Source organism: Phenylobacterium sp. (assembly GCF_036502675.1).
Classification (GTDB): Bacteria; Pseudomonadota; Alphaproteobacteria; order Caulobacterales; family Caulobacteraceae; genus Phenylobacterium.
On record NZ_DASXYF010000081.1, the window covers coordinates 1 to 44,658 of the forward strand.

Sequence of the window (44,658 nt, forward strand, 5' to 3'; positions counted from 1 at the left end):
GCGGTCGTCCTCACGCTTGGGACCTGGCCGGTTCTTGGGCAGGTGAGGCTCGATCGCCGCCCACGCCTCGTCACTAAGCCAATAGACGTCTTCCATGAACGCCTCCTCTGCTTCTGATGCAGAGTGATTCCAGATTTGAACGTTAAATCAATAGACTGGTTAGGTCTTCAGCCTAGCGCCTATCCCCGCGGCCGGCGCTTCAGCGCCACGTAGAGGGCCCCTTCCCCGCCGTGCTTACGGTGGGCGTCGGAGACCCCGGCGACCACGGGGCCGAGGCTGGGCGCGGCGAGCCACTCCGGCGTGCGGCGCTTCAGGATCCCGTCGCCCTGGACGCCCTTGCCGGTAATGACCAGGGCCGCACGATAGCCGTTCTCCCAGGCCCGGAACAGGAAGCGTTCGAGGGCGGCGCGCGCCTCGTCCTGGGTCATGCCGTGCAGGTCGATGCGCGCGGCGATGGGGTCGCGCTCCCGGGCGAGGCGGTGCTTGCGGCGGGGCTCGATGGGATGCGGCGCGGCGCGGCGCGGCGCGGACGGCTTGGCCCTGGTCATCGCCGCTGCGGAGGCGGCGGGCGCCGGAAGCGGACCGGCGGGAGGCGCCCCCTCCCCCGCCGGCTGCGGCGGCCGGGGAAGACGGCGCCCCGGCAAGGGATGGACGGTGGCGGCGACCACGGACCAGAGCCGAAGTTCGTCAGGCTTCAGCGGGCGCTTCACGGGGCGAAGGGCCGGGTGTCGGGCACCAGCCGGTAGAGCCTGAGCACGTGGCGCACCCGGCCGGCCTCGGCTCCCGCCGCATCCCCCTGACCCAGGTAGAGGTCGGAGCGGACCGCGCCCTTGATCGCGCCGCCCACGTCGAGGGCCAGCGCCAGGCGTTGGTAGACAGGCTTGGCCCCGGCCAGGCTCGGGCGGCTCGCGTCCACCCAGAGGAGCTCGCCCATCTGGTGGGCGCCGGGATCGACCGCCACCGCGTGGCCGGCGGGCAGGCCCACCTTCGCCGCGCCCAGGGGCGGGCTGCCGTCGTAGGGCGCGAGGGTGAAGAACACATAGCGCGGGTTGAGCCGCATGATGGCGTCGGCGGCGGGGCCGCGGTTGGCGGCGAGCCATTGACGGATGGTGTCGGCGCCCGTGGCGTCGGGCGCCAGCAGGCCGCGTTCGCGCATGGGGTTGGCGATGGCGACGAAGGTCCGGCCGTTGGTGGCGGCCACTGCGGCCCTGATCCGCCGGCCGTCGGGGAAGTCCAGCACGCCGGAGCCCTGCACCTGCAGCAGGAACAGTTCCTCCGGGCGCATCCAGGCGAGCGGGCGGGCGACGGGAGAGGCCTCGATCTCGCTGCGGTCCGGATAGGGCTGCAGCCGGCCCCCGCCGCGGCGGGCGGCGACCGGTCGTCCGGCGCGGGCCCGGTCGAACACTCCGCCGTCCACCATCACCAGGTCGGCGGGCTTGCCGCGCACGGGGCCGGTGAAGTCGCCGCCGGGCCGATCCCGCGCGGGGTACTCCGGGACGAAGTAGGCGGTGAGCACCCCCTCCCCTTCGATGCGCCGGGCGTGGAAGTTGGTCTCGAAGAACCGGCGGGCGCCTCGGCGGTCGAGGTTGGGGGCCGCGCGGGCCCGGCGGCAGACCTCGACCATGGCGGGATCGGCCGCGACGCCGCAGCCGCTGACGAACGCCGCGTAGGCTGACGCATGGTCCTCGTCGTTCCAGCCGGGCAACCGGGCGACGGAGGCGCTCGGGGAGCTGGGGGGGGTGCCGGAGGAACCCTCCGGCGGGGGCCTGGAGGGCGCGAGCGGACGTTCGACGGCGGCGCAGGCCGCCGAGACCAGGGCCAGCAGCGCGGCCCCCCAGACGCGCAGGCGCATCGGCCTCAGGCCTCCGCGGCGTCGACGTGGACCAGAAGCCAGTTGGGGTCGCGGCTCTTCAGGTTGCGCTCGAAGGTCCAGAGCTCGGCGGTGCGGCGGTCGTCCACCGCCTCGCCCTCGGGACCCTTGGAGCGGCTGCGGAACTCGCCCAGGAACCGGGTGGTGATGCGGGCCGTGTCGCCGGCCACCTCGGCGCTTTCCAGGTCGGCGCGGGGGGCGGTGAGGAACTCGACGGTCTCGCTGGAGCCCTCGTTCTCGCGCTGCGCGATCACCGAGTCGAAACTGGCCATGACGTTGGGGGCCAGCAGCTTGCGCAGGGTGGCGCGGTCGCCGGTGGCGAAGGCGCGGACGATCATCTCGTAGGCAGCCTTGGCGCCGGCCAGGAACTGGGCGGCGTCGAAGCCGGGGTCGCGGGCCTTCAGCGCCGCAAGACCGGTGAGCGCAACGCCGTCGTCGGTCAGCTCCTGTGGCCGGTCCGGGCCGCGGACGCTCGCGGTGACCGTATCGGCGGCGGGGGTGTCGCCCGGCTGCCGGCCCACGCGCCGGCCCAGCACGGAATAGAGCTGGTAGAGCACGATGGCCGCCAGGGCCGCGAAGATGATCAGCGTTATGATGGGCAACACGGACTCGAAGGTTGGGCGCGGACGCCAACCCTCAATATAGGGCGTGGGGGCGTCCCCGTCAGGGGTGACATTGCATAGGCCAGGGGCCCATGATAGCAGCCCCGCGACTTGGCGGGGTGCGCGGTTGGCGTCCCCGGAGCCTGGCGGCGCCGTATAGGGCCCCGCCCCTAGCACGGATTTCTTGCATGACCGACATCGACGTGGCCGCGGGCCAGGAAAATGGCCAGGGGCAGGCGGAGCCGGGAATCCGCGTGCTCGCCCAATACATCCGCGACCTGTCGTTCGAGAATCCCCGCGCGCCGGAGGCCCTGCGCCAGACCGGGGCGCAGCCGCAGATGGACGTCGGCGTGGAGATGAACGCCCGCGGCCGCGACGACGGCTATTTCGAGGTGGACCTGAAGCTGTCCGCCCGCGCCAGCCGCGAGGACGGGCCGCTGTTCCATGTGGAAGTGCTCTACGGCGGGGTGTTCCAGATCACCGGCGTGCCGCAGGACCAGGTCGAGCAGGTGCTGCTGATCGAGTGCCCGCGGTTCCTGTTCCCCTTCGCCCGGCGGGTCATCGCCGACGTGACCTCCGACGGCGGCTTCCCGCCCTTCCTGCTGGACCCGATCGACTTCGCCGGCGTCTATGCGGCGCGGCAGGCGCAGGCCGTGGAGACGGTGGGCAACGCCTGAATTCCCGGCGTACCGGGGTCTACAGCCCGAACTTCTTCCAGAGCTCGTCGCTCTTCACCGCTTCGCGGATGAAGGCGGCGTGCAGTTCGCGCTCGGCGCCGGTGGAGCGGGGCGCGAGCGCGCGGGGGCGCGGGCCGTAGGCGTTCTGGCGGGCGACGGCGACCGCCTCCACCAGCACGGGGGCCGAGAGCTCGAGGCGGCGCTCGCGGCCGCCCTTCAGCTCGAGATAGACCGCGGCCAGCAGATTGGTGTCGACGAGCGCGCCGTGCAGGTCGCGTTCGGCCAGCGAGATCTTGAACCGCTTGCAGAGCGCGTCCAGCGAATTGGGTATGCCGGGAAAACGCGCCCGGGCCAGGGCCAGGGTGTCGATCCAGCGTTCTTCCGGCAGGTGCACGCGACCGCAGCGGCCCAGCTCGTGGTTGATGAAGGCGCGGTCGAAGCCGGCGTTGTGGGCGATCAGCGGCGCTTCGCCGACGAATTCGAGGAAGCCGTCCACCACCTCGGCGTGGGCGAACCTGGGCTTGCCGCGCAGGAACTCCGCGGTGATGCCATGCACCCGCTGGGCGCCCTCCGGCATGTCGCGCTCGGGATCGACATATTTGTGGAAGGTGCGGCCGGTGGGGACGAAGTCCTCCAGTTCGAGGCAGGCGATCTCCACCAGCCGGTGGCCGAGGTGCGGTTCGAAGCCGGTGGTTTCGGTGTCGAGGACGATCTCACGCGCCATGCCGTTTCATGCCCGGGTTCGGCGCCGGCTTCAACCGGGCGCGAGGTCGCGGGGCCGCCTCCATTGGGGATCGTTGAGGGCGGCGACGATCTCCGCCACCTGGGCGCGGGCGGCGTCCAGGCCCTGGCTGGAGTCGATCACATAGTCGGCGCGGCGGCGCTTCTCGGCGTCCGGCGTCTGCTTGGCGAGGATCGAGGCGAACTTGGTCTCGGTCATGCCCGGACGGGCCAGGACGCGGGCGCGCTGCAGGTCGGCCGGCGCGCTGACCACCGCCACAGCGTCGACGCTCCCCTCCCCGCCGGCCTCGAAGAGCAGCGGGATGTCGAGGACGGCGAACGGCGCGCCGGAGGCCCGGGCGGCGTCCAGAAAGGCTTCGCGCTTGCCGGCCATCAGCGGATAGACGACGGCCTGCAGGCGCTGCAGCGCCGCGTCGTCGGAAAGCACCCGCGCGCCCAGCAGCTGGCGGTCGACGGCGCCCTCCACGACCACGCCGGGGAAGGCCTCGCCCACCGGGCCCACGGCCCCCCCGCCTGAGGCATAGAGGCGGTGGACCTCCGCGTCGGCGTCGTAGACCGGCACGCCGGCCTCCGCGAACATGGCCAGCGTCGCCGACTTGCCCATGCCGATGGAGCCGGTGAGCCCCAGGATCCTCATAGGCCGATCCTCATAGGCCGATCCTCATGGCCCGGCCTGCAGATGCGCGAGCGCCAGGGCGCGGACGTCCACCGGTGGCGGCGGGCGCCCGAAGAAGGCCTCGAAGGACGGCGACGCCTGTCCGATCAGCATGTCGAGACCGTCGACGGTGGCCAGGCCCCGGGCCGCGGCGGCGACGAGGAAGGCCGTCCGGCTGCGGCCGTAGACCATGTCCATGGCGACGGCGCGGTCGGGGGCGGCGTGCAGCGGCAGGGCGAGGGATTGCGGGTCGGTGAGCCCGACCGAAGTGGCGTTGATCACCGCCGCGGCGCCCGCAAAAGCGGCTGTGGCCTCAGCGAGGCCGAAGGCCTGCACCCGAGACCCAAGGTCCAGAGCGATGGCGTCGGCCTTGGCGCGGGTGCGGTTGACGATGCGCAGCTCCGGCGCTCCGGCCGCGAGGAAGGCCGCCGCCGCGCCGCGGGCGGCGCCCCCCGCCCCCACCACGACGACGGGCCCGGCGGCGGGGTCGAACTTCGGGTCGTGGCCGGCGAAGGCGGCCAGCAGCCCGATCCCGTCGGTGTTGTCGGCCACGATCGTCCCGTCGGCCTCGAAGATCAGCAGGTTGGCGGCGCCGGCCCGACGGGCCCGGTCGCTGGGGCGGTCGGCGACGGCCAGGGCGTCCGCCTTGAAGGGGATGGTGACGTTGAGGCCGCGCACCGCCCCACCCCGCAGACCCTCGGCGAAAGCGCGGAAGCCGTCGGCGTGCGGTGCGAACGCGACATAGACCGCGTCGAGCCCCGCCGCGGCGATCCAAGCGTTGTGGACCAGCGGGCTCAGGGAATGGGCGACAGGCGAGCCCGCAACGCCGGCCACCAGGGTCGCGCCGGTGATTGGACGGCTCATGCGGTCAGCACCCCCTCCCCGCGCAGCAGCTCCAGCAGGCCCAGCATCGGCAGGCCCAGGATGGCGAAATAGTCGCCGTCGATATGGGAGAACAGCTGGGCGCCCAGGCCCTCCAGCCGGTAGCAGCCCACCGAGCTCAGCACGTCGTCGCCTTCGCGCGCCAGGTACTGCTGCAGGAAGGCGTCGGAGAAGACGCGCATGGTCAGCGTGGCGGTGGCGGTTTCCCGCCAGATCACCGCGCCGGACTTGGCCACCACCACGGCGGCTTCCAGGCGGTGCGTCCGGCCGCGCAGCAGGGCGAGGCGCTCGCGGGCCTCGTCGAGGGTGGCGACCTTGTCGTAGAGCCGACCCTCGAGCTCCAGGGTCTGGTCGGCGCCGATGACGTATTCCGGACGGCCGGCGGAGATTCGCAGGGCCTTGCGCTCGGCGAGCGCGCCGGCGATCTCGCGAGGGGTCGCGGCCTGGGCCAGCAGCTCGCGCTTGACCGCGTCCTCGTCGACGCCGGACGAGACGGCGGCGAAGGCGACGCCCGCGCCTTGCAGCAGGGCTTTGCGCGTGCCGCTCTGCGAGGCCAGGACGACCTGTGGGGTCACCCCAGCACCTCGATCTGCCCGTGGCCGCCGTGCATCAGGTTGAGCACCGCCGCGGCGGTCTCCTCCACCGAACGGCGGGTGACGTCGATCACCGGCCAGCCCTGGCGTTCGAACAGCCGGCGGGCGAGCACGATCTCGTCACGGACCCCTTCCGGATCGACGTAGGTGCTCTCCCGGACCTCCTTCAGGTTGAGCAGCCGGTTCTTGCGGATCTGCACCAGCCGGTCAGGCGAGACGGTAAGGCCCACCACTAGCGCCTTCTTGAGCTGGAACAGCTTTTCCGGCGGCGCCCGGTGCGGGACCAGCGGCACGTTGGCGGCGCGCACGCCTCGGTGAGCCAGGTAGATGCAGGTGGGCGTCTTGGAGGTGCGCGAGACGCCGACCAGCACCACGTCGGCCTGCTCCAGGTCCTGGCCGCCCTGGCCGTCGTCATGGCCGATGGCGTAGTTCAGCGCGTCCATGCGGTTGAAATAGTCGGTGTCCAGCGCGTGCTGCACGCCCACCCGGCTGGTGATCGAGGCGCCCAGGTAGCGGGACAGCGCCGAGACCAGTGGATCCAGCGCCGGAATACAGGCCATGTCCAGCTGGCGGCAACCCTCCTCCAGGGACGCCCGCAGCTTGTCGTCGACGATGGTGTGGATGACGACGCCCGGGGCTTCCTCGATGTCGGCCAGGGCGCGCTCCAGCTGCCGGGGCGAACGGACCAGGGCGTAGATGTGCTCGATCGGCAACACGTTCTCGAACCGTGCGCAGACGGCGCGCGCAAGCGCGTTCAGGGTCTCGCCGGTGGAGTCGGAGACCAGGTGGACGTGGAAGTAGGTGGCGAGGCGGACAGCGCTCATCGGGGAAATATTTCTGGGGACAGTTGAGTCGATACCCTCTTAGCGAAGCCCGGCCCGCTTGGGGATAGGTCGCGCTGATTCCCGGAGGTCTCGTCGTCGGTCTGCACGACGGGGATCAAAGGCCGGTTTCCAGGCCGCCTCGTCCCCCGACGCCAGGCAGGCGCCGATGGCGGCCGGCGAGTCCGGGACGGAATCCTGGCGGATTGGTTATCAGTACTCCGATCCCGAACACCCTTAATGAATCGTTAAGGCCAACGAACGCGATTCCGGTTCATGCCCGTAATTCACAGGCCCGCCATCTCGGCTGCCGGGAGGGAGCCCGGCTTGGGGACAGGCTGGGTATGGCCGGGACACTCCGGGAATTATCCCCGGGTCCGACCGGCCCTACCTCTTTCTCAATCTCCTAATTTATATGATTTCCAGGAAGAAGATGCGGTGTGTGAACCACTAGGCTTGAGCCTTTTGCGGGAAGCCGGTTTAACCGCGGCATGACCGAAACGTCCCAACCGCTCCTGTTGCGCGCCCTGGCCGGAGAGACGTTGGCGAGGCCGCCGGTGTGGTTCATGCGCCAGGCTGGCCGGTCGCTGCCGGAATACCGCGAGCTGCGGTCCAGGGCGGTGGACTTCATCGCCTTCTGCCACAATCCGGAGATGGCCGCGGAAGCGACCCTGCAGCCCATGCGGCGGTTCCCGATGGATGCGGCCATCGTCTTCGCCGACATCCTGCTGCTGCCGCGGGCGCTGGGCCAGGACGTCTGGTTCGCAGCCGGGGAGGGGCCGAGGCTGGGACCTTTGCCTCCGGTGGAAAGGCTGGCCGACGAGATCGAGGCCTCGACGAGGCGGCTGTCGGCTGTCGGCGAGACCCTGTCGCGGGTGCGCGCGGCGCTGGAGCCCGAGCGGGCGCTGATCGGCTTCGCCGGCGGGCCATGGACGGTGGCGACCTATATGATCGAGGGGCGGGGGAGCGACCGGTCGCGTGCCCGCGCCTTCGCCTATCGGGAACCTGAGCTGCTGGACCGGCTGCTGGACGTGCTGGTGGACTCCACGGCGCGCTACCTGGTGATGCAGGCGCGGTCCGGGGCCCAGGCGCTGAAGCTGTTCGAGTCCTGGGCCGAGGGCCTGGCGGAGGATGTGTTCGAGCGGGTGGTGATCCGGCCGCACCGGGCGATCGTGGAAAAGGTACGGGCCGCGGGCGTCGACGCGCCGTTCATCGGCTTCCCCCGCGGCGCCGGCGCCCTGGTGGAGACTTACGCCGCCGCCGTGCCGGTGCAGGCGGTGGCGCTGGACACCCAGGCGCCTCTGGCGCTGGGGCGGCGGCTGCAGGCACGGGGGATGCCGATCCAGGGCGCGCTGGACAACTTGCTGCTGCAGGCCGGCGGGCCGGGGCTGGACGCGCGGGTCGAGACCCTGCTGGCGGCCTGGAGCGGTGGACCCTACATCTTCAACCTGGGCCATGGGGTGACGCCGGACACGCCGGTGGAGCACATCGACCGGGTGGTCCAACGTGTGGTGCGCGAGGCGGTGAGCGTTTGAAGCGCCTGGCGGTGGTGCTGTTCAACCTCGGCGGCCCGGACGGGCCGCAGGCGGTGCGGCCCTTCCTGTTCAACCTGTTCCGCGACCCGGCTATCCTCGCCGCGCCGGCGGTCGTGCGCTATCCTCTGGCGGCGTTGATCGCCGTGCGGCGGGCGAAGGCGGCGCAGGCCAACTACGGGCTGATGGGTGGCGGCTCGCCGATCCTGCCGGCGACGCAGGCGCAGGCCCGGGCGCTGGAGGCGGCCCTGCGGGCGGCCTTGCCGGGCTACGAGACGAAGGCCTTCATCGCCATGCGCTACTGGCCGCCGCTGACGGAAGACGCAGCCGCGTCCGTAGCGGCGTTCACGCCCGACGAGGTGGTGCTGCTGCCACTCTATCCGCAGTATTCGACCACCACCACGGCCTCGTCCCTGGCCGCCTGGCGCGCCGCCTACCGGGGAAAAGGCCGTATACGGACAATATGCTGCTATCCCGACGCCGAAGGCCTGGTCGCAGCACATGCCCGGATCATCGAGGCGACGGCGGACGGCGACGGCGGAAAGGGGGTGCGGCTGCTGTTTTCCGCGCACGGCCTGCCGGAGCGGGTGGTGGCCGCGGGCGACCCCTATCCGGCGCAGGTGGCGGCGACGGCGGCGGCGATCGCGGCGAAGCTGCCCGGTTTCCCCGACTGGACCATCTGCTACCAGAGCCGGGTGGGGCCGCTGCGCTGGATCGGACCCTCGACCGAGGATGAGATCCGGCGGGCCGGGCGGGAAGGGAAGGGGGTGTTGATCGCGCCGATCGCCTTCGTCTCGGAGCATGTGGAGACCCTGGTGGAGCTCGACCACGATTACCGGAGGCTGGCGGGCGAAGTGGGCTGCACGCCCTACCTGCGCGCGCCGGCGCTGGGGGTGGACAGCGGGTTCGTCGCGGCCCTGTCGATCGCGGTGGAGGCGGCCCTGCAGCGGGCGCCGGGACCGGCGCCGGCGGGGCCCTGGCGCTGTCCCGGCGCCCTCGGCAAGTGCGGTTCGAGGAGCGCGGCGTGACCTACGATCTGTTGCGAGGCGGCCATATCCTGTCGGTGATCGCCTGGATGATCGGGCTGATGTACCTGCCCAGGCTCTACGCCTACCACACCAAGGCCGCGCCCGGCTCCGAGATGGACCTGACCTTCCGCAAGATGGAGGCGGGCCTCTACCGGCTGATCATGAATGTCGGCATGATCGCGGCCTGGGGTTTCGGCCTGGCGCTGATCTACTACGACGGAGCGCACCGGCTGGGCTGGGGTTTCCTGACGCAGCCCTGGATGCTGACGAAAATAGCCGGGATCCTTTTCATGACCGGCTGGCATCACTATCTGGGGCAAGCGCGCAAGGCCTTTGCGGCCGGGCGCAATCTCCGGTCGGAGCGCTATTGGCGGATGGTCAATGAGCTGCCGTTCCTGGCCGCCGTCGTCATGGTGCTGGCGGTCACCACCGAGTTCGGATCCCATTGACGCAGACCGGCTTCGCTTGACCCGGAGGCCCGCTTGTGTTTCCGCTGACGCGTGCGGAGTCTTCTCCGCATCCCGCCTTCTAGCCGGCGACGCGCGCGCAACCGCAGCGCAGCCTGCCGGCCCCCACAGAACGACTCGGCGCGCATGCGCCCCAATTTGAACCGGCACGACGCCCCGGACCCGTCAATCCTGATGACTGGGCGCGGCCATACGAGTGAATTCCATGCCTGACGAAACCCCTTCCGAGCTGCTCGACGCGCCGGTCGAAGACGCGGATGTCGCGATCGACGGCGGAGACGAGGCCTCCGAGCTCAGCGCCTCCATCGCGGCCCTCGGCCTGACGCGGATGTCGCTGCAGGAGCTGAAGGACAAATCCCCCGCCGACCTCCTCTCTTTCGCCGAGACGCTGGAGATCGAGAACGCCAATTCCATGCGCAAGCAGGACATGATGTTCGCGATCCTCAAGGTGCTGGCGGAGGAGGGGGTGGAGATCTCCGGCTCCGGCACCATGGAGGTGCTGCAGGACGGCTTCGGCTTCCTGCGCTCGCCGGAAGCCAACTACTTGCCCGGGCCCGACGATATCTATGTCAGCCCCTCGCAGATCCGGAAGTTCGGCTTGCGCACCGGCGACACCGTCGATGGCGCCATCCGCGCCCCGCGGGAAGGCGAGCGCTACTTCGCCCTGGTGAAGGTCGACCAGATCAATTTCGAGAACCCGGAAAACGTGCGCCACAAGGTGCACTTCGATAACCTGACGCCGCTGTATCCGGAAGAGCGCCTGCGGATGGAGATCGAAGACCCGACGCTGAAGGACCGCTCGGGCCGGATCATCGACATCGTGGCGCCTCTGGGCAAGGGGCAGCGCTGCCTGATCGTGGCGCCGCCGCGGGTCGGCAAGACGGTGATGCTGCAGAACATCGCCAAGTCCGTCGCTGCCAACCAGCCGGAATGCTACCTGATCGTGCTGCTGATCGACGAGCGGCCGGAAGAAGTCACCGACATGCAGCGCACGGTGCGCGGCGAAGTGATTTCCTCGACCTTCGACGAGCCGGCGACCCGCCACGTGCAGGTGGCTGAGATGGTGATCGAGAAGGCCAAGCGCCTGGTCGAGCACAAGCGCGACGTGATCATCCTGCTGGACTCGGTGACCCGGCTGGGCCGGGCCTATAACACCGTGGTGCCGTCCTCCGGCAAGGTGTTGACTGGCGGCGTGGACGCCAACGCCCTGCAACGGCCGAAGCGGTTTTTCGGCGCAGCGCGGAACGTGGAGGAGGGCGGCTCGCTGACCATTATCGCCACGGCGCTGATCGACACCGGCAGCCGGATGGACGAAGTGATCTTCGAAGAGTTCAAGGGCACCGGCAATTCGGAAATCATCCTGGACCGCAAGGTCGCCGACAAGCGGATCTTCCCGGCCATCGACATCCTGAAGTCCGGCACCCGCAAGGAAGAGCTGATCACGCCGAAGGATCAGCTGCAGAAGACCTATGTGCTGCGGCGGATTCTCAACCCCATGGGGGCACAGGACGCCATCGAGTTCCTGTTGGACAAGCTGCGGCAGTCGAAGAACAACGACGACTTCTTCCAGTCGATGAACACCTGACGCGCAGGGCGCGCCGATCCGCCCCGGCGCTACCGTGTTTCACGTGAAACACTACCCTGAGGTGCCAGCCCTCAGGCCAAATTCCGGGCGAAGAACTCCAGGCTGCGCCCGCCGGCCAGCCTGGCGGCCTTCTCGTCATAATGCTCGCTGCCCGGCCGCGCGAAGGCGTGGTCGCACCCCGGATAGGTGTGGGCCTCGATCAGGGCGTGGGGTTTGAGCGCCTGCAGGATGATCGCCTGCGCAGCCTCGGGCACGAACTGGTCCTTCTCGGCGATGTGCATCAACAGCGGGCGGGTGAGTTTCTCCGCCTCGGCCACGCGGGATTCGAGGCCGACGCCGTAGTAGGAAATGCTGGCGTCCACGTCGGTGCGGGTCGCGGTCAGGAAGGCCAGCAACCCGCCCAGGCAGAAGCCAACGGCCCCCACCTTGTCGTTGCAGGCCGGATCGGCGCGGATGTGGTCGATGGTGGCGGCGATATCCGCGACGCCGGCGTCGACGTCGAAGGTGTTGAACAGTTCGAAGGCGCGCTTCCATTCCGCCTCGGTCTTGTCGGTGAACTGGATACCGGGCTCGATCCGCCAGAACAGGTCGGGGCAGATTGCCAGATAGCCTTGGCCCGCCAGGCCGTCGGTGATGTCGCGCATCACCTGGTTCACGCCGCAAATTTCTTGGATGACCACCACGGCGGCGCCGCCGCCTGCTGACGGACGCGCCACATAGGCCTGGAACGGGCCGTCAGCGGTCGTGATCGTGGTGGACTCGCCCATTCGTCGCTCCTGGTTTCAATCGCCCTCTAGCGCACCGGGGCGATGACAAGCCATATCTAACGACATCAAGCGCTTCGGAGACCGCCATGAAGATGACCATCGAGGTCGACTGCACCCCGGAAGAGGCTCGGCGCTTCATGGGGCTGCCCGACGTCTCCAGCCTGAACGATCATCTCGTCAAGGAGATGCAGTCGAAGATCAGCGCCAACATGTCACTGCTGTCCGCCGACGATTTCGTGAAGAGCTGGATGGCTTTCGGAGCCGGCGCGCAGGAACAGTTCCGCAAGCTGATGGACGCCAGCCTGAAGGCGGCGTCCTGACCGGATGAACGACACGATCTTCGCCGCCGCCACCGCGCCCGGGCGTGCCGCGGTGGCGGTCGTGCGCGTTTCGGGGCCGCTGGCCGCAGACGCCGTCAGGGCCCTGGCCCGCCGCCGGCCGCCGGCGCGGTCGGCGCGCGTCAGGATGCTGCGGACTCCGGAGGGGGAGGCGCTGGACCAGGCGCTGGTGCTGTGGATGCCGGGTCCCGGCAGCTACACGGGCGAGGATTGCGCCGAATTCCACGTGCACGGCGGCGTCGCGGTTGTGGAGCGCCTCCATGCGGCCCTGGCCGACCTGGGCCTGCGGCTGGCCGAACCTGGCGAATTCACCCGCCGGGCGTTCGAAACCGGCAAGCTGGACCTTGCCCAGGCCGAGGGCGTCGCCGACCTGGTCGACGCCGAGACGGAAGCGCAGCGGCGACAGGCGCTGAGCCAGGTGGCCGGCGCGCTAAGCCGGGCGCAGTCGGGTTGGCGGGAAGGGCTGCTGGCGGCGCTGGCGGTGTTCGAAGCGGCGGTGGATTTTCCGGACGAAGACGTGCCGCGGGATGTCGCGGAGAGGGCGCGGCCGGTGCTGGAACGGCTGATCGGCGAACTGGAAGCGGCCGGCGCCGACGCGGCGCGCGGCGAACGGGTGCGGGCGGGCTATCGCATCGCCCTGCTGGGCGCGCCCAACGCCGGGAAGAGCACGCTGTTGAACGCCCTCGCCGGCCGGGAAGCGGCGATCGTCAACGCGCGGCCGGGGACCACGCGGGACGTGATCGAGGTTCCCGTGGTGCTGGCGGGTTACAAGGCGCTGCTGGCCGACACCGCGGGGCTACGCGAGGCCGTCGACGAGATCGAGGCGGAGGGCGTCCGACGAGCCCGGAACTGGGCGGCGGGGGCTGATCTGCGGCTCTGGCTGGTGGACGGCGCCCTGGCGACCGAGGCGCATCCGCCGGCGGAGCTGCAGGCGGGGGATCTGTGCGTGCTCACCAAACAGGACATGGGGGAGGGCGGCGCGACGGATTCGGCGCAGGCTGCGGCTGCGGCGGCCGGGCTGGCCGTGCTGGCGATGTCGGCGCGCGTCCCCGAGGACGTGGCCGTGCTTAGAGAGATGCTCCAGACGAGGGTGTCGGCGGCCCTGGCGGGGTCCGAGACGCCGACGGCCACGCGGCTGCGCCATCGCGCGCATCTGTCCGAGGCCGTCGAGCGGCTGCGCCATGCGTTGCAGTCGACCCAGGTGGAACTCGCGGCCGAGGACGTGCGGCTGGCGGGACGGGCGCTGGACCGCATCACTGGCAGGCTGGATCCGGAGGCTGTGCTGGAGCGGATCTTCGCCACCTTCTGCATCGGCAAGTGAGCGTTTCACGTGAAACATCGGTGAGCCCCAACCCGCCGCGGTGACCCAGCCTGCGCAATCGGCTATAAGGCGGCTCCGGCTCGCGCCCGGTGCGCAAGGCCCCACGCTTCGGACCTGATATCTTGAGTTCCTGGGACGTCATCATCATCGGCGGCGGTCACGCCGGCTGCGAGGCGGCCGCAGCCGCGGCCCGGTTCGGCGCGCGCACCCTGCTGCTCACCCATAAGCTCGAAACCATCGGCGAGATGTCCTGCAATCCGGCCATCGGCGGACTCGGCAAGGGCCACCTGGTGCGGGAGATCGACGCGCTGGACGGACTGATGGGCCGGCTGGCCGACCGGGCCGGCATCCAGTTCCGCCTGCTGAACCGTTCCAAGGGCGCAGCGGTGCGGGGCCCGCGCGCGCAGATCGACCGCAGGCTCTACCGCGAGGCGATGCAGGCCGAGCTCGCCGCCACGCCGAACCTGACCGTCCGCGCCGAGGCGGTGGAGGACCTGACCGTCCGGGACGGCCGGGTGGCCGGCGTCGTAGGCGCCTCCGGCGAAGCCTACGCCGCGCCGCGCGTGGTGCTGACCACCGGCACCTTCCTCAAAGGGCTGATCCATCAGGGAGAACTCCGCGTCCCGGCCGGCCGCGTGGGGGAGGGGCCGTCGATCGGACTATCGGACCGGCTCTATGCGCTGGGCCTGAAGATGGGCCGGCTGAAGACCGGCACGCCGGCGAGGCTCGACGGCCGCACCATCGCCTGGGACAGGCTGGAGATGCAGCCCGGCGACCAAGCGCCGGTCCCGTTCTCCTTCCTGACGGGGTCGATCGAGACGCCGCAGGTCTCCTGCGGCGTGACCTACACCACGGAGGCGACGCACCGGATCATCGCCGAGCGGCTGACCGAGTCGGCGGTTTATGGGGGCAGGGCGGTCGGCCGCGGCCCGCGCTATTGCCCGTCCATCGAGGATAAGGTGGTGCGGTTCGCCGACAAGACCAGTCACCAGGTCTTCCTGGAGCCCGAGGGGCTGGACGACGACACGGTCTATCCCAACGGCGTCTCGACCTCGGTGTCGGAAGCGACCCAGGCGCTATTCCTGCGCACCATCCCCGGGCTCGAGGCCGTGGCGGTCAAGCGCTATGGCTATGCGATCGAATACGACTACGTCGATCCGCGGGAGCTGTTTCCGACCCTGGAGGTGAAGCGCCTGCCGGGCCTCTACCTGGCAGGCCAGGTCAACGGCACGACGGGTTACGAGGAGGCCGCGGCCCAGGGCCTGGCGGCGGGACTCAACGCGGCGCGGGCGGCGTCGGGCGCGGAGGCCGCGGCCTTCGCCCGCGACGAGGCCTATATCGGGGTGCTGATCGACGACCTGGTCACCCGGGGCGTCACCGAGCCCTACCGGATGTTCACCAGCCGGGCGGAATTCCGCCTGACGCTGCGGGCGGACAACGCCGACCAAAGGCTGACGGCAAAGGGCGTCGCGCTCAGCTGCGTGGGCGCCGAACGTCGCGCGGCGTTCGGCGCCAAGGCGGCGGCGCTGGCCGCGGCACGGGGCCGGGCGGCCGAATTGCGACTGACGCCCGCCGAAGCGACGCGGGCCGGCCTGCCCGTGAAGGCCGATGGCCAACGCCGTGATTTGGTTCAGCTCCTGGCCTATCCGACCATCGGGTTCGACGAGCTCGCCGCCATCTGGCCGGAGGTCGCCGGCTGGTCGGCGCCGGTGCGGGAGCAGCTGGAGATCGACGCGTCCTACGCCGGCTACCTCGACCGGCAGGCGGCGGACGTCGCAGCCTTCCAGCGGGACGAGAACCTGCAGCTCGCCCCCGACCTGGACTACGCCGCCATGGGCGGGCTCTCCAACGAGGTCCGCGAGAAGCTTGCCGCCGTGCGCCCGTTGACCCTGGGCCAGGCGGCGCGGATCGAAGGGGTGACTCCGGGCGCGCTCACCGCCCTCCTGGCCCATGTCCGTCGCCGCGCCGCTTGAGGCCGCGGTCGCGGTCACCGACGCGTCGAGCTTCGCCGCGGCGAGTGGGGCCAGCGCCGCGCAGATGGAGATGCTGGACGCCTATCGCCGGCGCCTGGTGGAGTGGAGCGCGAAGGTGAACCTGGTGGGTCCGGCGACGCTCGACATCTTCTGGTCCCGCCACGCCTGGGACTCGGCCCAGCTCCTGCCGTTCGCGCCGGACGCCCGGAGCTGGGCCGATCTCGGCGCCGGGGCCGGCCTGCCGGGGGTGGTGCTGGCGGTGCTGGGCAAGGGGCGGCCGGATTTTCACGTGGACCTGATCGACAGCCAGGCCAAGCGCTGCCGCTTCCTGCAGGCGGTGGTGGACGAGCTCGAGCTGCCGGCGACGGTGCGCAACGCGCGGGCGGAGGGCCTTTCCCTGAAGGTCGAGGTGGCGGCGGCGCGGGCCTGTGCGCCCCTGGTCCGCCTCTTGGGGTATGCCGAGCCCTACCTGCGGCGCGGCGCCACAGGCCTGTTCCTGAAGGGGCAAGATGTTGCGTCGGAGCTGGAAGAAGCTACAAGATATTGGGACTTTGACGCGGACATCTTGCAAAGCCGCAGCGACGCGCGGGGGCGCATCGTCCGCGTAAGGAGATTGCGGCGTGCCCGTAAAGCCTGAACTGCCCCTGCGCGTGCTGGTGATCGCCAACCAGAAGGGCGGCGTGGGCAAGACCACTACGGCGATAAATCTGGGTACGGCGCTGGCGGCGGTGGGCGAGCGGGTGCTGTTGATCGATTCCGATCCGCAGGGCAACGCCTCGACCGGCCTGGGCGTCGGCCGGGCGCAGCGGACGACGACGCTCTACGACGTGCTGATCGGCGGCCAGCCGATCGCCGACGCGGTGGTGAAGACCGCGCTGCCGGGACTGGACCTGATCCCTGGGGACGCCGATCTCTCCGGCGTGGAGCTGGAGCTGGGTCACGCGCCCCGGCGCTCGTTCAAGCTGCGCGACGCCCTGGAGCCGGTGCGCCGCGACGGGGCCTACAGCTATGTGCTGGTGGACTGTCCGCCGTCGCTGAACCTGCTGACCGTCAACGCCCTGGCGGCGGCGGACGCGGTGCTGGTGCCGCTGCAGTGCGAGTTCTTCGCCCTGGAGGGACTGACCCAGCTTGTCCGCACCATCGACCTGGTGCGCGGCAGCCTCAATCCGCTGCTGGAGATCCAGGGCGTGGTGCTGACCATGTACGACAGGCGCAACAGCCTGTCCGAACAGGTGGCGCGCGACGTGCGCAGCCACTTCGGGCCGGCGGTCTATGCGACGGTGATCCCGCGCAACGTACGGGTCTCCGAGGCGCCGTCGTTCGGCAAGCCGGTGCTGGTCTACGACCTGAAGTGCGCCGGCAGCCAAGCTTATCTGAAGTTGGCGCGGGAAGTCGTTCAACGCGAACGCCAACGCCGCGTGGCGGCCTGAGGAGCATCACATGGCCGAAGGACGCAGGGGACTGGGGCGGGGGCTGTCGGCCCTGATGGACGAGGTGGATCCCGCGATCGCCGCGCAGCAAGGCGCGCGGTCGCGGGCCGAGACGCCCATCGAGTTGATCCAGCCCAATCCCGACCAGCCGCGGCGCAGCTTCCCCGAGGCGGAGATCGAGGAGTTGGCGCAGTCGATCCGCGAGAAGGGTGTGCTGCAGCCCATATTGCTGCGGCCGGCCCCGCGGGCGCCGGGGCGGTTCGAGATCGTGGTGGGCGAGCGGCGCTGGCGGGCGGCGCAGCGGGCGGGGCTCGTCGCCGTGCCCGCGGTGGTGCGCGAGCTGGACGACCTGCAGGTGCTGGAGATCGCCATCGTCGAGAACGTCCAGCGCGAGGACCTGAACGCCCTGGAAGAGGCCATGGCCTACAAGGCGCTGCTGGAGCGGTTCGGCCGCACACAGGAGGCGGTGGCCAGGGCGGTGAGCAAGAGCCGCAGCCATGTGGCCAACACGCTGCGCCTGCTGCAGCTGCCGCCGGCGGTGCAGGACCATGTAGCGGCCGGGCGGCTTTCGGCCGGTCATGCCCGGGCGATCGCCGCTTCGGAAAACGCCGCGGCCCTGGCCGAGCGGATCGTGGCGGCGGGGTTGAGCGTGCGCGAAGCCGAGACTATGGCGCGCGCCGACAAGGGCGCGCCGAGGAAAGCCGCGGCGCGCAAGGCGGGGTCGAAGGACGCCGACACCCTGGCGCTGGAGCACGACCTGGCCGAGGTGTTGGGCCTCGACGTCGGCATCGTCGACCATGGCGGTGCGGGCGAGCTTACGATCCGCTACGAAACCCTCGAGCAGCTCGACGATCTTTGCCGGCGGCTCACGCGGGGTTAGAGCGGAGCCGGCGCGTCCAGGCCCGCGAATTCCTGAACCGCTATTTATATTTGGTCGGAAACGTCACAGGCCCAGCTTGCGCGCCCGGCCCGCGACGGCCAGGGCCAGGCGCTCGGCGATGAGTTGGTCCGGCGCGCCGCTCTGTTTGCAGGCCCGGTCGGCGCCCAGGACCTCGGGCTGCAGACGGTCGAGGTCTTCCAGGCTCCAGCTCCTGGCCTGGCGCAGGAACTCGCGCTCCTGCTTCCAGAATACGCCGGAAGCCTTGGCCGCCTCCTGCAGGCCCGCGCCGCGCTTGGCCAGCGTCAGCGTGCGGCGCAGGCGGCCCAGGTGCATGCCGATGGCGCGCACGGCCCCCGGGCCGCCTTCGCCTTCGGCAGCGGCGCGGCGCAGGGCGGCCTGGGCTTCGGCGGCGCGGCCGCCGAAGGCGTCGGCGGCGGCTTCGGAGAGCGAGGCCTCGGGCTCCACGCCCAGGAAAGGCTCCAGGTCTTTCGCGCTGGCCGTGAGTCCGGAACCCGGGCCGAGATAGAGGGCCAGGCGCTCGATCTCCTGGCGCGCGACGCCACGCTCGCGCGGCAGGCGGGCCACGAAGACGGCCAGGGCGTCGGCGTCCAGACCGACGCGGTCCTTGGCCAGGGTCTCGCGCACCAGCCGGGCCACGTCGCCGGGCTCGTCCTCGTAGCAGGGAATGGCGGCCGCGGCCGCGGCCGCCTCGGCGGCCTTGCGCAGGGCCGACGCGCGCGCCGGCAGTTCGCCCGCCTCGATCAGGAAGAAGGCCTCGGGGTTGAAGGCGCCGCCGGCATGGGCGGTGACCGCCGCCGCCACCACCTTGTCGGCCTTGTCGGCGGACAGGCGCAGGCGCACCAGCCGCCGGCCGCCCATCATCGACTGCGCGGAAAGCTCGCTCTCCAGGCGCGCGCCGTCGGCGTCGAGATCGCGATCGGTGAGCAGGGCCACGTCGAAGGGGTCGTCCGGCCGCTCGGTGACCTTGCCGGCCAGCTGGTTGGCGCGGTCGCGGACCACGCCGGCGTCGCGGCCGTAGAGCAGCACGCAGCGGATCGCGGCGTCAGGCCTGGCCAGGAACCGCTCGACGTCGGGGCGGCGGCTCAGGATCACGGGCTCAGCTCTTGGATCGCCCGGCGAGCCAGGCGGCCAGCTCGAGCTGGATGCGGTGGGCGGCTTCCTCGGCCGCGCGGTCGGCCACGTCCTGCTGAGCGGCGATGGAGGCGTAGGGCTGGTCGGCGGAATCGTAGGTGAGCTGCACCCGCACGCTACCGCGCTTGGCCTCGGCGCCGGAGGGCAGGCTGACCAGGCTGTAGTTGGCGGTGAGCACGTACTCGTAGCGTGTGGCGACGTTGTCGACCCGCAGGCCGCGCGGGTAGCGCTGCTCGGAAAGCTGGAGCTGCATGCGGTAGATCGGGGCCGCCCCGCGGTTCTTGGCCAGGGCGTCGTCCAGGTGTTCGCGGATCAGGTAGCCGGTGCGCCCTTCCGGGGCGACCACGTCCACCGCCGAGAGCCGGCTGGTGACGCCGGGCACGGCGTAGAGCGGGGTGAAGCCGCAGGCCTGCAGGCCGGGCGCGGCCAGCCCCAGGGCCGCGGCGAGGGCCAGGTTCCGGCAGCGGCGCATGCTAGTTGGCCACGACATTGACGATGCGGTCCTTCACCACGATCACCTTGCGAATGGTCAGGCCTTCTAGGCGCCGTGCGATTTCGGGATCGTCAAGCACGATCTTCTCCACGTCCGCCGGTTCGGCCCCCGCCGGGGCGGTGATCTCGCCGCGGCGCTTGCCGTTGACCTGTACGGGCAGGACCAGCACGTCGTCGACCACCAATTCCGGATCGTGCTCGGGCCAGGGGGCGTCCACCACCATGCCGCCGCCGCCGATGCGGGCCCAGGCCTCCTCGGCCAGGTGCGGCGTGAAGGGGGCCATCAGCCGCGCAAAGGCCGACAGGGCGGCCCGGCGTTCGGCCTGCAGCGAGGCGCTGGCCCCCTGGGCGGGAGTTTCCTTCAGGAGGTTCAGGAAGGCGTAGAGGCGGGCGATGCCGGAGTTGAAGCGGAAGCTGTCGATGGCCTCCGTCACCGCCTTGATCAGCTTGTGGGACGCGCGCTTCAGGGTGAGCGCCGCCGCGTCGGGCGGGGGCGCGGCGCCGGCCGCTGCGGGCTGGCTGTCGAATTCGTCCCACACCCGGTTTATGAACCGCCATGCACCTTGCACGCCGCCGGCGGTCCACTGGGTGTCGCGCTCGGGCGGCGAGTCGGAGAGGACGAACAGCCGGGCGGCGTCCACGCCATAGGCGTCGAAGATCTCCGCCGGCGCCACGGTGTTGCGCTTGGACTTCGACATCTTCTCGACGTCGCCGATCACCAGCGGCTCGCCGGTGTCGGCCAGGCGGGCGCGGCGAACGTCGCCCGCGGCGACGATCTCGACAAGGCCAGGCTCCACCCACTCGCCGTTTTCGCGGCGATAGGTCTCGTGGGTGACCATTCCCTGGGTAAAGAGGCCGTCGAACGGTTCCTGCACCGACAGCAGCCCTTCGTCGTGCAGGGCGCGATTGATAAAGCGGGCGTAGAGCAGGTGCAGCACCGCGTGCTCGACCCCGCCCACATACTGATCCACCGGCATCCAGTAGTCGGCGGCTTCCTTGTCGATCGGGTCTGCGGCCTCGGGGTTGGTGAAGCGGTCGAAGTACCAGGAAGAGTCGACGAAGGTGTCGAGGGTGTCGGTCTCCCGCGTCGCCGGCCCGCCGCAGTCGGGGCAGGTGGCCTGCTTCCAGGTGGGGTGACGGTCCAGCGCGTTGCCCGGGCGGCTGAAGTCCAGGTCGTCCGGCAGGGCGACGGGAAGCTGGCTCTTCGGCACGCCGACCACGCCGCATTTGCTGCAGTGCACAATGGGGATCGGGCAGCCCCAGCCGCGCTGGCGCGCCACGCCCCAGTCGCGCAGGCGATAGACGGTGGCCCCTTCGCCCTGGCCCTGGGCCTCGATGCGTTCGACGGCCCTGGCTTTCGCCGCCTCCACGTCCAGGCCGTCGAGGTCGGCGGAGTTGAAGATCGTTCCCGGGCCGGTGTAGGCCTCGGCGCCCACGGCGAAGGTCCCTGGGTCCTCGCCGGGCGCCAGTACGACCGGCTTCACCGGCAGGCCATACTTGCGGGCGAAATCCAGGTCGCGCTGGTCGTGGGCGGGGCAGGCGAAGATGGCGCCGGTCCCGTAGTCCATGAGGATGAAGTTCGCGATCCAGACCGGCAGGGTCCAGGAGGGATCGAACGGGTGGACGACACGCAGGCCTGTGTCGACGCCGATCTTCTCCGCGGTCTCGATCTCGGCCTCGGAGGCGCCGCCCTTGCGGCACTCGGCGATGAAGGCGGCCATCGCCGGGTCGGCGGCGGCCAGCTGTTCGGCCAGGGGGTGGTCGGGGGCCACGCCTACGAAGCTCGCGCCGTAAAGAGTGTCGGGCCGGGTGGTGTAGACCTCCAGCCCGGCCTCGAAGCCGGCCGGCGGCGCGCCGGCGAACCGGAACGAGAACCGCAGGCCCTTGGAGCGGCCGATCCAGTTCTCCTGCATCAGCCGGACCTTCTCCGGCCAGCGTTGCAGTCCGGCGAGCCCGTCCAGCAACTGGTCGGCGTAGTCGGTGATCCGCAGGAACCACTGGGCCAGGCGCCGCTTCTCGACCACCGCGCCGGAGCGCCAGCCGCGGCCGTCGACCACCTGCTCGTTGGCCAGCACCGTCTGGTCGACCGGGTCCCAGTTGACCAGGCCCTCCTTGCGATAGACCAGGCCGCGCTTCCACAGGTCGAGGAACCAGGCCTGCTGCTTGCCGTAGTAGGCCGGATCGCAGGTGGCGAATTCGCGGCTCCAGTCGATCGACAGGCCCAGGCGCTTCAGCTCGCCGCGCATCTTGGCGATGTTGTCGTAGGTCCAGGCCCTGGGATCGACGCCGCGTTCCATGGCCGCGTTCTCGGCCGGCAGGCCGAAGGCGTCCCAGCCCATGGGGTGCAGCACGTTGAAGCCGCGGGCCCGCTTGAATCGGGCGATCACGTCGCCCAGCGCGTAGTTGCGCACATGGCCCATGTGCAGGCTGCCCGAAGGATAGGGGAACATCTCGAGCGCGTAGTATTTCGGCCTGGCGCGGTCGATGCGCGCCCGGAAAACGTCGGCGTCAGTCCAGGCGGCGCGCCACCTGGGTTCGGTCTCTTTGGGATTGTAGCGGGCCATGGGGCTCAGCGGGGATTTGCGGGACGGGCGGACCGGGACTAGCGCGCCGACGCGGGCGTGGGAAGCCGCAGGTTCCCCGAAGGCCGGCGATCAGCCGCGGATGTTCGAAAGCCGCAGCTGCCGCGCCCGGGTGAGGATGGCGTTCTCGATGTCGGTCTCGGTCTGCCCCGCAGAGGCCGAATCGACCCAGCCTCCGGCCGCGTCGCGCACCTGCTTGAACACCGCCACGTTCAGGCCGTCCGCGCGCAGGCGGGCGTCGAGGATGTAGACCGTGCACTTGAAGCGTTCGTCCGGCTTCTCGGGGTTCACGTACCAGTCGGTGATGACCACGCCGCCGTAGGGGTCTGCGGAGGCCAGCGGCATGAAGGCCAGGGTGTCGAGAGTGGCGCGCCAGAGGTAGCCGTTCACCCCGATCGCCGGGGTGTCGCCGCCCTTGGAGCCTTTGCCGCCGCCGAACAGGTGGAAGCCGCCGCCGCCGGACTCCTGGGTCTGGAACACCCGGGGGCCGCCGTGCGAGCAGCCGGCCAGCGCCGCCAGGCTCGCCGCCACGCCAGCCGTCAGAATCCGACGCGTCCAGAGAGCACGCACGAAGGGCATATTGTTCCGCTCCAACTCGAGTTTCAGTCCCGTTGCGTCGGCGCCGAGCCGCCCTTTAGGCCGCCCTTTAGGCCGCCCTCTATAACAAGGTGGTGAACGGCGCCAATGCGGAATCGCGTGGCTCCGCCGCCACAGGGGGTGGAGAACTTTTCGGTGAAGGACCGGTTAACCCATTGTCACGGTTGACCGGTCCCCCGTCGGGCCTCTAATCCCCGCTGACACGCGGCTCCGCAGGAGGGAGGTGCGCAAGTGGGGCTTAGGGGCCATATCTAGGTCATGTCGGGCTGGAAGCTCATTTCGCTGATCGGCGTCGCCGCCTTAGCCGGGCTTGCGACGACGGCGGCCCACGCCGACCCGGTCAAGTCCAAGTCCATCGACTTCACCGTGCACACGGACACGCCGGCCATCGCCCCCCAGGGCACGAAGTCCCTGCAGTGGGACGCCCGTCGCGGCCGCTGGGGTCTGACCTTCAACATGGATCAGCCGAACAGCCGCGAGATGCAGCTGAACGATGTGCAGGCCGGCGCCTATTTCCGCATTACCCCCAGCCTGCGCGTCGGCGGCGCCGTTGCCCTGGGCGAAAGGGAACGGCCATCGGGTTACAAGAAGACCCAGCCGGAAGACGGCCAGCCGCGCGTGCGGCTTGAGACCGCCCTCAAGTTCTAGGGGTTTCGACCCCCTCCACCGTCGCCAGCCCGACCAGGCCCGCGTCCAGCAGACGCCGGGCCGTTTTGTCGTTGACGCCGCCCAGAGCGTAGAGCGGCGTGGGAAGCCGCCGGGCGAGGCGGGAAAGCGCCATGGCCCCCAAAGGCGCCCCGGCCGATGGGCTGCGGCTCGGAAAAGCCGTGGAGATCACCACCGCGTCGGCGCCGAGGCGGGCGACCCTCTGAGCGGCGCGCGGTCCGTGCGCCGCCGCCGTGACGACCCAGCCGGGCCGGGCCGCTTTCAGCCGCCGCGCGTGGTGCGCCAGGCGCTGCGGCAGATGCACGCCGTCGGCGCCGAGGGCCGCGGCGAGCCTCGCGTCCGCGCCGACGATCAGTTTCAGCCGGCGTCGCCGGGCGACGGCGCGCAGGCGCAGGCCGCGCTGAAGGGCGTCGGCCGCTCCGAAAGCGCGGAAGATGATCGCCGAGCCGCGGGGCAGGGCCTCGGCCTGCCGCTCGGGCTCGGGGGTGCGTGCGGGGTCGGTGAAGAACAGCAGCGCCGGCAGGGGCTTTCGCCCGCGGGCCCGCCGCCCTAAGCAGGCGGCCGTCCGCACCATCGTCCAGTAGCCGCCCAGAATGACCGCCTCTCCTTCCGATCCCGCCCAGGCCTATGCCGACGTGCTCGCCCGGATCGCGCGGGCCGTCCGCGACGCCGGCCGCGCAGCGGGCGATGTGACGCTGGTCGCGGTCTCGAAGCAACAGCCCTGGGCCCGGATCGCCCCGGTGCTGGCCGCGGGCCAGCGCGTGTTCGGCGAGAACCGGGTGCAGGAAGCCAGGAGCCGCTGGGAGGATCCGGTCCACGCCGCTGCGGCGGGGCCGGGGCGTGCGCTGCATCTGATCGGCCCGCTGCAGACCAACAAGGCCCGCGAGGCGGTAGGCGTCTTCGACGTCGTCGAGACCCTGGACCGGGAGCGGCTGGCCCGCGCCCTCGCCGACGAGATCCAGGCCCAGGGGCGCAGCCCCAGGCTCTATGTCCAGGTGAACACCGGCGAGGAGCTGCAGAAGGCCGGCGTGGCGCCTGCCGCGGCCGACGCCTTCCTGGCCGCCTGCCGCGGACCCTACGGGCTTCAGATCGAAGGGCTGATGTGCATCCCCCCGGCTGGCGAGCCCGCCGGCCCGCACTTCGCCCTGCTGGGCAAGATCGCGGCGCGCAACGGGCTCTCGCGCCTGTCCATGGGGATGAGCGGCGACTTCGAGACGGCGATCCGCCTGGGGGCCACCAGCGTGCGCGTGGGCTCGGCGGTGTTCGGCGACCGCTAGCTAGGCCTCGGCGATGGCGATGGCCGAGCCCGGACCGGCCAGGAGCAGCAGCTCCAGCATGTCGGCCCGGGACAGCGCCACGCAGCCCTGGGTGGGCGGAAAGCCCGGTCTGGCCAGGTGCAGGAAGATGGCCGAGCCCCGCCCCGGGAGCGGCGGGTCGTCGTTGTGGCCCAGGATCGCCACCAGGTCGTAGGCTTCGTCCTCGCGCCACATGGCCTCGGCGCTGGCGGGATACGGCAGGGTGACCGGGCGATTGTAGGCGGAGTCGTCCGGCGCGTCGCACCAGCCGTCGCTGGGCGTGATGGGGGCCAGGGGCAGCTCGGTGGGCGGCGCCGGCCCCCTGTCCGGCCGGTAGAGCACCCGGCGGATCGGCCAGACGCCCAGCGGCGACCTGCCGTCGCCCTCGCGCTTTTCGGCGGCGGCGACCACGCCCGCGGGTCCCAGGGCGCAGCGGGTGAGGCGCCCGCCCAGATCGAAGACGCCGTCGGGTCTGGCGGTGAAGATCAAGGCGGCGCTCGCAAATCTTTTGCCCGGAAGGCCCTTCCCGGTGCATGGTCCGACCCATGGCTCAACGCAAGACTCTCCTCATCGTCGACGACGACGCGGACCTTCGCAGCGCACTGGCCGAGCAACTCCAGAGCGAAGAATTCGCCGCCATCGAGGCGGCCGACGCCCGCGAAGGCGTGCGCCTGGCGCAGGAGGCCCGCCCGGACCTCATTCTGCTGGACATCGACCTGCCCGACATGAACGGCCGCGAGGCGTGCCGGCAGATGCGCAAGGTCGGGGTGGCGGCGCCGGTGATCATGTTGACCGCCGCCCTGTCGGACGCCGACACCATCGAAGGCCTCGACGCCGGCGCCAACGACTACGTCACCAAGCCGTTCAAGTTCGCCGTGCTGCTGGCCCGCATCCGCGCGCAGCTCCGCAGCCACGAGCAGTCGGAAGGCGCGGTGTTCCGCCTGGGCGTCTACGAGTTCCGGCCCTCTGCCAAGATGCTGGTGGACGACAGCCAGCGGAAAATCCGGCTGACGGAGAAGGAAACCAACATTCTGAAGTACCTCTACCGGGCGGGGGAGAAGCCCGTCAGCCGGGAGGAGCTGCTGGCCGAGGTGTGGGGCTACAACGCCGGCGTGACCACCCACACCCTGGAGACCCACGTCTACCGCCTGCGCCAGAAGATCGAGCCGGACCCGTCGAACGCGCGGCTGCTGCTGACCGAGGCCGGCGGCTACCGGTTGGCGCCGTAAGCTACAGCGCCAGATCGGCCGTCACCGGGGCGTGGTCGCTGGGCCGCGTCCAGGCGCGGACGCCCTCGTGCACCTGCGAGACCGCGCCGCCGGTGCGGAACGCCGCGTCGCGCAGGCCGGGCGTCACCAGGATATGATCCAGCCGCAGGCCGCGCCCCGAAGCGCGGAAGTCGGCGGCCCGGTAGCTCCACCACGAGGGCAGCTTCTGGGGCTCGGGCGTCGCCGCGCGCGGCAGGTCGATGAAGTCGAGGGAGGCCCGCAGCGCCAGCATGGCCTCCACCTCCACCGGCGTGTGGCTGACGACCTTGGACATGTAGCGATGGTTCCAGACGTCATGCTCGCCGGGCGCCACGTTGAGGTCGCCCACGATGGCCAGCGGCGCCTTGCGGTCGCGCCGCCCCATCTCGGTGGTGAGCTTCTCGAAGAAGTCGAGCTTGTGGTCGAACTTGGCGTTGAGCGCCCGGTCGGGCACGTCGCCGCCGGCCGGGATGTAGAAGTTCTGGACCTCGACGCCCGCCACCGTGGCCGCGACGCAGCGGGCGTGTCCCTCGCGGCAGACGCTCAGGCCCGGCGCGTCCTCCAGCGGCAGCCGCGAGGCGATGGCCACCCCGTGCCAGCCTTTCTGGCCGGCGACCTTCAGGTGCGGCAGGCCCATCTCGGCGAAGGCCTCGCGCGGGAACTCGCCCTCGCGGCACTTGATCTCCTGCAGGCACAGGACGTCCGGCGCCTGCTCGGCCACGAAGCGGGCGACCTGCTCGATCCGCAGGCGGACGGAATTGACGTTCCAGGTGCAGAGTCGAAGGCGCATGGGGCTCCGGGGGAGGACTGACGGGCGGAAAAAACATAAAAAACGCCCGGGCACTGGAGAAGGCCCGGGCGTTGAAGTCTTTCATGCCGCCGCCGGGAGGGGATAGTTCCGGCACGGAATACGTCGGCGCCAGCGCCAACGCGATGAGTGGCATTCTTGCAACGAGGATAAGAATAGTCAAACAGAATCGTCACCAAGGCTTGCCTGTGGCCAGATTGTCACGTCTTCCCGCGCCCGGGATTCTTCGGGCGCGGGTCCTTCAGGACGAACAGGCCGGGGTCGAGGCCGGAGACGGGCTGCAGGCCGCTGAGGCGGATCGTGGTCTGGCCCTGGGCGTCGGCGACGGTCCAGCCCACCAGCGTCATGGGGGCCCCGAGGAAGGTCAGCGTGATCTGCCCCTCCGCCTGTTTCGTCCCGTCGCGGGCGGTGATGGAGAAGCCGTCGGAGAGCCGCGTCACCCGGGTCACCACCACGCCGCGGTCGAGCCGGATGCGCTTGGCCAGGAACAGCGAGAGCGGCGTCGCCATCAGCGGATAGCTGTCGAAGGTCTTCAGCCGGCTGTTCTGGATGGAGACGGCGCCGCCGTCGGACACCACCAGCAGGCCGGAGGGCGGGTCATAGGCGAAGCGGGCCTTGCCCGGGCGCTTCAGGTAGAGCGACCCTTGCGTCGCCGCGCCGCGGGCGTCGATCTGCACGAACCGGCCCTTGGCCTCGGCCAGGCCCTCCAGGTAGTCGGTCGCCTTCTGGACCAGCGCCTTGTCCTGCGGCGGCAGCGCGGGCGCCGGAGCGGCAAGCGCGGGGGCCGCCAGGGCGAAGAGGCCGCCGGCCAGCAAGGCCCTGCGGGTAGGCGGGAAAAGGCTCATGCAGGTCTCCGCGGATCGCACTACGCCTAACGCAGGCGCGCGGCGGGATTTGGGCGCGCCGGAGCGCGGCCGCAAGCCCGCGGGATGGACCCTAGGGCGGCGACCCGGCCAGGATCTCGCGCTTGCCGGCGTGGTTGGCGGCGGAGACGACGCCCTCGCGCTCCATCCGCTCGATGAGCGAGGCGGCCCGGTTGTAGCCGATCTGCAGGCGGCGCTGGACGTAGCTGGTGGAGGCCTTGCCGTCGCGGGTGACCACGGCCACGGCCTGGTCGTAGAGGTCGTTTCCCCCGCCCTCGCCGCCGCCGGAGCCCGGGTCGCCGGCCTCGCCCTCTTCGTCGCCGCCCGCCGTGACCTCTTCGAGGTACTGCGGGATTCCCTGCTCGCGTAGGAACTTGGCCACGGTCTCCACCTCCTCGTCGGAGACGAAGGGCCCGTGCAGGCGGGTGATGCGGCCGCCGCCGGCCATGTAGAGCTGGTCGCCCTGGCCCAGCAGCTGCTCGGCGCCCTGTTCGCCCAGGATCGTGCGGCATTTGAAGTCGCAGGGCATGCCGGAATACCTCGAAGAGGTGACGACGGCCGAGGAGGAAGAGGGCGAGGACGGCGCGGTGTTCGACGCAACCGGCATGGGGATGGCCGAAGGCGGCGACCTCTACAGCCAAGCCGTCGCGGTGGTGAAGCGCGACCGCAAGGCCTCGACCTCCTACATTCAGCGCCGCCTCCAGATCGGCTACAATCGCGCCGCCACGCTGATGGAGCGCATGGAGCAGGAAGGCATCGTCGGCCAGGCAAACCATGCCGGCAAGCGCGAGATCCTGGTGCCCGAAGAGGGCGATTTCGAGCGGTAAGTACCCCGTCATTCCGGGGCGCCCGCCGAAGCCCGCAGGGCGGAGGCGGACGAACCCGGAATCCAATGCAAATGACGGTGTATCGTTTCTGGATTCCGGGTTCGCTGGTCGCCCTTCGGACGACCAGCGCCCCGGAATGACGGAGCAAATTAATCCTCGCTCCACGCGAATCAGCGCATGATTCGCGGGTCGCGAAATAGCCACAGGCGGGCCCTATAGCGCGACTGCGGGGCGGATGGGACGGGTGGAGCGGAGACTGAAATGGCGGGATTTCCCAAGGCGCGAAACGGCCGTGCTGCGGCTTTGGCCGTGGTGCTTGCATGCCTGACCGCAGCGCCTGCCTTGGCTGATGCGGATGTCCCGCTGCCGCGTCCGCGGCCGCACGCGCATCATCGCTTCACCACCGGCTCGATCTCGACGCCGACGATCATTCCCCCGGAGGCTCTGCGCGCCCGTGCTCAGGCGACGACAGGGCAAACGCAGCAGGCACAAGTCCAGGCGCCTAATCCGATCACCAATCCCTTCGCCGCGCTGCTCGGCCGGCCGGGCTCGACCACCGCGCTCAATCCCGAGCAGCGGGCGGTCATCGACAAAGTCAACAACTACCTGTCCAGCGTGCAGACCTTGTCGGGCAATTTTGTCCAGGTCGGGCCCGACGGCGGCCGCACCAAGGGGACGTTCTTTATCTCCAAGCCCGGCAAGGTGCGCTTCGAATACGACAACCCGAGCCCGATCGAGCTGATCGCCGACGGCCAGTCCGTCGTCGTGCGCGACCGTAATCTCGCGACCCAGGACGTCTATCCGCTGTCGCAGACGCCGCTGCGCTTCCTATTGTCCGACAAAGTCGACCTGATGCGCGACACGAACCTGGTCGCGGTCTATGCCGACGATGTCTTCATCACCGTGGTGGTCGAAGAAAAGACCGCGCTGATCGGCACCAGCCGGCTGATGATCATGTTCAGCGCCAAGGACATGCAGCTCAAGCAATGGACGGTGACAGACCCCCAGGGCTACGACACCACCGTCGCCGTGTACAATCTCGACACGAGCAAGAAGCCCGACCCGGGCATGTTCAGGATCGACTACACGAACTATCACAATTGAAATCCGTCATTCCGGGACGGCCCGCAGGGCCGGGCCCGGAATCCATACTCCGCAGCGCTGCGGCGTATGGATTCCGGGCTCGCTCGCTGATGCTCGCGCCCCGGACGGTGTTTTGCACAGCCGCCGCTATGTCGTGGAAAAGGGCCGCCTGACCGCTTAAATTACGGCCATGCCGCTGAAGATCACCACCTGGAACATCAACTCCGTCCGCCTGCGCATCGACCTGGTCGCCAAGTTCATCAAGAGCGCGCGTCCCGACGTGCTCTGCCTGCAAGAGACCAAATGCCCGGACGACGCCTTCCCGCTCAAGCGCTTCAAGCGGCTCGGCTACGAGCACGTCGCGCTCAACGGGCAGAAGGGCTATCACGGCGTCGCGGTGGTCTCGCGCGTACCGTTCGAAAGCTTCCAGTTCGAGAATTTCTGCGGCAAGACCGACTGCCGCCACATGTCGGTGGTGCTCGGCGAGCGCGCCGGCCTCAAAGACCCGATCACGCTGCATAATTTCTACGTGCCAGCCGGCGGCGACGAGCCGGATCCCGAGATCAATCCGAAATTCGAGCACAAGCTCTCATTCCTCGACGAGATGCGTGCGCATGCCGACTTGAAGCCGGCCAAGAACGAGCGCGCCATTCTCGTCGGCGACCTCAACGTGGCGCCGCTCGAGCACGACGTCTGGAGCCACAAGCAGATGATCAGAGTCGTGTCGCACACGCCGATCGAATGCGAGAAGCTCACCGCCGCGCAGAAGGCCGGCGCATGGATCGACACCATGCGTGTGCATACGCCGGAGCCGGAGAAGCTCTACACATGGTGGAGCTATCGCGCGATGGACAACTGGCGCACTGCCGACCGCGGCCGCCGGCTCGATCACGTGTGGACTTCGGACGCGCTCGCCGGCCAGATCTCGAAGATCAAGATCGCAAAAGACTATCGCGGCGCCGAACGTCCCTCCGACCACGTGCCCGTAACGGCGACGGTGGAAGTTTAGAGAAACGCCTGTCATGGCCGGGCTTGTCCCGGCCATCCCGCTTAGGGGCGCAGTGCCCTCCTAAGCGAGATCACCGGGTCACGCCGCTTCGCGGCGGCCCGGTGATGACAACCAAGCTACTTCGTTTCCCCCGCGTCCAGCTTCCGGCGCACCGTGCCGAGTTCGCGCGTCCAGGTCTGCAAGCGGGCGGTCATGATGCCGCGCAGCTTCTCGGCCGCGGCGGGATAGCCTTCCAGCATCTTGCGAAAGAGATGGCGCGGAATGCGGATGACCACCGTCGGCTCCTTGGCGATGGCGGTGGCGGGGCACACCATGTCGGTGAGCAGTGCCAGTTCGCCGACCAGCGTGCCGGGGCCGACCGTGTATTCCTTGCCTTCCGAGAACGTGCCCGGCTCCATCAACAGCGAGCCTTCCTGCACAAGGTAGCCGCCGTCGGCGAGTTCGCCGGCATAGAAAAGGACTGCGCCGCCCGGCAGATTGCGCGTCTCCGCGCCGATCGCCAGCACCTGCAGGGCCTGCCGCCCGAGGGCCGCGAAGGTCGGCACCCGCTCGAAGATGGCGATTTCGTCTTCGAGATTCATTGCGCGCTCGTCATTCCGGGGCGTCCGCCGGAGCCCATCGAGCGACGGCGGATGGGCCCGGAATCCATACTCCGCAGCGCTGCGGAATATGGATTCCGGGCCCGCCCGCTGCGCTCGCTTCCCGGAATGACAGCTGTGATTCTCACGGCACCAGCTTGTAGCCGCCGGCTTCCGTCACCAGGATCTGCGGCATGGCCGCGTCCTTTTCCACCTTCTGCCGCAGCCGGTAGATGTGGGTCTCCAGCGTATGGGTGGTGACGCCGGAATTATAGCCCCACACTTCCTGCAACAGAGTCTCGCGCGACACCGGCTTCTGCCCGGCGCGGTAGAGATAGCGCAGGATGGCGGTTTCCTTTTCCGTCAGCCGCACTTTGCTGCCCTTGGGATTGAGCAGGATCTTCGAGCTTGGCCGAAAGGTATAGGGGCCGATGGTGAAGACGGCGTCCTCGCTCGCCTCGTGCTGACGGAGCTGCGCGCGGATGCGCGCCAGCAGCACGGCGAACCGGAAGGGCTTGCTGACATAGTCGTTCGCACCCGACTCCAGCCCGAGGATGGTGTCGCTGTCGGTGTCATGCCCGGTGAGCATGATGATCGGCGCCTTGAACCCGTTCTTGCGCAGAATGCGCACCGCTTCGCGCCCGTCGACGTCGGGCAGGCCGACGTCCATGATCACCAGGTCGACCTGACCGTTCTTGGCGATCTGCACGCCCTTGGTGCCGCTGTCGACGGAGATCGCCTCGAACTCCTCGTGCAGCGCCAATTGCTCGACCAGCGCTTCGCGCAGTTCGGTGTCGTCGTCGACAATCAGAATGATCCGCTTATTGGCCATCGTTCTAAAGGCCCCTTCGGCGCCGCCGCGGCGCCTTATGCACTAGCTATACTCGGGGTTCGGAAATCTCAAAGGTAACCGGAGCCCTCACTACCATTTCACGCGATGTACAATCTTTTCCAAAAGCCGCTTTTCGAGCCCCATGCCATTCTCGCGAAGTAGAACATTCGGGGCTAAAAGAGCAAGCGAGAACTGATATTTAGGGGGCCTCGCTGAACTTTCCAGGACCACTCTGATGCGAAAGCGCGCCCTGTCACGCGTGACGGTCCGCCGTAAGCCGGGCGATCACCGGCGCGGCTGGCTCACGGCTGGGCCATTGGCCTTGCCCGTGGCGCTCGGGCGCGGCGGCATCATCGCCAACAAGCGCGAGGGGGACGGCGGTACTCCGCGGGGCGCCTTCCGTCCGAAGCGGCTCTGGTGGCGCGGCGAGCGCCACCGCCGTCCGGCTACCTCATTGCCAGTGCAGCGGATTCGCCTTGATGACGGCTGGTGCGAGGACCCTGCGGACCGGCATTACAATCGGCCGGTGAAGGTGCCGCCCGGGAGCAAAGCCGACCGCCTCGCCCGCACCGACGGCCTCTACGACTTCATCGTCGAGATCGACCACAACACCCGACCACGCGTGGCCGGCCGCGGTAGCGCGGTATTCATCCATGTCGCGCGGTCCGGCTTTGCCCCGACGGCCGGGTGCGTCGCGCTGACCACCAGCGCTCTGCGCCATCTGCTGGCACGCCTCGGTCCGCGGACGCGGATCGTCATCGAATAGCCGTGCCGTAAAAAGCGGCATCACCAGCCCCTGTCGCGCCCCGTGTTTTATTGACAGCGCGGATCGCGAGGCATAAGTGCGACTTTCGTTCGCAAAACTCTGTCAGCAGGCTCTGTCGCTGCGAACAACACATCACAGGACACTATGGATACCGGCTCTAGCCGCTGCACGACGGCCATTGTTTCGGCTCGCCGTGCAGGCCAACACATCAACCGGATCGATCTTGGCGCAGCCCGCCGGGAGAGGAAGGCTCTGACGTAACGGTCCTTAGCTCTTCGCTCACCCCGAGGCCGGCCAGGACCGGCCATATGGAGGTGAGCCATGAAGCTCGCATTCGTAAACGCTTCAATTGTCCGCCTCGACGCCGTTCGCGGCGTCGCGCTTCGCAGCCGCTCCGCGGCGAACATCCCGCTTCGCACAGCGTCCGACCGTCCGCGCAAGGCCCGGCACAGTGCCGGCCGCCTCGCGGCGCACTGGCATGTCTCGCCCGAGACCGGCCGGGTCGAGTGCCGCTGGTCGGTGGAAGAAGCGCCGGCCGACGACTCCTTATGTCGCCATGTCGTTCGATCACGCTCCGCGCAAGCGGACCGTGATCGCGCGGCCTAGGTCGGATTGTCGAGGCTGAACGTGCCGGACCTGTCGTCGTAAGCGAAAGCTTCGGCGAAACGCCCCCAGCCGACGACGGCCCGCAACGTCTGCTCCGCGCCGTCAGTCGCCATGTGGTCCTCGAGCTCGTCGAGGAACCGGCTCTTCGGGGCCTTGTGGTTGGCGCGTTCCTGCAGCACGCGGTGGATGTGCGCAGCCAAGGGCACGTAGGTCATGAGCTGCCGCTGGAAGAGCCGCTTGCGGTCGTCGACGCCGGATTCAGCGAACTGCTTGCCGGTGTCGGTCAACTTGATGTCGCCGCCTTCGACTTCAGCGAAACGGAACAGTTGCAGGGTTTCGGCGACGGGAAAGAGATCGTCCACTTCCATCTGCAAGGCGCTGGCGATCACCGGCAGATCAGCTTTGCCATCGTAGGGCGCGCCGGCAACCGCCTCGATCAGGCCGGCCATTGTGTTGGCCGACACGCGCGGCAGAACCATCTCGATGCCCATGCCGGCGAAGCGATCCGGCGCAGCGCGTTGGGGCACGGCGGGGCGCGCGGTCATCGCGACGTAGATGCGTTCGACCAGATCGCGGAAGGCCGGCTCGAGACGGCTGCGCGGCTGCGGCAGATCGACCTTGATCTCCTCGATGATGTGACCCGGATTTCTCGAAAAGACGAGAATGCGGTCGCACATCAGCACCGCCTCCTCGATGTTGTGCGTCACCAGCAGCACCCCTTTGATCGGCAGCTTGCCTTCGATCCAGAGATCGAGAAAGTCGGTGCGCAGCGTCTCCGCGGTGAGGACATCGAGCGCGGAGAACGGCTCATCCATCAGCAAAATGTTCGGATGCACGACCAGCGCACGGGCAAAGCCGACGCGCTGACGCATGCCGCCGGACAATTCGCGCGGATAGGCCGACTCGTAGCCGTCGAGGCCGATCAGATCGATGCCCGCGAGCGCGCGCTGGCGAATTTCTGCTTCCGGCAGACCGAGCGCCTCGAGTCCAAGCTGCACGTTCTCCAGCACCGTCAACCAGGGAAACAAAGCAAAGCTCTGGAACACCATGGCGATTCCGGCCGCCGGCCCGACCACCGGCTGGCCGCGATAAGTGAGGCTGCCTTGAGTCGGCCGCGCCAGCCCGGCGATCAGACGCAACAGCGTCGATTTTCCCGAGCCCGAGCGGCCGAGCAGACTGACGATCTCGCCGTCCTTGAGCGTCAGATTGATGTCGTTGAGGACGAGGAGGTCTTCGCCGTCGGGCTTGGGAAAGGCTTGGCAGCAGGACTGGATGTGGAGCAGGGCGTCAGTCATGGCTCATGTCCTCTCATCCCAGCCGGAATTTTCGCTCGGCGTACCAATACAGCGGCCGCCAGAAGAGGCGATTGACGATGACCACGTAAAAACTCATCACCGCGATCCCGAGCACGATGCGCGGGAAATCACCGGCCGTCGTCGCATCCACGATATAGGCGCCGAGACCGCTCGCTTGAAGCCGCGTGCTGCCCCAGCTCGCCACCTCGGCGACGATGCTCGCGTTCCAGGAGCCGCCCGATGCTGTGATGGCGCCGGTCACGTAATATGGAAACACCGCCGGCAGCGCGATCTTCTTCCACCATAGCCAACCGCGCACCTGGAGATTGGTGCCGACGTCGCGCATCTCCGACGGGATCGCAGAGGCGCCGGCGATCACGTTGAAGAGGATGTACCACTGCGTGCCGAGGATCATCAGCGGGCTGAGCCAGATGTTGGGATTGAGGCTGAGCACGACGATCGCCGACACCGCGATCGGAAAGAGGACGTTGGCCGGAAACGCCGCGAGGAATTGCGCGACCGGCTGAATGAACTGGGCGAGCCGCGGCCGCGTTCCCACCATGACGCCGATCGGCACCCAGACCACGGTGGCAAGCGCAATCAGGACGATCACCCGCGTCAGCGTCGCGAGCCCGAGGAGCAGCGCCGTGCCTGCGCCCTGCGGCGAGATGTTGGTGGAAACGAACACGCCCACCCGCCACAGAGCGAGCAGCGCCAGCGCGGCAACCACGCCATTCCACAGCCAGTCGACGATGCGGGAGCGGCGCCCGGACGGCTTGGCGACGATGTCGCGACGGCCAACGAGCGACCAGCGAAACGTCAGGCGCCAGAGGCGCGATAGCGGCTCGGTCAAGACCGCGACAGCGCGCGAGCCGCGCATCACGTCGAGCACCCATGACTTCGGCGGCCGAACGCCGACCTGCTGCTCGAAGCGAAATCGGTCGGCCCAGGCGACCAGCGGGCGAAACAGCAATTGGTCGTACAGCAGGATGACCACCAGCATTGCGACGATGGCCCAGCAGACCGCGCCGAGATTCCTCTGCTCGATCGCCAGCGCGATGTACGAGCCGATGCCCGGTAGCGTCACTGTGGTGTTGCCGACGCTGATCGCCTCGGACGCCACCACGAAGAACCAGCTTCCGGACATGGAGACCATCATGTTCCAGATGAGCTGTGGCATGGCGAAGGGCACTTCGACGCGCCAGAAGCGCATCCAGCCCGACAGCCTGAATGTACGCGATGCCTCCACAAGCTCGACCGGCACGGTGCGCAGCGACTGGTAGAAGCTGAACGCCATGTTCCAGGCTTGACTGGTGAAGATCGCGAAGACGGCGGCGAACTCCGCGCCCAGCACCCGGCCGGGCGCGAGCGACATGAAGAACACCACCGTCACCGAAATGAATCCGAGGATCGGTACCGACTGCAGGATGTCGAGCAGCGGCACCAGAAGGACTTCGGCGCGGCGGCTCTTGGCCGCGATCGTCGCGTAAGTGAATGTGAAGATCAGCGAGAACGCCAGCGCCACGAACATGCGCAAGGTCGTGCGCACCGCGTATTCCGGCAGGTTTCCCGGCGTCAGCGAGACAGGCGCGACCTGCAATTCGGCAAGCGGCTGCAACAGATGGCGGCTGGCCTCGGCAAGAAAGACCAACAGTCCAAGTGTCAGCAGAACGGCAAGCGCGTCCCAGCGTGTGAGACTGCGCGCACCCTGTCCGACGGAAATGGGAATGGTGCCGCGCATGCTTCGGCACTCCACCTGGAGCTTGCTGTTTTCGGGGGCTGAGGCCGCCGCGCCTGCGACGAATTAAGCCCGATTGTCGGAATTCCAGTCGCTCGCCACCCAAACCCAACGCTTAGTCTGGCCCTTCCAGCGCCGCAAGCTCGTTGTGAGCAATAAAGAATATTTCTGAACGGTAAGTCCGATCTAACTTGGCTACCCACCGTTAATTATGACAGCAGCCTGACAGCCGCGGGCGCGGAAATAACCGACGCATTAACGCTGATGGAATGTAGGACGGCGATACTGGCCACTCACGGGCCGCCGCACTCTTGGGGCAGGCCACCGCGGGCCAGCTTGTATGATCGTCTCACGACCTCTCGACTCCTCCATCCCAACGCGTCCATCGTCTGAACAGATTGGCCGTGTTGCCGCTGTCACCGGCGCCACCGCCAGCGTGGAGCTAACCGCGCGCGGCTTGGGCAACGACAATGCCACCGTCGGCAAGTTCATCGGACTGACGACGCCGAAGGCGCTGATCATCGGCCTCGTCACCGAGGTCGGCGAGGATCAGGTTTCCGGAACGGGCGCGGGCGCGGGGTTGCGCAAGATCGCGCGGCTCGACCTCATCGGCGAACTCAGCGGCACCGGCCGCTTCCAGCGCGGCGTCACCGAATATCCCAACATCGGCGATGCGGCGTCGCTTCTGGGCGAGCGCGAGTTGCGCCTGGTCTACGGGGCCGCCGACTCCGACCACGCACATGTCGGCGACCTGCAGCAGAATCCCAATATCGGCGTGCACATCGACATCGACCATCTGGTGAGCCGCCACTTCGCCATTCTCGGCGCCACCGGCGTCGGCAAATCGAGTGGCGTCGCCATCATCCTGCAGAAGATCCTCGATACGCGGCCGAACCTGCGCATCTTCCTGGTCGATCCGCACAACGAATACAGCCGCTGCTTCGGCGACAAGGCGCAGGTGCTGACGCCCCGCAATTTGCGCCTGCCGTTCTGGCTGTTCAATTTCGAGGAGACGATCGACGCCTTCTTCGGCGGCCGCCCCGGCGTCGACGAGGAAGTCGAGATCCTCTCCGAAGTCATCCCGCTGGCCAAGGCCGCCTATCTGCAATACCGCGCCAACGGCAACGACCGCCTGCTCGCCAAGCGGCGCGATCCGCGCGACGTCGGCTTCACAGCCGACACGCCGGTGCCCTACCGCATCGAAGACCTGATCAATCTGCTCGACGAGCGCATGGGCAAGCTTGAGAACCGCTCATCGCGCATGATCTATCACAAGCTGATCTCGCGCATTCAGACCTTCCGCAATCACCCGCGCTACGCCTTCATGTTCGAGAACGCGAACATCGGCGGCGACACCATGGGCGAGATCCTCGGCGCGCTATTCCGGCTGCCGCCGGACGGCAAGCCGATGACGATCATGCAGCTCGCCGGCTTCCCCGCCGAGGTCGTGGATTCGGTCGTGTCGGTGCTCTGCCGCATGGCTTTCGACTTCGGCCTGTGGAGCGATGGCGTCGCTCCCTTGCTGTTCGTCTGCGAGGAGGCCCACCGCTACGCGCCCGCCGACAAGAAGATCGGCTTCGGCCCGACCCGCCGCGCGCTCTCGCGCATCGCCAAGGAAGGCCGCAAATACGGCGTCTTCTTAGGGCTGGTCACGCAGCGGCCGGCGGAGATCGATCCGACCATCATCTCGCAGTGCTCGACTTTGTTTGTCATGCGCCTGTCGAACGACCGCGACCAGGCGCTGATCCGCTCGGCCGTGTCGGACGCGGCGGCGAACCTGCTGTCGTTCATCCCGTCGCTCGGCACGCGCGAAGTGTTCACGTTCGGCTCCGGCGTGGCGCTGCCGACGCGCATGCGCTTCAAGGAATTGCCGGCCGAGCGGCGTCCGAACAGCGAGGCTTCCGGCAATACGCGCTCAGACGGCGGCGCGCATGTCGGCCGCGATCTCTTGAGCTCGGTCATCGATCGCTGGCGCTCGGCGACGATGAGCCACCGCATGAGCGACGAAGAATACGCCGATTACGGTGCGTCATCCGAAGCGCCGCCGCTGCAGCCCTCAGCCCCCCAGGCTCCGGCCTATCAGCCCACGCCGCTGCAACCGGCGCCGGCCGCGCAGCCGAGCGCCCTGCGTTCGAGCATTCTGAAGAAGCCGCTCGACGCGAATTCATTGGGCAGTGCGCCCACCAACCCTACCGGCTATCCGCCACGGTTCAGGTAGGCTGAAGCCTCTCGATTCTTCGGCCGATCAGGATTTGAAAAACGTGCCCCGATCTCTCTTCCCCTCTCCCCCCAGGGGAGGGGGGAAGAGAGCCCATGGCGACGACCGGAAATTACTTCACACCCACCACATCGATGAGTGCCGACATGCCGCCGTGGCCGAGGCCCTCATTGATGACCGCCTCATAAAAGCGGATATCGAGCGAGGAGAAATCGGCGAAAGCCTGCTCCAGAATCTCACGCGTATAGAGATTCTCGATCTTCGATGGGCCGCCGGTCTTGTACTCGAGCTGCTTCGGCGTGTAGCCCTCGAGCAGTAAGAGCCCGCCCGGCTTCAGTGTCCTTTTGATGCCGGTAAAGATCGTCTCGCGCTCCGGCGGCGTGGCGAACTGGAAAAAGATCGCCGCCACGACGTCGAACGTATTCGGCGGGTAGCTCCAATTGATCACGTCGGCCTGCTCGACGCGCAGCGTCACGCCGCGCTCCTGCGCCAGCTTGCGCGCCTTCTCTTGTGCGTTCGGCGAGAAATCGAGCGACAGCACGTCGAGGCCCTGCTCGGCGAGGAAGACGCCGTTGCGGCCCTCGCCATCGGCGATCGCCAGCGCGGTATGCCCTTTGCGCAACAGATGCGCCTGCGATTTAAGAAACGCGTTCGGCGCCGTGCCGAACCGGTACTCCTCGCCCGCGAAACGCTCCTGCCAGTGGTCGAAATCAGATTGAGTCACGATGCACCTCCTCAACCTCTCGCCCCAAAAATCGCGCTGCCGACGCGCACATGCGTGGCGCCCATGGCGATGGCGGTCGTGAAATCCGCGCTCATGCCCATCGACAGCAACTCCAACCCATTGCACCTGGCGATGTTGGCGGTGAGCGCGAAATGCGGCCCCGGCGCCTCGTCCGCCGGTGGTATGCACATCAGCCCTGAGATCGTCAGCCCGTAATTCACCCGGCAATCGACAATGAACTGATCGGCGTATTGCGGCAGCACGCCGGCCTTCTGCGGCTCGGCGCCGGTGTTGATCTGCGCGAACAGAGTCGGCTGACGGCCCTGTTTGGCGATTTCCTTCGCGAGTTCTTCGCACAGGCTGGGGCGATCAACCGAATGGATCGCGTCGAACAGCGCCACGGCCTCCCTGGCCTTGTTCGATTGCAGCGGCCCGATCAGGTGCAGCGCGATCCCCGGATGCTTTTCGATCAGCGCCGGCCACTTTGCCTTCGCCTCTTGCACGCGGTTTTCGCCGAACACGCGCTGGCCGCCGGCAATCACCGGCTCGATCGCCTCGGCCGGAAACGTCTTTGACACTGCGACAAGCGTCACGCCGGCGGGGTCGCGACCGGCATCACGGCAACCGCGCGCGATCTCGGCGCGGACGGTATCGAGGCCGGTAATTTGAGTATCAGCCGAGGTCATCGAGAGGCCCCTCGATTGTCATCGCCGGGCTTGTCCCGGCGATCCCGCTTAGGGACGCACAGTGCCTACCTAAGCGAGGTGGCCGGGACAAGCCCGGCCACGACAAGCCCCATCAAATAAACGGCCGTGGCCGCCGCGGCGTCACGTTATCGCCGGCGATCTCGACCAGCGCGTTGCGGTCGACGACCTCGAACACGCGGTCCTTCCAGCGCACCGCCTGCGACGCCATCAGCCGCTTCAAGGTCTTGTTCGTATGCACCAGCGACATGCCGAGCGTATCCGCCAGATGCTGCTGCGTGAAGGGAAACTGGATCGTGTTGTTCTTCACCAGGCCCGCCTCCTCCGCGCGCACGAACAGATGCAAGAGCAGATAGGCGGTGCGCTCAAGCGCGGTGCGGCGGCCGAGGCTGACGAGATTCTCGTCGATGAGCTGCTCCTCGCGGGCGGCGAGCCAGGTGATATCGAAGGCGAGCGACGGGAAACGGCTGTAGAGATCCCACAGCTTCGCGCGCGGGAATACGCACAAAACCAGCGGTGTGAGCGCCTCGACCGAATGGTCCATCTCGTTCATCAACGAGCCCTGCAGGCCGACCATGTCGGCAGGCAGCGCATAATTGAGGATCTGGCGGCGGCCGTCGTCCAGCATCTTGTAGCGGAAGGCCCAGCCGTTGAGCACGGTATAGAGGTGCTCATTGCGGGTGCCTTCGCGCAGAAAGCTTGCGCCGGGATCGACGCGCAGTTCGTCGACCTTGAATTGTTTCACGAAGGACAATTCGTCAGCGTCAAACTCACGCAAATTCGACTGCTTGCGCAGCGGGCAAAGTTCGCACGGCGTGATTTGGCCGTTCGAGCGGCCTTGACCGACGATCATGCAGGCTCCGCTGCGCGCCGAGGAGAGCGGCTTGCGCGCTAGATGATGAGGCACACGGCAATATCTCTAACGCATGAATTCGTATTCCGACCAATGCCTTGCACCGGTCCCATGAATTCGCGCGCGATATGTCATTTTTAAATGCCGCCCGACTCAATTCGTTGCAGAAGGAAGAGTTCCCATTGCTGGAACGTCGGCAGGAGATGGTTGTGGCGGAATTCGAAGGTTCGGTTGCAGGCAAGCGCTTCCTTGTGTTGGACGATGAATTCCTGATCGCTCTGGATATCCAGCAAACCTTGGAATCGGCGGGCGCCGCCGACGTTTTGTGTATCGCGCACGCCGACGGTGCTCTGAAAGAACTGCGCAACGGCTCCGCGTTCGATTGCGCGATCCTCGATGTCAAACTCGGCGACCGGCAGCAGAACAGTCTGACCGTGGCAAATCTGCTGACGCAACGCGGCACGCCATTCATCTTCCTCACCGGCATGCGCGGCGAATATCTGCATACAAAGGAATTTCCCGCAGCGCCGGTGGTCGAGAAGCCTTACGACCCGGACGCGCTGATGGCCGCGCTGCGCAAGGCCATGGCGGGGAAGTAGGCCCACGTAACACCAGAGGTGATTGTATAACGCCGCCCCCTCGCCTCATATTCGGACGAGAGGAGCGACCCACATGAGCGCGTACTGCTGCGGCCACACGGCAAAATTCGACGGCCTCTCCGCCGACTACAAGCGGCGGCTCTGGCTGGTCATCGCCATCAACGCCGCGATATTCGCGGTCGAGATCGGCGCCGGCGCGCTGTCCGGCTCGCAGGCGCTTCAAGCCGACGCGCTCGACTTCCTCGCCGACTCGATGACCAACGGCATGAGCCTTGCCGTCATCGGCCTCTCGGCACAGACCCGCGCCACGGTTGCGCTCGCCAAGGCGGCCAGCCTGACCGGCATGGCGCTGTGGGTGCTCGGCTCGACGGCCTACCATGTGCTGGTGCTCGGCGTTCCTCACGCCGAAATCATGGGTGCGGTCGGCGTCCTCGCGCTCGCCGCGAATCTCGCGAGCGTGCTAATCCTGGTCCGCTACAAGGACGGCGACGCCAACGTCCGCTCGGTCTGGCTCTGCTCGCGCAACGACGCCATCGGCAATGTCGCCGTCATGCTTGCCGCCGGCGCTGTCTGGCTGACCGGCACCAAGTGGCCGGACCTCATCGTCGCCGCGCTGATGGCCGGGCTGTTCCTGACCTCGTCGACGCAGATCCTGCGGCAGTCGCTGCACGAGATACGGCATCGGCATCCTGCGCCTGCGGAGTAGTTTCCGCATCTTTTGCTGCGCTCAAAAGTGCAGCATATTTTCCGATTCGCACGCTTGGCGATTCGACCAAGTGTGTATCCCACCACCTCTTTTCTCATGCTGCAGTGCGACATAAATGGCGGACTGGCGCCGCCGGGCGTCATTCGCCAGGCGCGGGCCGTCGGTCAGCGCTGTCCCATGCCCTTTTCGGTTCACGAGCTCATGGCCGCCGCACAGCCCAATTCCCGTTCCAGCCGCCTGCCCCTGTTTGCCCTCGCACTCGCCTCCTTCGGCATCGGCACCACCGAATTCGTCATCATGGGGCTGCTGCCGGATGTCGCCAGCGACCTCCAGGTGACGATCCCGACCGCCGGCCTGCTGGTCACCGGCTATGCGCTCAGCGTCGCCTTCGGCTCGCCCTTCCTCGCGGTGGCGACCGCGAAGATGGACCGGCACAAAGCGCTGCTGGTCCTGGTCGGCGTCTTCATTCTCGGCAACGTGCTCTGCGCGCTGGCGCCGTCCTATTGGCTGCTGATGGGCGCTCGCATCGTCACGGCCCTGTGCCACGGCGCCTTCTTCGGCCTCGGCTCCGTCGTCGCCGCCTCGCTGGTGCCGCCGAACAAGAAGGCGCAGGCGATCGCCATGATGTTCGCAGGCCTCACGGTGGCGAACGTGCTCGGCGTGCCCTTCGGCACCGCGCTCGGCAACGCCTTCGGCTGGCGCGACACCTTCTGGGCCGTAGCCGTGATCGGCTGCATTGCCGCGGCGGCGCTGGCGATCTGGCTGCCGCGCGACATCCCGGTGCCGCAGATGCGGCTCATGCAGGAGGCGCGCTCGCTCGCCAACAAGCAGGTGATCCTCGCCATGATCATCAGCGTGCTGGCCTCGGCGAGCCTGTTCAGCGTCTACACCTACATCGCGCCGATCCTCCTGAACGTGACGCGGATCTCGTCCCACGCGGTGACGCTGATGCTGCTCTTGTTCGGCGCCGGCCTGACGCTCGGCAACTACATCGGCGGCCGCCTCGGCGACTGGAAGCTGATGCCCTCGGTGATCGCGATTTTCATTGTACTGGTGCCGACGGTCGCGCTCTTCACCTACACCAGCGCCTGGGTCACCGCCGCCGCCGCGACCATCTTCATCTGGGGCATTCTCGTCTTCGCGCTGGTCTCGCCGCTGCAGATGCGCGTGGTCAACGAGGCCTCGCAGGCCCCCAATCTCGCCGCCACGCTCAACCAGGGCGCCTTCAACCTCGGCAATGCTACCGGCGCCTGGATCGGCGAGGTGGTGCTCACGCAAGGCATGCCCTACGGCCAGCTCCCCTGGATCGGCGCCGCCATCGCCACCGCCGCGCTGGCGCTCACCATCCTCTCGTTCCGGTTGGACGCGCGGGCACCAGTGCCGGCGCCGGTGTATGTGAAGCGGTAAGGCCAAAAGCGTTCGGAATATCGAGCTAATTTGACGACCTGATATTCTGGCTATAATCTGGCCAGAATGCCGTTCGCCATTATATTGGCTCCGGAAGCGGTCGAGGACCTGAAGCATCTGAAGGCCAATATCCGAAGCACGGTACGAGACGCTCTCGAAGCGCACCTAAGGCACGAACCGATCAAGACAAGTCGCAGCCGGATCAAACGGCTTCGCAGCCTTTCGCGGCCACAATACAGACTTCGTGTCGGGGATGTGCGCGTCTTCTACGACGTTTCCGCCCAGACCATTGAGGTGCTGGCGATCGTTACGAAATCAGAGGCTGAATCATGGCTGGCACAGTTCGGAAAACCGGAATGAAGGAAATTCCACTGTCCGAAATGAAGGACGATTTATCCCGTTTCCTGCGCGAAGCGGAAAAGGAGGAAATCGTCATCACCCGGCACGGCAAGCCGGCTGGCGTGCTCATTGGATTTGCCTCGGAAGACGACTGGTTCGAATACCGCCTGCAGAACGACCCTCGTTTCCTTCGCCGGATCGAAGAGGCCCGCAAGAGCCTGCGGGCTGGCCGCGGCACGCGCCTGGAGGACCTATAGGCTCCTCGGCAGCCGCCCTCCCCGTTGACCCCTCAGCCCTTTCATGCGACCACCCGGCGCCTGAAAAAGAGCCGGAAATGACCGCCGATTCGAGCAAAAACGAGCGTTATAACGCCCGCGAGGCCGAGACCCGTTGGCAGAAGGCCTGGGACGCCCAGGGCATCTTCGCCACGAAGAACGACGACCCGCGCCCGAAATACTACGTCCTGGAGATGTTCCCCTACCCGTCGGGGCGCATCCATATGGGCCACGT

49 protein-coding genes and 2 pseudogenes are annotated in these 44,658 nt (G+C 68.4%); 26 read left to right on the top strand and 25 right to left on the bottom strand.

From position 1 onward, the window contains the following. Nucleotides 1-179 precede the first annotated feature (179 nt). The 3 genes from VGL30_RS10480 to timA are packed head-to-tail and all read right to left on the bottom strand — an operon-like array spanning nucleotide 180 to nucleotide 2,466. A complete protein-coding gene (locus VGL30_RS10480) occupies nucleotides 180-710 on the bottom strand; it encodes a Smr/MutS family protein (protein ID WP_414694974.1) in 531 nt (176 codons plus the stop codon). Further along, nucleotides 707-1,852, bottom strand: coding sequence for an MltA domain-containing protein (locus tag VGL30_RS10485; protein ID WP_331539643.1), 1,146 nt, complete (start codon nucleotides 1,850-1,852; stop codon nucleotides 707-709). The genes VGL30_RS10480 and VGL30_RS10485 overlap by 4 nt, the downstream gene beginning before the upstream one ends. 5 nt (nucleotides 1,853-1,857) lie before the next feature. Next, the gene (gene timA / locus VGL30_RS10490) at nucleotides 1,858-2,466 is read right to left on the bottom strand and encodes a TIM44-related membrane protein TimA (protein WP_331539731.1); all 609 of its coding nucleotides are present in this window, start codon (nucleotides 2,464-2,466) and stop codon (nucleotides 1,858-1,860) included. Between the two features lie 194 nt (nucleotides 2,467-2,660). Here timA and secB point away from each other — a divergent pair, with 194 nt between their 5' ends. Continuing rightward, the gene (gene secB, locus VGL30_RS10495; protein WP_331539645.1) at nucleotides 2,661-3,149 is read left to right on the top strand and encodes a protein-export chaperone SecB; all 489 of its coding nucleotides are present in this window, start codon (nucleotides 2,661-2,663) and stop codon (nucleotides 3,147-3,149) included. A 19-nt stretch (nucleotides 3,150-3,168) separates the two neighbouring features. On the opposite strand, the gene dnaQ is transcribed toward secB, so the two are convergent. Genes dnaQ through VGL30_RS10520 form a run of 5 tightly spaced genes read right to left on the bottom strand, consistent with a single transcriptional unit; the run spans nucleotide 3,169 to nucleotide 6,844 of the window. Beyond that, nucleotides 3,169-3,873 carry a DNA polymerase III subunit epsilon gene (dnaQ, locus tag VGL30_RS10500; protein WP_331539647.1) on the bottom strand — a complete coding sequence of 235 codons (705 nt, stop codon included), beginning with the start codon at nucleotides 3,871-3,873 and terminating at the stop codon, nucleotides 3,169-3,171. A gap of 30 nt (nucleotides 3,874-3,903) precedes the next feature. Beyond that, nucleotides 3,904-4,527, bottom strand: a complete 624-nt coding sequence (gene coaE, locus VGL30_RS10505) for a dephospho-CoA kinase (RefSeq protein ID WP_331539649.1) — start codon at nucleotides 4,525-4,527, stop codon at nucleotides 3,904-3,906. Between the two features lie 24 nt (nucleotides 4,528-4,551). Then, a complete protein-coding gene (locus VGL30_RS10510) occupies nucleotides 4,552-5,409 on the bottom strand; it encodes a shikimate dehydrogenase (RefSeq protein ID WP_331539651.1) in 858 nt (285 codons plus the stop codon). Further along, on the bottom strand, nucleotides 5,406-6,002 hold the full coding sequence (locus VGL30_RS10515; RefSeq protein ID WP_331539653.1) for a Maf family protein: 597 nt from the start codon (nucleotides 6,000-6,002) through the stop codon (nucleotides 5,406-5,408). The genes VGL30_RS10510 and VGL30_RS10515 overlap by 4 nt, the downstream gene beginning before the upstream one ends. Continuing rightward, complete coding sequence (locus VGL30_RS10520; RefSeq protein WP_331539655.1) at nucleotides 5,999-6,844, bottom strand: pyruvate, water dikinase regulatory protein; 846 nt, start codon at nucleotides 6,842-6,844, stop codon at nucleotides 5,999-6,001. The genes VGL30_RS10515 and VGL30_RS10520 overlap by 4 nt, the downstream gene beginning before the upstream one ends. A 488-nt stretch (nucleotides 6,845-7,332) precedes the next feature. Here VGL30_RS10520 and hemE point away from each other — a divergent pair, with 488 nt between their 5' ends. From hemE to rho, 4 genes are all read left to right on the top strand, one after another. Next, on the top strand, nucleotides 7,333-8,376 hold the full coding sequence (gene hemE / locus VGL30_RS10525) for a uroporphyrinogen decarboxylase (RefSeq protein WP_331539657.1): 1,044 nt from the start codon (nucleotides 7,333-7,335) through the stop codon (nucleotides 8,374-8,376). Next, complete coding sequence (hemH, locus tag VGL30_RS10530) at nucleotides 8,373-9,401, top strand: ferrochelatase (RefSeq protein ID WP_331539659.1); 1,029 nt, start codon at nucleotides 8,373-8,375, stop codon at nucleotides 9,399-9,401. The genes hemE and hemH overlap by 4 nt, the downstream gene beginning before the upstream one ends. Further along, on the top strand, nucleotides 9,398-9,850 hold the full coding sequence (locus tag VGL30_RS10535) for a CopD family protein (RefSeq protein WP_331539661.1): 453 nt from the start codon (nucleotides 9,398-9,400) through the stop codon (nucleotides 9,848-9,850). Before hemH ends, VGL30_RS10535 begins: the two co-directional genes overlap by 4 nt. A gap of 223 nt (nucleotides 9,851-10,073) precedes the next feature. Continuing rightward, on the top strand, nucleotides 10,074-11,453 hold the full coding sequence (rho, locus tag VGL30_RS10540) for a transcription termination factor Rho (RefSeq protein WP_331539663.1): 1,380 nt from the start codon (nucleotides 10,074-10,076) through the stop codon (nucleotides 11,451-11,453). Between the two features lie 71 nt (nucleotides 11,454-11,524). Here rho and VGL30_RS10545 read toward each other — a convergent pair whose 3' ends face one another. After that, entirely contained in the window at nucleotides 11,525-12,220 is a 696-nt protein-coding gene (locus tag VGL30_RS10545) for a dienelactone hydrolase family protein (RefSeq protein WP_331539665.1), read from the bottom strand. Between the two features lie 86 nt (nucleotides 12,221-12,306). Here VGL30_RS10545 and VGL30_RS10550 point away from each other — a divergent pair, with 86 nt between their 5' ends. From VGL30_RS10550 to VGL30_RS10575, 6 genes are all read left to right on the top strand, one after another. Continuing rightward, the gene (locus VGL30_RS10550; protein ID WP_331539667.1) at nucleotides 12,307-12,540 is read left to right on the top strand and encodes a DUF6489 family protein; all 234 of its coding nucleotides are present in this window, start codon (nucleotides 12,307-12,309) and stop codon (nucleotides 12,538-12,540) included. A gap of 4 nt (nucleotides 12,541-12,544) precedes the next feature. Then, nucleotides 12,545-13,879, top strand: a complete 1,335-nt coding sequence (mnmE, locus tag VGL30_RS10555; RefSeq protein ID WP_331539669.1) for a tRNA uridine-5-carboxymethylaminomethyl(34) synthesis GTPase MnmE — start codon at nucleotides 12,545-12,547, stop codon at nucleotides 13,877-13,879. A 119-nt stretch (nucleotides 13,880-13,998) separates the two neighbouring features. Continuing rightward, nucleotides 13,999-15,852: a tRNA uridine-5-carboxymethylaminomethyl(34) synthesis enzyme MnmG gene (gene mnmG, locus VGL30_RS10560; protein WP_331539733.1), complete on the top strand. Its 1,854-nt coding sequence runs from the start codon at nucleotides 13,999-14,001 to the stop codon at nucleotides 15,850-15,852. Continuing rightward, complete coding sequence (rsmG, locus tag VGL30_RS10565; protein ID WP_331539671.1) at nucleotides 15,830-16,489, top strand: 16S rRNA (guanine(527)-N(7))-methyltransferase RsmG; 660 nt, start codon at nucleotides 15,830-15,832, stop codon at nucleotides 16,487-16,489. Before mnmG ends, rsmG begins: the two co-directional genes overlap by 23 nt. A gap of 1 nt (nucleotide 16,490) precedes the next feature. After that, entirely contained in the window at nucleotides 16,491-17,282 is a 792-nt protein-coding gene (locus tag VGL30_RS10570) for a ParA family protein (RefSeq protein ID WP_331539735.1), read from the top strand. Between the two features lie 10 nt (nucleotides 17,283-17,292). Continuing rightward, nucleotides 17,293-18,162: a ParB/RepB/Spo0J family partition protein gene (locus VGL30_RS10575; RefSeq protein WP_331539673.1), complete on the top strand. Its 870-nt coding sequence runs from the start codon at nucleotides 17,293-17,295 to the stop codon at nucleotides 18,160-18,162. 63 nt (nucleotides 18,163-18,225) lie between these two features. Here the strand turns inward: VGL30_RS10575 and holA are convergent, their stop codons facing one another. From holA to VGL30_RS10595, 4 genes are all read right to left on the bottom strand, one after another. Then, nucleotides 18,226-19,275, bottom strand: coding sequence for a DNA polymerase III subunit delta (gene holA / locus VGL30_RS10580; RefSeq protein ID WP_331539675.1), 1,050 nt, complete (start codon nucleotides 19,273-19,275; stop codon nucleotides 18,226-18,228). A gap of 4 nt (nucleotides 19,276-19,279) precedes the next feature. Next, nucleotides 19,280-19,786, bottom strand: coding sequence for an LPS assembly lipoprotein LptE (gene lptE, locus VGL30_RS10585; RefSeq protein ID WP_331539677.1), 507 nt, complete (start codon nucleotides 19,784-19,786; stop codon nucleotides 19,280-19,282). Between the two features lies 1 nt (nucleotide 19,787). Continuing rightward, nucleotides 19,788-22,370: a leucine--tRNA ligase gene (gene leuS, locus VGL30_RS10590; RefSeq protein ID WP_331539679.1), complete on the bottom strand. Its 2,583-nt coding sequence runs from the start codon at nucleotides 22,368-22,370 to the stop codon at nucleotides 19,788-19,790. A 90-nt stretch (nucleotides 22,371-22,460) separates the two neighbouring features. Further along, nucleotides 22,461-22,967, bottom strand: coding sequence for a DUF3576 domain-containing protein (locus VGL30_RS10595; protein ID WP_414694975.1), 507 nt, complete (start codon nucleotides 22,965-22,967; stop codon nucleotides 22,461-22,463). Nucleotides 22,968-23,243: 276 nt separating this feature from the next. Here VGL30_RS10595 and VGL30_RS10600 point away from each other — a divergent pair, with 276 nt between their 5' ends. Continuing rightward, complete coding sequence (locus tag VGL30_RS10600; protein ID WP_331539683.1) at nucleotides 23,244-23,633, top strand: NtrZ family periplasmic regulatory protein; 390 nt, start codon at nucleotides 23,244-23,246, stop codon at nucleotides 23,631-23,633. On the opposite strand, the gene VGL30_RS10605 is transcribed toward VGL30_RS10600, so the two are convergent. Further along, the gene (locus VGL30_RS10605; protein ID WP_331539685.1) at nucleotides 23,623-24,225 is read right to left on the bottom strand and encodes a thiamine phosphate synthase; all 603 of its coding nucleotides are present in this window, start codon (nucleotides 24,223-24,225) and stop codon (nucleotides 23,623-23,625) included. The two genes, VGL30_RS10600 and VGL30_RS10605, sit on opposite strands and share 11 nt — an antisense overlap. A 19-nt stretch (nucleotides 24,226-24,244) precedes the next feature. On the opposite strand from VGL30_RS10605, the gene VGL30_RS10610 reads away from it, so the two are divergent. Beyond that, nucleotides 24,245-24,928: a YggS family pyridoxal phosphate-dependent enzyme gene (locus VGL30_RS10610; RefSeq protein WP_331539687.1), complete on the top strand. Its 684-nt coding sequence runs from the start codon at nucleotides 24,245-24,247 to the stop codon at nucleotides 24,926-24,928. On the opposite strand, the gene VGL30_RS10615 is transcribed toward VGL30_RS10610, so the two are convergent. Beyond that, nucleotides 24,929-25,435, bottom strand: coding sequence for a L,D-transpeptidase family protein (locus VGL30_RS10615; protein ID WP_331539689.1), 507 nt, complete (start codon nucleotides 25,433-25,435; stop codon nucleotides 24,929-24,931). Between the two features lie 56 nt (nucleotides 25,436-25,491). On the opposite strand from VGL30_RS10615, the gene VGL30_RS10620 reads away from it, so the two are divergent. Continuing rightward, on the top strand, nucleotides 25,492-26,175 hold the full coding sequence (locus VGL30_RS10620) for a response regulator transcription factor (RefSeq protein ID WP_331539691.1): 684 nt from the start codon (nucleotides 25,492-25,494) through the stop codon (nucleotides 26,173-26,175). Between the two features lies 1 nt (nucleotide 26,176). Here the strand turns inward: VGL30_RS10620 and VGL30_RS10625 are convergent, their stop codons facing one another. From VGL30_RS10625 to VGL30_RS10635, 3 genes and pseudogenes are all read right to left on the bottom strand, one after another. Beyond that, entirely contained in the window at nucleotides 26,177-26,983 is an 807-nt protein-coding gene (locus VGL30_RS10625) for an exodeoxyribonuclease III (RefSeq protein WP_331539693.1), read from the bottom strand. Between the two features lie 218 nt (nucleotides 26,984-27,201). Further along, nucleotides 27,202-27,846: a LolA family protein gene (locus tag VGL30_RS10630; protein ID WP_331539695.1), complete on the bottom strand. Its 645-nt coding sequence runs from the start codon at nucleotides 27,844-27,846 to the stop codon at nucleotides 27,202-27,204. A 91-nt stretch (nucleotides 27,847-27,937) separates the two neighbouring features. Next, a pseudogene (locus VGL30_RS10635) lies at nucleotides 27,938-28,372 on the bottom strand (DNA translocase FtsK); the annotation flags it as partial. On the opposite strand from VGL30_RS10635, the pseudogene VGL30_RS10640 reads away from it, so the two are divergent. The 3 genes and pseudogenes from VGL30_RS10640 to VGL30_RS10650 form a co-directional block, all read left to right on the top strand. Next, nucleotides 28,365-28,691 (top strand): annotated as a pseudogene (locus tag VGL30_RS10640) (DNA translocase FtsK); the annotation flags it as partial. The pseudogenes VGL30_RS10635 and VGL30_RS10640 sit on opposite strands and share 8 nt — an antisense overlap. Nucleotides 28,692-28,952: 261 nt before the next feature. After that, nucleotides 28,953-29,795 carry an outer membrane lipoprotein carrier protein LolA gene (locus VGL30_RS10645; RefSeq protein WP_331539697.1) on the top strand — a complete coding sequence of 281 codons (843 nt, stop codon included), beginning with the start codon at nucleotides 28,953-28,955 and terminating at the stop codon, nucleotides 29,793-29,795. A gap of 169 nt (nucleotides 29,796-29,964) precedes the next feature. After that, entirely contained in the window at nucleotides 29,965-30,783 is an 819-nt protein-coding gene (locus VGL30_RS10650) for an exodeoxyribonuclease III (RefSeq protein ID WP_331539699.1), read from the top strand. 116 nt (nucleotides 30,784-30,899) lie between these two features. Here the strand turns inward: VGL30_RS10650 and VGL30_RS10655 are convergent, their stop codons facing one another. Both VGL30_RS10655 and VGL30_RS10660 read right to left on the bottom strand, forming a co-directional pair. Further along, entirely contained in the window at nucleotides 30,900-31,364 is a 465-nt protein-coding gene (locus VGL30_RS10655; protein ID WP_331539701.1) for a Crp/Fnr family transcriptional regulator, read from the bottom strand. A 142-nt stretch (nucleotides 31,365-31,506) separates the two neighbouring features. Continuing rightward, nucleotides 31,507-32,193 carry a response regulator transcription factor gene (locus VGL30_RS10660; RefSeq protein WP_331539703.1) on the bottom strand — a complete coding sequence of 229 codons (687 nt, stop codon included), beginning with the start codon at nucleotides 32,191-32,193 and terminating at the stop codon, nucleotides 31,507-31,509. A gap of 235 nt (nucleotides 32,194-32,428) precedes the next feature. Here VGL30_RS10660 and VGL30_RS10665 point away from each other — a divergent pair, with 235 nt between their 5' ends. Together VGL30_RS10665 and VGL30_RS10670 are read left to right on the top strand one after the other, a co-directional pair. Further along, nucleotides 32,429-32,959, top strand: a complete 531-nt coding sequence (locus VGL30_RS10665; protein WP_331539705.1) for a L,D-transpeptidase family protein — start codon at nucleotides 32,429-32,431, stop codon at nucleotides 32,957-32,959. A 321-nt stretch (nucleotides 32,960-33,280) separates the two neighbouring features. After that, a complete protein-coding gene (locus VGL30_RS10670; protein WP_331539707.1) occupies nucleotides 33,281-33,565 on the top strand; it encodes a hypothetical protein in 285 nt (94 codons plus the stop codon). On the opposite strand, the gene VGL30_RS10675 is transcribed toward VGL30_RS10670, so the two are convergent. Together VGL30_RS10675 and VGL30_RS10680 are read right to left on the bottom strand one after the other, a co-directional pair. Then, a complete protein-coding gene (locus VGL30_RS10675) occupies nucleotides 33,562-34,860 on the bottom strand; it encodes a nitrate/sulfonate/bicarbonate ABC transporter ATP-binding protein (protein ID WP_331539709.1) in 1,299 nt (432 codons plus the stop codon). The genes VGL30_RS10670 and VGL30_RS10675 overlap by 4 nt on opposite strands. 13 nt (nucleotides 34,861-34,873) lie before the next feature. Next, nucleotides 34,874-36,601, bottom strand: a complete 1,728-nt coding sequence (locus tag VGL30_RS10680; protein ID WP_331539711.1) for an ABC transporter permease subunit — start codon at nucleotides 36,599-36,601, stop codon at nucleotides 34,874-34,876. Nucleotides 36,602-37,055: 454 nt separating this feature from the next. On the opposite strand from VGL30_RS10680, the gene VGL30_RS10685 reads away from it, so the two are divergent. After that, complete coding sequence (locus tag VGL30_RS10685) at nucleotides 37,056-38,816, top strand: ATP-binding protein (RefSeq protein ID WP_331539713.1); 1,761 nt, start codon at nucleotides 37,056-37,058, stop codon at nucleotides 38,814-38,816. Between the two features lie 112 nt (nucleotides 38,817-38,928). On the opposite strand, the gene VGL30_RS10690 is transcribed toward VGL30_RS10685, so the two are convergent. The 3 genes from VGL30_RS10690 to VGL30_RS10700 form a co-directional block, all read right to left on the bottom strand. Beyond that, nucleotides 38,929-39,540: a class I SAM-dependent methyltransferase gene (locus tag VGL30_RS10690; RefSeq protein WP_331539715.1), complete on the bottom strand. Its 612-nt coding sequence runs from the start codon at nucleotides 39,538-39,540 to the stop codon at nucleotides 38,929-38,931. An 11-nt stretch (nucleotides 39,541-39,551) separates the two neighbouring features. Further along, the gene (locus tag VGL30_RS10695; RefSeq protein WP_331539717.1) at nucleotides 39,552-40,226 is read right to left on the bottom strand and encodes a YggS family pyridoxal phosphate-dependent enzyme; all 675 of its coding nucleotides are present in this window, start codon (nucleotides 40,224-40,226) and stop codon (nucleotides 39,552-39,554) included. 112 nt (nucleotides 40,227-40,338) lie between these two features. Further along, nucleotides 40,339-41,097: a Crp/Fnr family transcriptional regulator gene (locus VGL30_RS10700; RefSeq protein ID WP_331539719.1), complete on the bottom strand. Its 759-nt coding sequence runs from the start codon at nucleotides 41,095-41,097 to the stop codon at nucleotides 40,339-40,341. A 98-nt stretch (nucleotides 41,098-41,195) separates the two neighbouring features. On the opposite strand from VGL30_RS10700, the gene VGL30_RS10705 reads away from it, so the two are divergent. The 6 genes from VGL30_RS10705 to VGL30_RS10730 all read left to right on the top strand — a co-directional run. Further along, on the top strand, nucleotides 41,196-41,696 hold the full coding sequence (locus tag VGL30_RS10705; protein ID WP_331539721.1) for a response regulator: 501 nt from the start codon (nucleotides 41,196-41,198) through the stop codon (nucleotides 41,694-41,696). A gap of 73 nt (nucleotides 41,697-41,769) precedes the next feature. After that, nucleotides 41,770-42,402: a cation transporter gene (locus tag VGL30_RS10710; RefSeq protein ID WP_331539723.1), complete on the top strand. Its 633-nt coding sequence runs from the start codon at nucleotides 41,770-41,772 to the stop codon at nucleotides 42,400-42,402. A 72-nt stretch (nucleotides 42,403-42,474) separates the two neighbouring features. Beyond that, the gene (locus VGL30_RS10715; protein ID WP_331539725.1) at nucleotides 42,475-43,809 is read left to right on the top strand and encodes an MFS transporter; all 1,335 of its coding nucleotides are present in this window, start codon (nucleotides 42,475-42,477) and stop codon (nucleotides 43,807-43,809) included. A gap of 66 nt (nucleotides 43,810-43,875) precedes the next feature. Beyond that, nucleotides 43,876-44,169 carry a type II toxin-antitoxin system RelE family toxin gene (locus tag VGL30_RS10720; RefSeq protein WP_331539727.1) on the top strand — a complete coding sequence of 98 codons (294 nt, stop codon included), beginning with the start codon at nucleotides 43,876-43,878 and terminating at the stop codon, nucleotides 44,167-44,169. After that, nucleotides 44,166-44,405 (top strand): type II toxin-antitoxin system Phd/YefM family antitoxin, encoded by a 240-nt coding sequence (locus tag VGL30_RS10725; protein WP_331539729.1) that lies wholly within the window; start codon nucleotides 44,166-44,168, stop codon nucleotides 44,403-44,405. The genes VGL30_RS10720 and VGL30_RS10725 overlap by 4 nt, the downstream gene beginning before the upstream one ends. Nucleotides 44,406-44,482: 77 nt before the next feature. Next, nucleotides 44,483-44,658: hypothetical protein (locus VGL30_RS10730; RefSeq protein WP_331539737.1), on the top strand; the 176-nt coding region annotated here is incomplete at its 3' end.

Bases quoted from the DNA above. Each gene is read 5' to 3' on its own strand.
- coaE (WP_331539649.1), bottom strand. From the start codon at position 4,527: ATGAGGATCCTGGGGCTCACCGGCTCCATCGGCATGGGCAAGTCGGCG.
- dnaQ (WP_331539647.1), bottom strand. From the start codon at position 3,873: ATGGCGCGTGAGATCGTCCTCGACACCGAAACCACCGGCTTCGAACCG.
- VGL30_RS10700 (WP_331539719.1), bottom strand. From the start codon at position 41,097: ATGATCGTCGGTCAAGGCCGCTCGAACGGCCAAATCACGCCGTGCGAA.
- VGL30_RS10575 (WP_331539673.1), top strand. From the start codon at position 17,293: ATGGCCGAAGGACGCAGGGGACTGGGGCGGGGGCTGTCGGCCCTGATG.
- VGL30_RS10695 (WP_331539717.1), bottom strand. From the start codon at position 40,226: ATGACCTCGGCTGATACTCAAATTACCGGCCTCGATACCGTCCGCGCC.
- VGL30_RS10725 (WP_331539729.1), top strand. From the start codon at position 44,166: ATGAAGGAAATTCCACTGTCCGAAATGAAGGACGATTTATCCCGTTTC.
- VGL30_RS10650 (WP_331539699.1), top strand. From the start codon at position 29,965: ATGCCGCTGAAGATCACCACCTGGAACATCAACTCCGTCCGCCTGCGC.
- VGL30_RS10620 (WP_331539691.1), top strand. From the start codon at position 25,492: ATGGCTCAACGCAAGACTCTCCTCATCGTCGACGACGACGCGGACCTT.
- VGL30_RS10545 (WP_331539665.1), bottom strand. From the start codon at position 12,220: ATGGGCGAGTCCACCACGATCACGACCGCTGACGGCCCGTTCCAGGCC.
- VGL30_RS10625 (WP_331539693.1), bottom strand. From the start codon at position 26,983: ATGCGCCTTCGACTCTGCACCTGGAACGTCAATTCCGTCCGCCTGCGG.
- secB (WP_331539645.1), top strand. From the start codon at position 2,661: ATGACCGACATCGACGTGGCCGCGGGCCAGGAAAATGGCCAGGGGCAG.
- VGL30_RS10670 (WP_331539707.1), top strand. From the start codon at position 33,281: ATGAAGCTCGCATTCGTAAACGCTTCAATTGTCCGCCTCGACGCCGTT.
- VGL30_RS10630 (WP_331539695.1), bottom strand. From the start codon at position 27,846: ATGAGCCTTTTCCCGCCTACCCGCAGGGCCTTGCTGGCCGGCGGCCTC.
- lptE (WP_331539677.1), bottom strand. From the start codon at position 19,786: ATGCGCCGCTGCCGGAACCTGGCCCTCGCCGCGGCCCTGGGGCTGGCC.
- VGL30_RS10645 (WP_331539697.1), top strand. From the start codon at position 28,953: ATGGCGGGATTTCCCAAGGCGCGAAACGGCCGTGCTGCGGCTTTGGCC.
- VGL30_RS10720 (WP_331539727.1), top strand. From the start codon at position 43,876: ATGCCGTTCGCCATTATATTGGCTCCGGAAGCGGTCGAGGACCTGAAG.
- VGL30_RS10675 (WP_331539709.1), bottom strand. From the start codon at position 34,860: ATGACTGACGCCCTGCTCCACATCCAGTCCTGCTGCCAAGCCTTTCCC.
- VGL30_RS10665 (WP_331539705.1), top strand. From the start codon at position 32,429: ATGCGAAAGCGCGCCCTGTCACGCGTGACGGTCCGCCGTAAGCCGGGC.
- VGL30_RS10485 (WP_331539643.1), bottom strand. From the start codon at position 1,852: ATGCGCCTGCGCGTCTGGGGGGCCGCGCTGCTGGCCCTGGTCTCGGCG.
- VGL30_RS10710 (WP_331539723.1), top strand. From the start codon at position 41,770: ATGAGCGCGTACTGCTGCGGCCACACGGCAAAATTCGACGGCCTCTCC.
- VGL30_RS10595 (WP_414694975.1), bottom strand. From the start codon at position 22,967: ATGCCCTTCGTGCGTGCTCTCTGGACGCGTCGGATTCTGACGGCTGGC.
- mnmE (WP_331539669.1), top strand. From the start codon at position 12,545: ATGAACGACACGATCTTCGCCGCCGCCACCGCGCCCGGGCGTGCCGCG.
- leuS (WP_331539679.1), bottom strand. From the start codon at position 22,370: ATGGCCCGCTACAATCCCAAAGAGACCGAACCCAGGTGGCGCGCCGCC.
- rho (WP_331539663.1), top strand. From the start codon at position 10,074: ATGCCTGACGAAACCCCTTCCGAGCTGCTCGACGCGCCGGTCGAAGAC.
- VGL30_RS10610 (WP_331539687.1), top strand. From the start codon at position 24,245: ATGACCGCCTCTCCTTCCGATCCCGCCCAGGCCTATGCCGACGTGCTC.
- VGL30_RS10605 (WP_331539685.1), bottom strand. From the start codon at position 24,225: ATGGTGCGGACGGCCGCCTGCTTAGGGCGGCGGGCCCGCGGGCGAAAG.
- VGL30_RS10510 (WP_331539651.1), bottom strand. From the start codon at position 5,409: ATGAGCCGTCCAATCACCGGCGCGACCCTGGTGGCCGGCGTTGCGGGC.
- rsmG (WP_331539671.1), top strand. From the start codon at position 15,830: ATGTCCGTCGCCGCGCCGCTTGAGGCCGCGGTCGCGGTCACCGACGCG.
- VGL30_RS10655 (WP_331539701.1), bottom strand. From the start codon at position 31,364: ATGAATCTCGAAGACGAAATCGCCATCTTCGAGCGGGTGCCGACCTTC.
- VGL30_RS10600 (WP_331539683.1), top strand. From the start codon at position 23,244: ATGTCGGGCTGGAAGCTCATTTCGCTGATCGGCGTCGCCGCCTTAGCC.
- VGL30_RS10550 (WP_331539667.1), top strand. From the start codon at position 12,307: ATGAAGATGACCATCGAGGTCGACTGCACCCCGGAAGAGGCTCGGCGC.
- hemE (WP_331539657.1), top strand. From the start codon at position 7,333: ATGACCGAAACGTCCCAACCGCTCCTGTTGCGCGCCCTGGCCGGAGAG.
- VGL30_RS10520 (WP_331539655.1), bottom strand. From the start codon at position 6,844: ATGAGCGCTGTCCGCCTCGCCACCTACTTCCACGTCCACCTGGTCTCC.
- VGL30_RS10680 (WP_331539711.1), bottom strand. From the start codon at position 36,601: ATGCGCGGCACCATTCCCATTTCCGTCGGACAGGGTGCGCGCAGTCTC.
- VGL30_RS10660 (WP_331539703.1), bottom strand. From the start codon at position 32,193: ATGGCCAATAAGCGGATCATTCTGATTGTCGACGACGACACCGAACTG.